The 56,113-nt window shown below is 44.3% G+C and carries 72 protein-coding genes, 1 tRNA gene, 1 other RNA gene and 1 pseudogene (2 of these 75 only partly in view); 36 read left to right on the top strand and 39 right to left on the bottom strand.

Annotated features, from left to right (window positions below; translation table 11 throughout):
- The 4 genes from NWF01_09450 to NWF01_09465 all read right to left on the bottom strand — a co-directional run.
- Positions 1-736, bottom strand: partial view of a PAS domain S-box protein gene (locus NWF01_09450; GenBank protein ID MCW4025243.1) — the 5' portion only. The gene continues 419 nt to the left of window position 1, outside the view; 736 of the gene's 1,155 nt are visible here — the first part of the coding sequence; the start codon lies at positions 734-736; the stop codon falls past the left edge of the window.
- Between the two features lie 496 nt (positions 737-1,232).
- Positions 1,233-1,568 carry a nitrous oxide-stimulated promoter family protein gene (locus tag NWF01_09455; protein ID MCW4025244.1) on the bottom strand — a complete coding sequence of 112 codons (336 nt, stop codon included), beginning with the start codon at positions 1,566-1,568 and terminating at the stop codon, positions 1,233-1,235.
- 136 nt (positions 1,569-1,704) lie between these two features.
- Entirely contained in the window at positions 1,705-2,880 is a 1,176-nt protein-coding gene (locus NWF01_09460) for a hypothetical protein (GenBank protein MCW4025245.1), read from the bottom strand.
- A gap of 192 nt (positions 2,881-3,072) precedes the next feature.
- Positions 3,073-3,405 carry a metalloregulator ArsR/SmtB family transcription factor gene (locus NWF01_09465; protein MCW4025246.1) on the bottom strand — a complete coding sequence of 111 codons (333 nt, stop codon included), beginning with the start codon at positions 3,403-3,405 and terminating at the stop codon, positions 3,073-3,075.
- Between the two features lie 70 nt (positions 3,406-3,475).
- Between NWF01_09465 and NWF01_09470 the strand changes: the two genes are divergently transcribed.
- The 3 genes from NWF01_09470 to NWF01_09480 all read left to right on the top strand — a co-directional run bounded on the left by NWF01_09470 (position 3,476) and on the right by NWF01_09480 (position 4,960).
- Complete coding sequence (locus NWF01_09470; GenBank protein ID MCW4025247.1) at positions 3,476-4,084, top strand: hypothetical protein; 609 nt, start codon at positions 3,476-3,478, stop codon at positions 4,082-4,084.
- 75 nt (positions 4,085-4,159) lie between these two features.
- Positions 4,160-4,453 carry a 4Fe-4S dicluster domain-containing protein gene (locus NWF01_09475; protein MCW4025248.1) on the top strand — a complete coding sequence of 98 codons (294 nt, stop codon included), beginning with the start codon at positions 4,160-4,162 and terminating at the stop codon, positions 4,451-4,453.
- A 12-nt stretch (positions 4,454-4,465) separates the two neighbouring features.
- Complete coding sequence (locus NWF01_09480) at positions 4,466-4,960, top strand: arsenate reductase ArsC (protein ID MCW4025249.1); 495 nt, start codon at positions 4,466-4,468, stop codon at positions 4,958-4,960.
- Between the two features lie 21 nt (positions 4,961-4,981).
- Here NWF01_09480 and NWF01_09485 read toward each other — a convergent pair whose 3' ends face one another.
- From NWF01_09485 to NWF01_09520, 8 genes and pseudogenes are all read right to left on the bottom strand, one after another.
- Positions 4,982-5,428, bottom strand: coding sequence for a metal-dependent transcriptional regulator (locus NWF01_09485; protein ID MCW4025250.1), 447 nt, complete (start codon positions 5,426-5,428; stop codon positions 4,982-4,984).
- Between the two features lie 108 nt (positions 5,429-5,536).
- Positions 5,537-6,280, bottom strand: coding sequence for a ZIP family metal transporter (locus tag NWF01_09490; protein ID MCW4025251.1), 744 nt, complete (start codon positions 6,278-6,280; stop codon positions 5,537-5,539).
- 11 nt (positions 6,281-6,291) lie between these two features.
- Positions 6,292-6,741: a metal-dependent transcriptional regulator gene (locus tag NWF01_09495; protein ID MCW4025252.1), complete on the bottom strand. Its 450-nt coding sequence runs from the start codon at positions 6,739-6,741 to the stop codon at positions 6,292-6,294.
- Between the two features lie 17 nt (positions 6,742-6,758).
- Positions 6,759-7,025, bottom strand: coding sequence for a FeoC-like transcriptional regulator (locus tag NWF01_09500; GenBank protein ID MCW4025253.1), 267 nt, complete (start codon positions 7,023-7,025; stop codon positions 6,759-6,761).
- Complete coding sequence (locus NWF01_09505) at positions 7,022-7,522, bottom strand: hypothetical protein (protein MCW4025254.1); 501 nt, start codon at positions 7,520-7,522, stop codon at positions 7,022-7,024. The genes NWF01_09500 and NWF01_09505 overlap by 4 nt, the downstream gene beginning before the upstream one ends.
- 9 nt (positions 7,523-7,531) lie before the next feature.
- A pseudogene (gene feoB / locus NWF01_09510) lies at positions 7,532-9,522 on the bottom strand (ferrous iron transport protein B).
- Between the two features lie 2 nt (positions 9,523-9,524).
- Positions 9,525-9,755 (bottom strand): ferrous iron transport protein A, encoded by a 231-nt coding sequence (locus NWF01_09515; protein ID MCW4025255.1) that lies wholly within the window; start codon positions 9,753-9,755, stop codon positions 9,525-9,527.
- Positions 9,752-9,979 (bottom strand): ferrous iron transport protein A, encoded by a 228-nt coding sequence (locus NWF01_09520; GenBank protein ID MCW4025256.1) that lies wholly within the window; start codon positions 9,977-9,979, stop codon positions 9,752-9,754. The genes NWF01_09515 and NWF01_09520 overlap by 4 nt, the downstream gene beginning before the upstream one ends.
- 146 nt (positions 9,980-10,125) lie before the next feature.
- Between NWF01_09520 and NWF01_09525 the strand changes: the two genes are divergently transcribed.
- The gene (locus tag NWF01_09525) at positions 10,126-11,313 is read left to right on the top strand and encodes a TGS domain-containing protein (GenBank protein ID MCW4025257.1); all 1,188 of its coding nucleotides are present in this window, start codon (positions 10,126-10,128) and stop codon (positions 11,311-11,313) included.
- Positions 11,314-11,349: 36 nt separating this feature from the next.
- Here NWF01_09525 and NWF01_09530 read toward each other — a convergent pair whose 3' ends face one another.
- The 4 genes from NWF01_09530 to NWF01_09545 form a co-directional block, all read right to left on the bottom strand.
- Complete coding sequence (locus NWF01_09530; GenBank protein ID MCW4025258.1) at positions 11,350-11,952, bottom strand: 30S ribosomal protein S7; 603 nt, start codon at positions 11,950-11,952, stop codon at positions 11,350-11,352.
- A gap of 6 nt (positions 11,953-11,958) precedes the next feature.
- Positions 11,959-12,399, bottom strand: a complete 441-nt coding sequence (locus NWF01_09535; GenBank protein ID MCW4025259.1) for a 30S ribosomal protein S12 — start codon at positions 12,397-12,399, stop codon at positions 11,959-11,961.
- Positions 12,400-12,569: 170 nt separating this feature from the next.
- Positions 12,570-13,157: a hypothetical protein gene (locus tag NWF01_09540; GenBank protein MCW4025260.1), complete on the bottom strand. Its 588-nt coding sequence runs from the start codon at positions 13,155-13,157 to the stop codon at positions 12,570-12,572.
- Positions 13,158-13,312: 155 nt separating this feature from the next.
- A complete protein-coding gene (locus NWF01_09545; GenBank protein MCW4025261.1) occupies positions 13,313-13,465 on the bottom strand; it encodes a hypothetical protein in 153 nt (50 codons plus the stop codon).
- 271 nt (positions 13,466-13,736) lie between these two features.
- Between NWF01_09545 and NWF01_09550 the strand changes: the two genes are divergently transcribed.
- Both NWF01_09550 and NWF01_09555 read left to right on the top strand, forming a co-directional pair.
- Positions 13,737-13,985, top strand: a complete 249-nt coding sequence (locus NWF01_09550; GenBank protein MCW4025262.1) for a hypothetical protein — start codon at positions 13,737-13,739, stop codon at positions 13,983-13,985.
- An 85-nt stretch (positions 13,986-14,070) separates the two neighbouring features.
- The gene (locus NWF01_09555; protein MCW4025263.1) at positions 14,071-14,397 is read left to right on the top strand and encodes a Rieske (2Fe-2S) protein; all 327 of its coding nucleotides are present in this window, start codon (positions 14,071-14,073) and stop codon (positions 14,395-14,397) included.
- Positions 14,398-14,402: 5 nt separating this feature from the next.
- Here NWF01_09555 and NWF01_09560 read toward each other — a convergent pair whose 3' ends face one another.
- The 5 genes from NWF01_09560 to NWF01_09580 all read right to left on the bottom strand — a co-directional run bounded on the left by NWF01_09560 (position 14,403) and on the right by NWF01_09580 (position 16,656).
- Positions 14,403-14,741 (bottom strand): hypothetical protein, encoded by a 339-nt coding sequence (locus NWF01_09560; GenBank protein ID MCW4025264.1) that lies wholly within the window; start codon positions 14,739-14,741, stop codon positions 14,403-14,405.
- A gap of 91 nt (positions 14,742-14,832) precedes the next feature.
- The gene (locus tag NWF01_09565; GenBank protein MCW4025265.1) at positions 14,833-15,048 is read right to left on the bottom strand and encodes a hypothetical protein; all 216 of its coding nucleotides are present in this window, start codon (positions 15,046-15,048) and stop codon (positions 14,833-14,835) included.
- 103 nt (positions 15,049-15,151) lie between these two features.
- Positions 15,152-15,577, bottom strand: a complete 426-nt coding sequence (locus NWF01_09570) for a hypothetical protein (GenBank protein MCW4025266.1) — start codon at positions 15,575-15,577, stop codon at positions 15,152-15,154.
- Between the two features lie 210 nt (positions 15,578-15,787).
- A complete protein-coding gene (locus NWF01_09575; GenBank protein ID MCW4025267.1) occupies positions 15,788-16,357 on the bottom strand; it encodes a hypothetical protein in 570 nt (189 codons plus the stop codon).
- 83 nt (positions 16,358-16,440) lie between these two features.
- Positions 16,441-16,656, bottom strand: coding sequence for a hypothetical protein (locus NWF01_09580; protein MCW4025268.1), 216 nt, complete (start codon positions 16,654-16,656; stop codon positions 16,441-16,443).
- Positions 16,657-16,821: 165 nt separating this feature from the next.
- Here NWF01_09580 and NWF01_09585 point away from each other — a divergent pair, with 165 nt between their 5' ends.
- On the top strand, positions 16,822-17,436 hold the full coding sequence (locus tag NWF01_09585) for an HNH endonuclease (GenBank protein ID MCW4025269.1): 615 nt from the start codon (positions 16,822-16,824) through the stop codon (positions 17,434-17,436).
- Between the two features lie 56 nt (positions 17,437-17,492).
- Entirely contained in the window at positions 17,493-18,632 is a 1,140-nt protein-coding gene (locus NWF01_09590) for a hypothetical protein (protein MCW4025270.1), read from the top strand.
- Positions 18,633-18,980: 348 nt separating this feature from the next.
- On the opposite strand, the gene NWF01_09595 is transcribed toward NWF01_09590, so the two are convergent.
- The 3 genes from NWF01_09595 to NWF01_09605 are packed head-to-tail and all read right to left on the bottom strand — an operon-like array spanning position 18,981 to position 19,510.
- A complete protein-coding gene (locus NWF01_09595; GenBank protein MCW4025271.1) occupies positions 18,981-19,139 on the bottom strand; it encodes a hypothetical protein in 159 nt (52 codons plus the stop codon).
- 18 nt (positions 19,140-19,157) lie between these two features.
- Positions 19,158-19,313 carry a hypothetical protein gene (locus tag NWF01_09600; protein MCW4025272.1) on the bottom strand — a complete coding sequence of 52 codons (156 nt, stop codon included), beginning with the start codon at positions 19,311-19,313 and terminating at the stop codon, positions 19,158-19,160.
- Positions 19,295-19,510, bottom strand: a complete 216-nt coding sequence (locus tag NWF01_09605) for a hypothetical protein (protein ID MCW4025273.1) — start codon at positions 19,508-19,510, stop codon at positions 19,295-19,297. Before NWF01_09605 ends, NWF01_09600 begins: the two co-directional genes overlap by 19 nt.
- A 92-nt stretch (positions 19,511-19,602) precedes the next feature.
- Here NWF01_09605 and NWF01_09610 point away from each other — a divergent pair, with 92 nt between their 5' ends.
- Positions 19,603-19,761: a ribbon-helix-helix domain-containing protein gene (locus tag NWF01_09610; GenBank protein MCW4025274.1), complete on the top strand. Its 159-nt coding sequence runs from the start codon at positions 19,603-19,605 to the stop codon at positions 19,759-19,761.
- A gap of 380 nt (positions 19,762-20,141) precedes the next feature.
- On the opposite strand, the gene NWF01_09615 is transcribed toward NWF01_09610, so the two are convergent.
- Positions 20,142-20,660 carry a hypothetical protein gene (locus NWF01_09615; GenBank protein MCW4025275.1) on the bottom strand — a complete coding sequence of 173 codons (519 nt, stop codon included), beginning with the start codon at positions 20,658-20,660 and terminating at the stop codon, positions 20,142-20,144.
- Between the two features lie 214 nt (positions 20,661-20,874).
- Between NWF01_09615 and NWF01_09620 the strand changes: the two genes are divergently transcribed.
- The 3 genes from NWF01_09620 to NWF01_09630 all read left to right on the top strand — a co-directional run bounded on the left by NWF01_09620 (position 20,875) and on the right by NWF01_09630 (position 24,952).
- On the top strand, positions 20,875-21,897 hold the full coding sequence (locus NWF01_09620; GenBank protein MCW4025276.1) for a CbbQ/NirQ/NorQ/GpvN family protein: 1,023 nt from the start codon (positions 20,875-20,877) through the stop codon (positions 21,895-21,897).
- 12 nt (positions 21,898-21,909) lie between these two features.
- The gene (locus NWF01_09625) at positions 21,910-23,625 is read left to right on the top strand and encodes a VWA domain-containing protein (protein ID MCW4025277.1); all 1,716 of its coding nucleotides are present in this window, start codon (positions 21,910-21,912) and stop codon (positions 23,623-23,625) included.
- Between the two features lie 151 nt (positions 23,626-23,776).
- A complete protein-coding gene (locus NWF01_09630) occupies positions 23,777-24,952 on the top strand; it encodes a hypothetical protein (protein MCW4025278.1) in 1,176 nt (391 codons plus the stop codon).
- Between the two features lie 202 nt (positions 24,953-25,154).
- Here the strand turns inward: NWF01_09630 and NWF01_09635 are convergent, their stop codons facing one another.
- The 3 genes from NWF01_09635 to proC form a co-directional block, all read right to left on the bottom strand.
- Positions 25,155-25,430 (bottom strand): hypothetical protein, encoded by a 276-nt coding sequence (locus NWF01_09635; protein ID MCW4025279.1) that lies wholly within the window; start codon positions 25,428-25,430, stop codon positions 25,155-25,157.
- A gap of 89 nt (positions 25,431-25,519) precedes the next feature.
- A complete protein-coding gene (locus NWF01_09640) occupies positions 25,520-26,179 on the bottom strand; it encodes an HAD family phosphatase (protein ID MCW4025280.1) in 660 nt (219 codons plus the stop codon).
- Positions 26,180-26,187: 8 nt separating this feature from the next.
- Positions 26,188-26,994, bottom strand: a complete 807-nt coding sequence (proC, locus tag NWF01_09645) for a pyrroline-5-carboxylate reductase (GenBank protein MCW4025281.1) — start codon at positions 26,992-26,994, stop codon at positions 26,188-26,190.
- Between the two features lie 313 nt (positions 26,995-27,307).
- Between proC and NWF01_09650 the strand changes: the two genes are divergently transcribed.
- The 3 genes from NWF01_09650 to NWF01_09660 all read left to right on the top strand — a co-directional run bounded on the left by NWF01_09650 (position 27,308) and on the right by NWF01_09660 (position 30,691).
- The gene (locus tag NWF01_09650) at positions 27,308-30,013 is read left to right on the top strand and encodes a hypothetical protein (GenBank protein ID MCW4025282.1); all 2,706 of its coding nucleotides are present in this window, start codon (positions 27,308-27,310) and stop codon (positions 30,011-30,013) included.
- A 123-nt stretch (positions 30,014-30,136) separates the two neighbouring features.
- Positions 30,137-30,448 carry a hypothetical protein gene (locus NWF01_09655; protein ID MCW4025283.1) on the top strand — a complete coding sequence of 104 codons (312 nt, stop codon included), beginning with the start codon at positions 30,137-30,139 and terminating at the stop codon, positions 30,446-30,448.
- A gap of 51 nt (positions 30,449-30,499) precedes the next feature.
- On the top strand, positions 30,500-30,691 hold the full coding sequence (locus tag NWF01_09660; protein ID MCW4025284.1) for a hypothetical protein: 192 nt from the start codon (positions 30,500-30,502) through the stop codon (positions 30,689-30,691).
- 74 nt (positions 30,692-30,765) lie between these two features.
- Here the strand turns inward: NWF01_09660 and NWF01_09665 are convergent, their stop codons facing one another.
- On the bottom strand, positions 30,766-32,022 hold the full coding sequence (locus tag NWF01_09665; GenBank protein ID MCW4025285.1) for a tRNA (guanine(10)-N(2))-dimethyltransferase: 1,257 nt from the start codon (positions 32,020-32,022) through the stop codon (positions 30,766-30,768).
- A gap of 119 nt (positions 32,023-32,141) precedes the next feature.
- Here NWF01_09665 and NWF01_09670 point away from each other — a divergent pair, with 119 nt between their 5' ends.
- The 5 genes from NWF01_09670 to NWF01_09690 all read left to right on the top strand — a co-directional run bounded on the left by NWF01_09670 (position 32,142) and on the right by NWF01_09690 (position 34,370).
- Positions 32,142-32,858: a hypothetical protein gene (locus NWF01_09670; GenBank protein ID MCW4025286.1), complete on the top strand. Its 717-nt coding sequence runs from the start codon at positions 32,142-32,144 to the stop codon at positions 32,856-32,858.
- A gap of 15 nt (positions 32,859-32,873) precedes the next feature.
- Complete coding sequence (locus NWF01_09675; GenBank protein ID MCW4025287.1) at positions 32,874-33,410, top strand: hypothetical protein; 537 nt, start codon at positions 32,874-32,876, stop codon at positions 33,408-33,410.
- Positions 33,410-34,021: a hypothetical protein gene (locus tag NWF01_09680; GenBank protein ID MCW4025288.1), complete on the top strand. Its 612-nt coding sequence runs from the start codon at positions 33,410-33,412 to the stop codon at positions 34,019-34,021. Before NWF01_09675 ends, NWF01_09680 begins: the two co-directional genes overlap by 1 nt.
- A gap of 36 nt (positions 34,022-34,057) precedes the next feature.
- A tRNA-Pro gene (locus NWF01_09685) sits at positions 34,058-34,135 on the top strand.
- Positions 34,136-34,196: 61 nt separating this feature from the next.
- The gene (locus NWF01_09690) at positions 34,197-34,370 is read left to right on the top strand and encodes a hypothetical protein (protein ID MCW4025289.1); all 174 of its coding nucleotides are present in this window, start codon (positions 34,197-34,199) and stop codon (positions 34,368-34,370) included.
- 4 nt (positions 34,371-34,374) lie between these two features.
- Here the strand turns inward: NWF01_09690 and NWF01_09695 are convergent, their stop codons facing one another.
- Positions 34,375-35,391, bottom strand: coding sequence for an NAD(P)-dependent oxidoreductase (locus NWF01_09695; protein MCW4025290.1), 1,017 nt, complete (start codon positions 35,389-35,391; stop codon positions 34,375-34,377).
- A gap of 99 nt (positions 35,392-35,490) precedes the next feature.
- Between NWF01_09695 and NWF01_09700 the strand changes: the two genes are divergently transcribed.
- Entirely contained in the window at positions 35,491-36,012 is a 522-nt protein-coding gene (locus tag NWF01_09700) for a hypothetical protein (protein MCW4025291.1), read from the top strand.
- 30 nt (positions 36,013-36,042) lie between these two features.
- Here the strand turns inward: NWF01_09700 and NWF01_09705 are convergent, their stop codons facing one another.
- Complete coding sequence (locus NWF01_09705) at positions 36,043-36,405, bottom strand: cupin (protein MCW4025292.1); 363 nt, start codon at positions 36,403-36,405, stop codon at positions 36,043-36,045.
- A gap of 147 nt (positions 36,406-36,552) precedes the next feature.
- Here NWF01_09705 and NWF01_09710 point away from each other — a divergent pair, with 147 nt between their 5' ends.
- A complete protein-coding gene (locus tag NWF01_09710; GenBank protein MCW4025293.1) occupies positions 36,553-36,891 on the top strand; it encodes a hypothetical protein in 339 nt (112 codons plus the stop codon).
- A gap of 4 nt (positions 36,892-36,895) precedes the next feature.
- Here the strand turns inward: NWF01_09710 and NWF01_09715 are convergent, their stop codons facing one another.
- The 4 genes from NWF01_09715 to endA form a co-directional block, all read right to left on the bottom strand.
- Positions 36,896-37,441 carry a hypothetical protein gene (locus NWF01_09715; GenBank protein ID MCW4025294.1) on the bottom strand — a complete coding sequence of 182 codons (546 nt, stop codon included), beginning with the start codon at positions 37,439-37,441 and terminating at the stop codon, positions 36,896-36,898.
- Positions 37,442-37,510: 69 nt separating this feature from the next.
- A complete protein-coding gene (locus tag NWF01_09720; protein MCW4025295.1) occupies positions 37,511-38,830 on the bottom strand; it encodes an amino acid permease in 1,320 nt (439 codons plus the stop codon).
- A gap of 67 nt (positions 38,831-38,897) precedes the next feature.
- Entirely contained in the window at positions 38,898-39,686 is a 789-nt protein-coding gene (locus NWF01_09725) for a methyltransferase domain-containing protein (GenBank protein ID MCW4025296.1), read from the bottom strand.
- 7 nt (positions 39,687-39,693) lie between these two features.
- Complete coding sequence (gene endA / locus NWF01_09730) at positions 39,694-40,245, bottom strand: tRNA-intron lyase (GenBank protein ID MCW4025297.1); 552 nt, start codon at positions 40,243-40,245, stop codon at positions 39,694-39,696.
- A 146-nt stretch (positions 40,246-40,391) separates the two neighbouring features.
- On the opposite strand from endA, the gene NWF01_09735 reads away from it, so the two are divergent.
- Entirely contained in the window at positions 40,392-40,931 is a 540-nt protein-coding gene (locus tag NWF01_09735; protein MCW4025298.1) for a hypothetical protein, read from the top strand.
- Here NWF01_09735 and mtnA read toward each other — a convergent pair.
- Positions 40,921-41,934, bottom strand: coding sequence for an S-methyl-5-thioribose-1-phosphate isomerase (gene mtnA / locus NWF01_09740; GenBank protein ID MCW4025299.1), 1,014 nt, complete (start codon positions 41,932-41,934; stop codon positions 40,921-40,923). The genes NWF01_09735 and mtnA overlap by 11 nt on opposite strands.
- 144 nt (positions 41,935-42,078) lie before the next feature.
- Here mtnA and NWF01_09745 point away from each other — a divergent pair, with 144 nt between their 5' ends.
- Together NWF01_09745 and NWF01_09750 are read left to right on the top strand one after the other, a co-directional pair.
- Complete coding sequence (locus tag NWF01_09745; protein MCW4025300.1) at positions 42,079-42,456, top strand: hypothetical protein; 378 nt, start codon at positions 42,079-42,081, stop codon at positions 42,454-42,456.
- Between the two features lie 2 nt (positions 42,457-42,458).
- Complete coding sequence (locus NWF01_09750; protein ID MCW4025301.1) at positions 42,459-42,692, top strand: hypothetical protein; 234 nt, start codon at positions 42,459-42,461, stop codon at positions 42,690-42,692.
- A gap of 113 nt (positions 42,693-42,805) precedes the next feature.
- Here NWF01_09750 and NWF01_09755 read toward each other — a convergent pair whose 3' ends face one another.
- Positions 42,806-43,555, bottom strand: coding sequence for a phosphoribosyltransferase family protein (locus NWF01_09755; GenBank protein ID MCW4025302.1), 750 nt, complete (start codon positions 43,553-43,555; stop codon positions 42,806-42,808).
- 277 nt (positions 43,556-43,832) lie between these two features.
- Between NWF01_09755 and NWF01_09760 the strand changes: the two genes are divergently transcribed.
- From NWF01_09760 to NWF01_09770, 3 genes are all read left to right on the top strand, one after another.
- Positions 43,833-44,321, top strand: coding sequence for a hypothetical protein (locus tag NWF01_09760; GenBank protein MCW4025303.1), 489 nt, complete (start codon positions 43,833-43,835; stop codon positions 44,319-44,321).
- A gap of 75 nt (positions 44,322-44,396) precedes the next feature.
- Complete coding sequence (locus NWF01_09765; protein MCW4025304.1) at positions 44,397-44,750, top strand: 4Fe-4S binding protein; 354 nt, start codon at positions 44,397-44,399, stop codon at positions 44,748-44,750.
- A 222-nt stretch (positions 44,751-44,972) separates the two neighbouring features.
- Entirely contained in the window at positions 44,973-46,586 is a 1,614-nt protein-coding gene (locus NWF01_09770; GenBank protein MCW4025305.1) for a B12-binding domain-containing radical SAM protein, read from the top strand.
- On the opposite strand, the gene NWF01_09775 is transcribed toward NWF01_09770, so the two are convergent.
- A complete protein-coding gene (locus NWF01_09775; protein MCW4025306.1) occupies positions 46,583-47,491 on the bottom strand; it encodes a tRNA (adenine-N1)-methyltransferase in 909 nt (302 codons plus the stop codon). The genes NWF01_09770 and NWF01_09775 overlap by 4 nt on opposite strands.
- Positions 47,492-47,769: 278 nt before the next feature.
- Positions 47,770-48,264, bottom strand: coding sequence for a DUF5752 family protein (locus NWF01_09780; GenBank protein MCW4025307.1), 495 nt, complete (start codon positions 48,262-48,264; stop codon positions 47,770-47,772).
- 121 nt (positions 48,265-48,385) lie between these two features.
- Here NWF01_09780 and NWF01_09785 point away from each other — a divergent pair, with 121 nt between their 5' ends.
- The 8 genes from NWF01_09785 to NWF01_09820 form a co-directional block, all read left to right on the top strand.
- Positions 48,386-48,730, top strand: coding sequence for a divalent-cation tolerance protein CutA (locus NWF01_09785; protein MCW4025308.1), 345 nt, complete (start codon positions 48,386-48,388; stop codon positions 48,728-48,730).
- Between the two features lie 144 nt (positions 48,731-48,874).
- The gene (trpE, locus tag NWF01_09790; GenBank protein MCW4025309.1) at positions 48,875-50,782 is read left to right on the top strand and encodes an anthranilate synthase component I; all 1,908 of its coding nucleotides are present in this window, start codon (positions 48,875-48,877) and stop codon (positions 50,780-50,782) included.
- A complete protein-coding gene (gene trpD / locus NWF01_09795) occupies positions 50,779-51,831 on the top strand; it encodes an anthranilate phosphoribosyltransferase (GenBank protein MCW4025310.1) in 1,053 nt (350 codons plus the stop codon). Before trpE ends, trpD begins: the two co-directional genes overlap by 4 nt.
- Complete coding sequence (locus NWF01_09800) at positions 51,824-52,597, top strand: indole-3-glycerol-phosphate synthase (protein MCW4025311.1); 774 nt, start codon at positions 51,824-51,826, stop codon at positions 52,595-52,597. The genes trpD and NWF01_09800 overlap by 8 nt, the downstream gene beginning before the upstream one ends.
- Positions 52,598-52,614: 17 nt before the next feature.
- Positions 52,615-53,790 carry a tryptophan synthase subunit beta gene (gene trpB, locus NWF01_09805; GenBank protein ID MCW4025312.1) on the top strand — a complete coding sequence of 392 codons (1,176 nt, stop codon included), beginning with the start codon at positions 52,615-52,617 and terminating at the stop codon, positions 53,788-53,790.
- A complete protein-coding gene (gene trpA, locus NWF01_09810) occupies positions 53,787-54,602 on the top strand; it encodes a tryptophan synthase subunit alpha (GenBank protein MCW4025313.1) in 816 nt (271 codons plus the stop codon). Before trpB ends, trpA begins: the two co-directional genes overlap by 4 nt.
- A 351-nt stretch (positions 54,603-54,953) precedes the next feature.
- Positions 54,954-55,269: signal recognition particle sRNA (gene ffs, locus NWF01_09815), an RNA gene on the top strand.
- Between the two features lie 86 nt (positions 55,270-55,355).
- On the top strand, positions 55,356-56,113 hold the 5' portion of the coding sequence (locus tag NWF01_09820) for a carboxypeptidase-like regulatory domain-containing protein (protein MCW4025314.1). It continues 637 nt past the right edge of the window; only the first 758 of its 1,395 coding nucleotides appear in the window; the start codon lies at positions 55,356-55,358; its stop codon lies off the right edge, out of view.

The raw sequence follows: 56,113 nt of genomic DNA on the forward strand, positions 1-56,113 counted from the left end.
GGTCAACTTGGTTTTTTTCTATTCGGATGGGCTTCACAAAATCCTGCAAGTCAGAGACGATTTTATCCATGTAAACTGCCTGTTCCTCTATTGCACGTATGCTTTCCTGCAAGTTAGCCTTCAAATCATAATCAGAAATAGACTCAACAGCATCTTTAGCCAAATAAAGTTCCCCCGTAATTGTCTGCAGGGGATTACGAAGGTCATGCCCAACCATACCCGCGGTTTGCCCAATCGCCACCAAACGCTCGGAGTCTTTTAACTGCTTGGTTCGGTCTTCCACAACTTTTTCCAGTGAATCAGCATGTTTTTGCAGGTCAGTTTGCAGCTGTTTTTGTGCGGTGATATCTCGGACTAAAGACCATATTCCCACAACGTTCCCTTTACCATCGGTTAATCGCCAAGTTCTAACTGAGGCTGGAAAAATAGTGCCATCCTTTCTTTGGTATTCCCTCTCAAAAACGATAGATTTTCCAGTGCGCAACACTTTTGCCACAACCACATCACGTTGTTCATGCCATTTTTCAGGCAAAAGATTCTGAACAGAAAGCCGCTTTAGCTCTTTTTTGGTGTAGCCCAGCATTTTAGCGTATGCTCTGTTGCAATCTATCATTTTTCCCTGTAGGTCACGTGCCATGATGCCGTCGCGGGTTGTCTCGTAGAGTTGGCGGTACTTTTTTTCAGATAAAAGCAATTGTTGCTCAGTTTTTTTGCGTTCAGTAATTTCATTTAGCATTATTATTATATATTCTTTTTTTGGGGCGTATGCATAGGTTTGATACCACTTGTTTCGGGCAGGAAAATACACTTCACGGATTTTAGGGACACAATTTAGGGCCACTTGCCCATAAAATTCCAAAAAATTCTTAGTATAAAATAAGGGAAACTGGGAAAAACATTTGTTAAGCATCTGGTCGCGTCTTAATTTTAATACTTGACAAAATGCGGGGTTAACATCTATAACAAGCAGGTCAAGTGGAACCTCATTTCTGTGAAGAACTTTACAGAGCAAAACACCAAGCAATGAATCACCAAATAAAATACGGAAGTGCTCAGCACTTATTTCTATATCATTTAGCATAATTTGTAAATTATCTGATGTTGAAGTGATGCAGGATGCTTTAATAGGTGTCTTTTCTTTTAAAGAATTGACAACATTTGTTGTCGTACCTTCATCGCCCAGAAAAGTAATCGTTTGAAATTCAATAAAAGGTTTGCGTTTTTACTTTGCTTTAAGGCTTTTTCTTAGGCTTTTTTAAACCATCAACAGCATGATGCAACGCCAAAACAGGATGATACAAAAGCATACGTGGACCCGAATAACGCATAATTTCTTTCACCTTAACTTTCATATCAGAACGATAACAGTGAATCAAACATTTACCACAGGTGCTTTTCTTTTCCCCAAACGGACACTTATCCAACCGCATCTGCGCATACTCAAAAAATCGGGTACATTCAGGGCATAATTCACCGTTTTTGTTGCCATGATGGTTTTTGCAATAAATCTGTGTCATAGCATGAATTGTCTTTTTTTCTCTTGCTATTCGTGGACCTTCATTTGCCAAGTTGATTCTACGCTCTTCTTGAACACTGCCAATTAAGCCTAATTAAACATTTTCACAGAACCAAAGTCACCTGTTTTCAACTCAAAAAAGCAGATTCACTATGATATAAAGCTCAACAGAAAAAAAAGAAAAAGGGTTAAGTTAGAAAAGCTTTCTGGGTAGCTTTTACCTTTTTTAAAAGCACAAAAACAACCCCAACTCCAACAAGCAAAGGCACAACGACGAACACTGAAAGCTCCGGAATCCAGTTTACACCTGTCCAAGCAAAGATTTGTCCACCATCACCCACAGCCCAAGCACCTGTCCCAGTACCTGAAACGCTGTGCACCATCGACACACCGTTCAAAGCAGTAGATCCAAGGATTGTACTATTGGTTTTATCGCCCCATTCTTCACCGTTCCAGTATAATGCCAGTCCGTCATCACCCACCGCCCACGCATTATTGACTGAGTTCATTGTTATGGAACGCAGTGGCGAAGTAAGTGTATCAGTTACGTAACCAGTTGTAGAGTTTACATCTCCACCCATGTTTATTCTGTCCCAGACAGTCCATGATGAATCGTCCATGGAGAAAATTACGCCGTTACCGCTACTTCCACCGCAGGCCCATCCGCTGGTTGCACTGGTCATTTGAATTGCATATAGGTCTTGGTTTGTAGGCAAGTTTATCGTGTCCCATCCTATTCCTGTGAGATGGACAAATGTTCCGTTATCTCCTACAGCCCACCCGTCATAGGTTGCATGTATCATGCTTACACTTCTCAAAGTACTAGAAGCCACATCTGTTAATCCATACCACGTACCAGCACTATATGAAAGCGCTATGCCGTTTGCACCAACCGCCCAGCCTGACATACCTGAATCATGCATTATAACTGAGTACAAGGTGGCGTTGATTGTATCTTGGGTGGTGACTCCAGGATCAAAAGAAATGGTTGTCCAAACAGTCCAAGCTGCACCATCATAATTTAGAATTATACCGCTGTCACTATTACCTCCCACTGCCCAGCCGCTTGAATCGTTAACAAAACATACTGAGTAAAGGTTCTCCGTGGTGGGACTGGTTTCGGTTACCCAGTTTTCCCCGTCCCAATGAATGATTACTCCGCCGTCTCCCACTGCCCATACATTTGATGCAGCTAAATTATCACTAGTAGAAGAAGTGCTCACTACGTGCACAGCATTTAGGTTTGCTGTTGTGGGGCTGGTTATGCTTGTGATGCTAGAAGTTTGAGCAAAAGCACCTGCAAAAGTTAAGCTTAGAGTTAACGCGCACAGTATCAAAAGTACCTTAATGGAAAATTTTCTCAATTTATTCACCTTTAAAAATCCAATTTTTTAAACGGTTACATGTTAATATAGATTTGTGGATACATCAAGACACAATCAGAAAGAAACACAAGTGGCGGCTAAGGCTTTCTTGTCTTAAATAAAACCATTACTACAGCGCCTTAACCGAAGTTAATGGTTTACACATTATTTTTCGCCCAAAGTAAAGACAACTTATGGGCAGGTTGTTAGGTTCTCTATAACCGCTTTTGAAAGCGAATCAAGTAACTCCGAGTTTAAGGCATCAATAATGTTAAAAATCCGCTGGTCAATAACGGAGTACATTCTTTTGGTGCCGTCTTTTCTGCATCTGACGATGCCTGCGTCGCGTAGGATTTTTAGGTGTCTTGAGACGAGGGGTTGGGGCATATTTAGGTGAGGCACTATTTTGCAGACGCATTTTTCTTGGTCTCCGAGAAATTCTAGAACGTCTATTCTGGCGGGGTCTGATAGGGCGTAGAAGATTTTGGCTTTGAATTTTAGGGGGTTGTTTGCGGTAGGTGTCATGCTGAACCGTGAATATATAACAATATTTAAATATTTATATTAAACAAGAGGTGAATAAAGGTTGAATTAAATGACTGGCGGCATAAAAGACCTAAAAATAAAAGACCTCCTGCTCGGAATAGCAGCACCCATAATTGTTTGTCTCATAATCATCTGGTTCCCCCTCAACGAACGAACACTAGCATCCCTTGGCTTTGGAGGCGCCCTGCAAGGCATCTTAGTGTTTGGCGTTCAAGAAGTCATCATGATAGTCGCCGTACCAATGCTGCTGGGGTTGCTGTGGAATAAGTGGGCAGGAGGAGCCTCAGGATTCCTCTTGGGCAGCATATACGCTCTCTGGTACGGTCTTTATGGATCGATGCAGATGGGCTGGATAAACAATCTCTCCCTCTTAGGCTACATCCTAAGCGCCATGCTAATCGGCTACATGTCAGGAGCACTCAGCCAAAAATCCCAAAAACTCTCCCGACTACTCTTCTCAGGCTTTATTGCGGCGCTCTCAGGTGGATTATTCTTGTTCCTAACTGCACAGCTCTCCCGATTCAACTTCCTCGCAGGCTACTACGGCTTTTTTGTAACCATGACGCCACGACTCATCTTTGGCATACTCATACCCGTAATCGCATGGTACGTTCTAAAACATATAGAGAAACAGAAAACACAGCAGAACCCAACCTAACAAAAATAAATACATAACATAAATTAAACGCCAATTTTTTAAAACAGTTAACATGCAACTTTTAAGTGAAAAAACATGTCACAAGACCAATACGAGGGCATCCCCCGAAACAAAATCGCTTGGGACCCCAAAATAGACTACCAAACCTGCATAGCCTGCGGAAAATGTGTTGAGTTCTGTCACACCCACGCCTTCACCACCGAAGAGGTACAGGGCAAAAAACGAACCGTGGTCATTCCTAACCGTTGCGTGGTTTTCTGCAGAGGATGCGAAGACATCTGCCCCGTGAGAGCAATCAGCCACCCTGACGAGGAAGCAACCAAAAAAACCATTAACCAACTACGCCAGAAACCAAGTACCAACAAATAATGAGGCAGTTTAATGAATAAACCAAAAATACTGTTCATATGCACGCATAATTCTGCACGGTCTCAAATGGCCGAAGGGTTACTTAGACACTTATATGGCGAAAAATACGAGGTTTTCAGCGCAGGCCTCAATCCGACAACAGTTAATCCACTGGCAATCAAAGCCATGGCGGAAATAGGCGCAGACATCTCAACACAGTATTCTAAGGGGTTAGAAGAATTTGCCGAAACAGAAATCGAATTAGCAGTTTCCGTCTGCCAAAGCAGCGCAAAAATTCTCTGTGCTCTTTGTTCAGCGCCTATGGTTATGGGGAGACCCCGTGTAATCGATGAAAAGTTGCATAAAATGAAACATTATGTAGTCCATGGTTTTGAGGACCCCTCAGAAGTCATGGGAACAGAGGAAGAAAAGATGGCAGCTTTTCGCCGCGTCAGAGAGGAAATGAGGGGCTGGATTCTTGAGCAGTTTGCAGACGTAAAAAAACTAATTGAGGAAACCGAAAAGTAGCACGACAAATCAAAAAACAGGTCAGCTTTCTGTTTGCTCAAAGCTCCTAAAAGCCGCCAAGCCTTTTGCACCTTCAGATGTTTGCAAAAACTCAACAAATTTGGAAAGCTTCTTTTGGGTTGGAGCGCGCAGTATGTGCTCGATAGCGCATGCGTCTTCTTCAGCAACACTTTTCTCTACACCAAGCAGTGTTAAAAAAGTCTGCAGGGACTTCTCCCGTTTTTTAAGAAACCCTGCGAGGTCTTTGCCTTTCTGCGTTAAAACCACATTACGATACGGCGTATATTTCACAAAGCCCAATGCATCCAGTTTTTTAAGCATACTAGTGACGCTGGGTGCTTTTACGTCAAGCTCTTTGGCTATGTCGGTTACGACTGCGTAGCCAAGTTTTTGCATTAGCGCGTCTATGGTTTCAATGTAGGTTTCCTCGGTGGCGTTAAGCCGCGATACACGTTCGGTTTCTTTCACAGGGTTACCCTGCGTATCTTTCTTTGTTTTAGTTAATAAAACATGTGTAGCCACTCAGCAATCTCGGGATTATTGAGAAAAAGCAATGATAGCACACATTTGAGGAGTTTAAGCAAAAAAGCAATCCAGAAACATCATTAGTACAAACCCCGCGATTAACCCAAACGTGGCTTCCCGCTCAAACCCTTTCTTGTGGCTCTCAGGAATCATCTCATCACTAACCACAAACAACATAGCCCCCGCTGCAAACGCCAGCCCCCACGGCAAAATCGGCAGAAACGACGAAACCAAAACCAGCCCCAGCAAGCCACCTAAAGGCTCCACCAGCCCAGTCAAGGTCGCGTATCCGATAGATTTTTTGCTGCTGTAACCTGCCCGTGCAAGCGGAAGAGCCACTGCGAGTCCTTCAGGCATATTTTGTAAGCCAATAGCCATAGCGACAGCTAAGCCAGCAGCTATATCACCTATGCCAAAACTCATGCCTACAGCTAAGCCTTCAGGAAAATTGTGAATAGTTATAGCCACAACAAACAGCCAAACCCGGGGCAGTTTTGAGGGCAACCCTTCAGGTCCAGATGCAGGGTGAAAGTGCGGCACGAAACGGTCAATTAGATGCAAGGTTAACGCGCCCAAAGCGACCCCTACCGCCACAGTTAAGGCATCTGTCATTTCAAGAGCAGGAACAATCAGGCTAAAACAGGAAGCGGCAAGCATAACCCCCGCTGAGAAACCCAGCAAGACATCAAGCAACCGGTCGGATATGCGTTTGGTGAAAAAGACAGGCAGAGCTCCCGCTCCTGTGGCTAGTCCAGCAAATGCGCAGGATAGTATGCCAATCCAGAACAATTCCATAGTTGAGTCTCCTATTGTTGTTTTATGTTTTTGAGGTACGCTCTAAAGCAGTCCACGCAGTTCTCTGAATACTTGGGGTTTTCAAGAAATGTTACGTACTGCGTAAGTCGCTTCAAAGTAGCCTCGTGAAGCACATGCCCCGTTTTGCAGGCGTCTTGCTTTGCGATTTGCTCATCAACATCAAGCAATACAAAGAAACGTTGCAGTGATGCTTGTTGCTGCTTAAGAAAAACCGCCAAGTTTTGACCTTTAACCGTCAACGTAACAGAGCAGTAAGGTTCATGCGCAACAAACCCCTGCGCACCCAATTTTTTGAGCATTTCAGTGACGCTGGAGGGCTTAACGTTTAATGCCTTAGCAATATCTGACACACCCACGCAACCGTGCTTTTTGACAAGAGCAGCTATGGTTTTAATGTAGGTTTCTTTGGCTGCATTAAGTCGAGTAACAGGGTGCATCATTGTTAATCACAAAAAAGTTAGGGAGTTTGAAGGTACGCCTTGCCCTTCTCGGTGAGGACATAGGCGTATTTGCTGGTTTGAGCGGCGGGTTTGCAGTGCCCGCAGCTGGCGCAGCTAGCTTGACCGCATGTTGGGTTTAGGCTAATAGAGGTAAGGTAGCCTTTTGCCTGTAGTACGGCGATTGCTTGCTGCACCAGTTCGGGGCTTGTTTTCGCTGCTTCTGCAATTTCTTTCTCACTTATTACGCCCGTAGTGTTGATTGCTCGCAGGACTTGCTTTATCATGGGTTTTGCTTCCGATTTATCCACAGTTTTAGGGTATAGTATGCAGATGGTAGGGCAAAGGCAAACATCCAGATTCCCGCTCGCATATCATCAAGCCAACTCCACTCCGCCCAGTCAGCGAAGATGTCAGCGTAATCTGCGGGGGAAACATGATAGATACCCCAACCGAGGACATGGGCACCCATGATTGCCAAGTACACCGCAAAGAACACTCCAGCCAGCAGTGTGCCAACTGCAAGGTAGGATGAGGCGTCTTTTTTGGCGTTCCATTGTGGCGCTACACCGAAGAGGAATATAGCGCCGATGATGGATAGCGTGATGCCGCTAAAGATGTCAGGGTACACCAAAACGGTGCTCACGTCCATGATTGCCCATTCAAGAGCAAAGGATTCGCTTAGTCCACGGGTCAGTTCCAGCAAACCAAAGACGAGGTAGAGCACACCTAGCCCTAAAGAGTAGGCGGCAATTGGTTTTCCAGTTTTCATGTTTGTACTCATTTGTATCACCTAAAATAGTAGTCCTCCAATGCCAACAATCACCAGCGCCGCAACGTACGCAATGACCATTTCCGAGAGCACTGCAAACAGCGTCCACTTCCACGAGCCCGTCTCCTTTTTGATGACGCCAACCGTTGCCAAGCAAGGTACATACAGCAGCGTAAACACCATCAATGCAAACGCGCTAACAGGCGTTATCGACGCTATGAGGGCGGCTTGTATGCTTGCATCACCCGCTACACCATAGATAACACCCAACGATTCCACCACCAACTCCTTTGCCAAGAAGGCAAAGACCAGTGAGGACACGATTTGCCAGCTGAAACCCAAGGGCGCAAAGATTGGTTGCAAGGTTTGACCGATGATACCGATGAGGGATTCACCGCTCCCAGGCTCCACACCCCAAGGCAGCACCGAAAGCACCCAAAGGATGACAGCGCCAACCAGCAGGTACGTACCCGCCTTCTTAAGGAAGGACACACCGCGTTCCCACATGTGCAGCACTGAACCGTGCAGCGTGGGCATTTTGTAGGTTGGCAACTCAATTATGAATGGGGCAGGTTCGCCTTTGAGGATTGTTTTTCGCAGCAGTAGCGCGAATAGGATGGCTACGGCGATGCCGATTATGTACATTGACCAGACTGCGGTTGCAGCGTTAGCGGCAAAGAAGGCACCAGCAATAAGCACGTACACGGGTAACCGTGCAGCGCAGGACATGAAAGGCACCGTTAAGATGGTTATGAGGCGGTCTTTTTTGCCTTCTACGCTTCGGGCTGCCATGATGGCGGGTAGGTTGCATCCAAAACCCAGCAACATCGGAATGAAAGACCGACCATGCAGACCCAGTTTGAACATTACCTTGTCAAACACGAAGGCTACACGTGCCAAGTATCCGCTGTCTTCTAAGAGGGACAAAGCAAAGAACAGGAAGAATATTGGCGCTGTAAAGGTCAAGATGAAACCTAACCCGCCCAGAACACCGTCAGCCAGCAGCGAAGCCACAACAGGATTGGGGATTTGCGCGGCTAAGCTGGATAGATAGGCAAAAAACATCTCTATCAAACTCATAAACGGCGCTGAGGCTTCAAAGGTGAACTGAAACACAGCCCAAAGCAGGGCAAAAAACGCGGGTATGTCCACGTACTTGTTCAAAAACACCTTATCAAGCAGGTCGGTTATTGTCCATTTGCGCTCACCTTTCACCAGTGCGGCGTCAAGGATTTTGCTAATCTGCTCATAACGCGCATCGGCTAATGCAATGTCAGCGTCTTCGCCTATCACTTTGTTGGCTTTCATGCTACAACCTCCAAAACTGTGCCATAAACGGGGCTGGATTGGGTGATTTTAATAGCCTGCTCATCTTTCTCAAGCAGCTTAATAGCGAGCCACCGCAAAGGATACTGCTCTGACAACGTGGGGTCTTTTTCGAGAATTGTCACTAAATAATCTATGACTTCCTCGATTTTCTTGCCATACATCAGCGCCCCTGTTTTGTGAGGGGTTTTGGCGGCTTTTAGGATGGCTTCTTTGAGGTCAGTTAAGCCCTTTGCCTTGGTAGCAACAGTTGTAACAATAGGCACACCCAGTTTTTGCGAGAGCGTTTGCACATTGATTTTGTAGCCTTTGTCTTGGGCAATGTCGGTCATGTTTAGAACCAGTAGCAGATTGGCATCCAGCTCCAGCAGCAGGGTAGTTAGGTAAAGATTGCGCTCAAGATTTGAGGCATCAACGACATCAACAACTACGTCGGGTTTTTCCTGCAAAATGAAGTTGCGTGAGACCAGTTCGTCTTCGGCTGCGGCGGTGAGGCTGTAGGTGCCGGGTAAGTCCACGAGTTTGAATTGGACGCCGTTGTAGTGGAAGGTGCCTTCTTTTTTCTCCACAGTTTTTCCTGGCCAATTGCCCACGTGCTGACGTGCACCTGGAACGAGACTGTTGAATATGACGCTTTTGCCCACATTGGGGTTGCCGATTAATGCAATTGTGTATGTGTTTGCCATCGTTATTGCTCCACGTAGATTTTTGTTGCGACTCCGCGTCCAAGGGCTAAGCGGCAGTCTCGAACTTCAATAACAACTGGACCACCGATTGCATCGCTAACCACTTTTACGGGTGTGCCCAAGGTGAGACCCATTTCGGTTAGGCGTTTAATCAGGCTGCATCCGCCGTTTATTTTGCTGATTTTTGCTTGGGTGCCGTAGGTTAGGCTGCTTAGGGGTGTTTGTTGTATCATGGTTGTGCCTCCACGAGGATGTTGTCGGCTTCTTTTTTTCGGAGGGTGAGTTTGTAGTCGCGGATTTCGATTTCTATGGGGTCGCCCAGTGGCGCGCGGCAGATGATTTGGATTTTTGAGCCGCGAACTAGTCCCATTTCGAGAAGGCGGCGTTTGGCTTGTCCGCTTTGTTGTATTGCATTTATTGTGGCGGTTTGTCCGGGGTTTAGGTCACTTAGTCGCATGTTAGTTCACTCTACTAAATTTAGTTTAATCTAACTTTTATAGAGTTAACTAAGTTATAAAGTTTATGCAACAACCCACCCAAACCCCAACCAACATTCGAAACAAACATAAACATGAATTTGCGTATTCTTCTGCGAAGTCCACTATGCCAAATAATTTGCCACCCGAAGCCATGGATAAATGGGAAGAAGTAGAAAACGCCCACACACCACAAGACAAACTCAAAAAACTACAAGAGTTCCTAAGCGTAGTCCCTCAACACAAAGGCACCATGAAACTTCGCGGCACCGTCAAAAAACGCATCGCTCAAATCCAAAAAGACCTAGACCACAAAAAACGCATGGGCACAGGCAAAAGCAGCGGCGGACCCAAACTCTTCATAGAAAAAGAAGCCTCCGCGCAGGTGATTTTGGTCGGCATGACAAACGTGGGCAAGAGTTGCCTAATGAGCACCACTACAAACTCCAAAGTCCTTGTCACTCTAACACCATTTAGCACACATGAACCCGTGCCTGGAATAATGAATTATTTAGATGTTCAATTCCAGATGGTTGAAGCACCCGCAGTGATGGAAGGCGCCTATGAAGGCAAAGCAGGCGGAAACATCACGTTGGGTCTGGCCAGAAATTCTGATGGCGTAATTTTGATGGTTGATTTAAGTCGAAATCCTGTAGAGCAGTTAGAGTTGATTTTGGCAGAGATGGAAAAAAGCCGAGTTTTAGTTTACAAACCCAGCGGAAGAGTTGAAATTGACAGACGCAACACAGGCACGGCTCTACGAGTTACCTTAGTTGGCAGACTGCTGGATTGCACCATGAAAGATGTAGAGCAGGTTCTGCGCGACTACAAAGTTAATGACGCTATAGTGCACATAACAGGGGAAGTTTCCCTGCAAGATGTAGAAGATGCAGTGTTTGAAAGCACCATATACAAACCTGCCGTGATTGTTGCAAACAAACTAGATTTACCCGGCGCCCAAGCTAACCTAAACAAACTAAAACAGCATGTGAAAGGCAAACTGCCCATTGTCGCTATGTCATGCGAGCAAAAAACAGGACTAAACGAGCTGGGAAAATCCCTATTTGAAGCATTGGGCATCATACGCATCTACACCAAAGAACCAGGCAACAAAGCACACAGCGACCACCCCTTTGCCCTTCGCAAGGGTTCCACCATTAACGAGTTAGCAAAAAACATCCATAAAGAACTTGCATCAAACTTCATGTTTGCCATGGTCTGGGCTAAACGGTTGCCTTTTAGTCCTAAAAAAGTCGGGTTAAACTTCCCCCTAGAAGATGGCGACATCGTGGAAATACATGCTAAAGTAATTTAACAAAAAATAAAATACAAAAATAAAGAAAAAGCAGGTTTATCTGCTGGATTGTGCGACGCGTTCGATTTCGTTGCGTTTTGCAACTGCGACGCTTTTTATGTCGTTGTTGGCAGCCATGATGAGTTCGTCAGCAAGTGTTTCTTGGATGCTGCGTGGAGTGTTTAGGCTGCTTGTTCTTGCGCCGTTGCTTATGTGGCGTATGGCAAGGTCGATTCTGCGTTGGGGTGCAACATCAACTGAAAGGTGATAGACAACACCACCGTAGCTGATACGTGTTGTATCTTCGCATGGTGCACTGTTTTCAACTGCTTTGACCAAAACCTCAACTGGGTTTCTGCCTGTGCGTATGTTGATGATTTCAAAAGCTTCTTTGACGATGTTGGTTGATTTGGCTTTTTTGCCTGCGTTTTTGCCGCTACGCATAAGCCCGTTTATTAGGCGTTCGACAATGTTTACTTTGCTTTTGCGGAATCTTTGGTGCTCATGGCGACCCATACTGTGTGGGGCAACCATTGGAGTCAGGTTTAGATACCGCTGTAAGCCTATATCGACTACTTTGATTTCTTTGAAGGTCCACTTCTGGAACAGTTTAATGTCCTGTGGTGGAGCAACAATTACTGGAGCTGTTTGAGTTGACATAACTTATCATCTTGCTGGTTTTTGTTTTCTTCCGTAAACGAGTTCGTTGAGTGAAACGCCGTTAACCTTTACAACCTTCCAGCGGACACCGGGAATGTCTCCCATAGCGCCACCTCTGGTGCCTCCGATACCCTCCACGACAACCTCGTCGTGTTCATCGACAACGTTTAAGGCGCCGTCGCCGGGCAAAAAGGCGCTGATTGTTCTGCCGTTTTTGATAAGTTGTGTACGAACACATTTTCGAATGGCAGAGTTAGGCTGCTTGGATTCGACACCCACTTTTTCAAGGACGATGCCTCTTGACTGTGGCGCGCCTTGCATGGGGTCAACTTTTTCGTCTAACATTAACATTCTTCGATTAAAGTATCGATCGTGCCAACGGAAGTTCTTCCGCTTCTTCTGAAGTTGCCTTGCGGCAAATTCCCCTCGTGGTGACTTGGAACCCATATCTAAGATATTCCTCTTAATGCAACACCATAGTCATAACACTCATATTTAAAGGAAACGAAGAAAAAACGCTTGTTAAGGGCTAAATGACTCAAATCCATCAGACCATACAATTATTTGAATAAGGGCAACAAAGAGGGTCTTGGCTCGCAAAGCTGGATGCTTACTGGTTAGACAACACCATCATACGCATTTGCAGTAGCCTTTTTGTGTTCAGGCTTAAAGCCTTCAAAGGGTTTTTTCTCTTTTTCATAAAAAAGAAACCCAACAAGAAGCGCCACCCAAAACAAGTTAGCAACAACAAACCCCATAACATACACACTGGATCGGACAACCTCAAGATTAATCATTAAAAACCCAGCCCAAACAAAAATGAATGCCAAATCCAAAAGCTGTGTCCAAAACTCAGGGTGCCTACACGGACAAACCTGCGCTTCATGCTCAACATCCCAGTAGCAAGGGAATTTTTTGCCGCCTTCACAGAGTTTTAAAACTTCACAGCGCCACCTTTTGGACCAATAATGAGAATTCTCCAAAATCAAATAAAAAAAGGCGGCAACCACTATGCCAGTGAGGGGCAAAGCGATTTTGAAGAGGGGAAAATCGTTTGCGTGGTCAAGAAAAATTATGAAGCCTGATAGTAATCCAGCGTTTGCTAAAAAGAAAAAGTTCGCTTTAGTCCAGTATTCACGTATGTCCTGTTTGTAATGGTCTACAACGAGTTTAAAATGTTCAAGCTCAACATTTACAGAAACCAAGAACCAGCCCAGCTTAATCTTAATAGAAACCTATAGAACATTGCGCCAATCAAAAATAAAAGCATTAGCAACCACACACTGTACTAACTATTTAGATAAAACATTACGTAATTAATCGGTTAATAGAAGACCTTTCTGCAACACCACGAACGTCTCTAACGCCGCTTTTCTTGCTTGTCTAACCACTTGTCAAGAGCCTCAAGTTGTTGGTCCCGTTGGGTTTGTGGTTCTTGCCGATTCATTGCGGCTTCAAGTTTAGCTTGCTCTGTTTTTTGGCGGGTAAGTTCTTCTTGATGAGTTTTGCTCATATACACCACCAAGATGTGTGTGAATGACGCGGTATATGTGGCTTTTTAGGAGACAGCGATGGGGGCTTAACCACTCAAGCGCCGTCATATTTGGAGCCTAATAGCCAAAGTATGCAGAAACAATAGAGAGAGGTAAGCCCTAATTGGATAGTTTCCAAGCCAAAAACAGTCAATTAGCTTTGTTTGCGGGTTTTGTGTTTGTCTTGGTGCAGTCACACATCTTTAAGCGGTTCTTTGCCTTTTTCCCATGTGGTTTTTTGGAGGTGAAAATATGGGCGAAGTTGAAGTGCAAGAGAGCACAAAAACGGAAAAGACACAAGTTAATTTGGATGTAAATGATGTCATTAGCAAAGTTTACGATTTTATAAACAATGTCAAAGGCATATCTGAGAAAGGGGAGCCAATGAAAGTTTGCGTGGAGGGGTTTAATTTTTCGTTTAGCAAAACCAACGAAGAATACGAGTTAGATTTGAAGATAAACTTGGCGATAAAACCTAAACAAGCAAAACCAACCCCCTAAATACCTCAAACATGATTCAGCCTGAAGGTCTCAAGCAAAACGCAATTATCCCAGAAAAACACTCCATTTCAGGGGAGTCCACGAATTGAACAAAAACGAAAAACAGGATAATTTCAAGTTTGCTTTAGAGGAAAATCAACTACAAAATGGCACCATGAAACTCGTCAGAATCGAAGGCACCCCTGTCCTGCTGATTAAGCAGGAAAACCAAATTTTTGCCATTGACAATCGGTGCCCTCACATGAGCTGCGGGTTTTCAGGCGGGGAACTTGATGGTTTCACAATTATTTGTCCGTGTCATGATTGGCGGTTTAGTTTGCTAACTGGCGAGTATGAAGAGGAGCCCGCTTTCAGACTGCTGTTTTATCGCTGGAAAATTGTTGATGGCAAAATCTTGGTTGAAATAAAATAGCAACCTTAGAAAACGCCTATTAGCTTAGAGATTAAGGCACCCACTGAAATCAGGGTTATTAGAAACATTATTTTTCCTGTGGGGGCACCGCCGCTTTCTTCTTCGGCTTTTTGCACTTCGTACTCGCGGATTTCCTTGGTTTGCGAGTTAATCTGCACTTTCGCATTTAATTTTTTAAACATCAATTCAACAACGTATAATTCCCCATCCAAAGATACCTTCATCGGGGACCAAATGCCCTTGTAGCCGAGTCGTTTTAGAAAATCAGCTGACAGACTCGTTGCGTTCTCAGCATCGAACTTTGAAATCTCCGCTGCTTGGGGGGTTTCGGGTGTTGTTGACATGAAGCGTCAACCAGAAAGTGGTGTTTTTTACTTTTAGGGGTTATGAATCCAAAAACTGTACGGGTAATCAGTAAAGGTAGAAAAAGTGAGGCTAGGGTGGATTGTTGGGTATTGCGGGTATGGTTTGGTTGTAGAGTAGGCTGGTTTGATTAAGTAGGCTTTCCTCAAGACTGTTAATCATGCTTAGCTGCGGATTGTCTTCGATGTTGGTGAACTGCTGAAAAATGTCTACGGTATAATTTATTGCTACCACGGCAAACAGCACGGCTGCCGTTACCAATAGCAAAGTTGCTACTGACGTCTCCAAAGCCTTCTTCTCCCTTCACAAGCCATATCGCAGATTAATATTTAATAGAATTATTCCAAAACAAGCAATATATCAAAAGCCGGAATATCAAAAAACAAAACGGTTACTTGGCTGGCGCTGGATTAGGATTTGGGGCTGCTTGCGCCTGAACTGCTGAAGCGTCTGGGGTGGCGTTGGGTGCTGTTGCTGCTTGTTCCTCTGTTTTTGCTGTTTGCTCTTTTTCGGGTTGTGTTGCGGGTATGATTTGGATTTTTTCTGCCATTGGGTGTAGTAGGTCGGGTGGTGGGTAGGGTGTGTTTAGGTTGCTGGAGAGGATGTAGATTGAGTTGAAGACGTGTTGGTAGATGGTGAAGAGGATTTGGGGGATGTTGGTTTTGGGGTTAACTTCTAGACGTTTTTTTATGTCATCGGATTTGCCTGTTAAGGTGACATCTCCAGCTATGGCGTATTTGACTACGTTTGGTTTGGTGGAGATGTTTAGGGCAAAGCTGAGGGTGACTTCGTTGGTGCCTTTTTTTTGCTCTTCCATTTTAGCGTTGATGTCAAAGAAGAGTTCGTCTTTTGTGGTGTATTGCCCGGTTCTTTCAGCGTGTAGGCTATTAAGAGTTATAGAAACGCTTACGCCTGCGACTGAATACTGCGGGTTGAAGGTTGATTCCTCTCGTACATCTTTTCGGTTAATTTGACTCTTATATGTTACGTCTTAGTAGTCACCATGCCAAGCCGCAAAGTAGGCAGGTTATGGAGAGTTTGTCACGTTAAAGCATGCTGGCACGGAAAGTTCAGCAGCAAACTTGAAGATATCATCACCCTTCGCGTTAGCTTTTGGCTGTAACACTATCTTTTTAGGAACATCATCCTCAATGTAAACGATGTAATTCACAGTGGTTCCCAGTCCTAAACGTGCAAGCTGCGCCAATGTCACCTTAAATTTTTCTATTTCCTGCATTTTCTGATTAATTTTCTCGATAACTTCAAAGAGAATCTCAGTTTGACCCTGCTCAGTAAACGAAACCGCTATGTCACCTGATTGCACCCAACAACTGGCAGGAGCTTTTCCTTTTTCACCTTTGCCGCCTTTTTTGGGTTTGGCTTCAGCGGGTTTTTTGGCGTTGCCTTTGAGGTTTTTTTGCAGAGCAGCAGATTTTTGATACCATTCCTGGTTTTTGTGTTGGGTTTCAAAATCTCTAAGAACGGTGCCTAGCCATTGGCTGTAGTCTTCGAAGAGGGCTTTGAGTTGACCTGTTTGGTCTGTGGCGTATTCTTGCAGGTCTTTTAATGAGGTGAATGTGTGAAGTTCAGTTCCCAATCTGTGATTCTCCGTAAAGTGATTCTTCCCTTGGTATTGCCTATGAGTGTTTATTGGATAAGAGGATTTGTCCATCACATTAGCTACATACTGTTTCCTAAGTTAATCATTAATTGTTGATGGAGCAGGCTCACAACAAACCCCAAGTTTGCAACGTACAAGCTCCCCCCACATTTTGCGTTTCTTTTGTGCAGGCATGTGTTCTGCACTTTGACGCTGGCTTGCATGCTGCTTTGGTGTCTGCTTGAACCTGCCCCATTTTGTTGGACAATGGGTAGGTTTTCTGGTGGTTTACTCACACCAGAGCACTTGTTATCTTAAGACATCAGATAAGGATATAAACGTAATGAAGCAACAATACAGATCAAAAATCACTAACAAACTCGAATGGTTTCTGCATATGTCTTTAAATGCTGTTGAGATACCAACTTATTAAGCAGCTACACCTTAACGGTTTAAACAGTATGACTATTCAGTGCATTCTATGCAGCCGTTATGAATCTAAAACTCGAAAAGTTGAAGGAAAATTAGTTTACAATTTAGAGAAGAAATTAATCGGATTTGAGCATGCATATGCTTCAAAGGGCGTATGCCCCGAGTGTGTCAGGCATTTTTTAGGGCACATACCTAAGAATAATCAGCCTGTACTTCTAGAATTTAAAGTAGATAACAAACCCATTTGGTTTTTGTCAAAACCTATAAAGTTTTTTAAATCAACTGGACACTCAAGCAATGGTTGTTTCAATTTTTCTTTCGATTGGTTAAGAAAAATTTACAAGCTAAATAGAACAAAACGAGTTGACCTTCCTGTAAGTGTCATAAAACATTTGCCGAAAAAATGCGAGGAGTGTGGCAAGGAAACCAATCTTGAAATTCATCATAAAATTCCTCTTTGTTTTGGTGGTTCCAATAAAGTGGGAAACTTACAAGTGCTATGTAAAGAATGCCACTTAAACGCTGGGCTACAATACCCTTCTTCAGTTACTTTTGACTTCCAAAATCTGCTAAGAGAAATTCTGGAAGAAGAATACAAGACAAAAATAGATTGCTATAAAGCAGTACAGAAAGGCTATAACTAACGTTATAATACACTTCTTTTAAGCACTTCTGTGTTGACAGGGCAACGGTGAGGCCTATGAAATGCAAGAAGTGCGATAACCTGATTGGGAAAAAAGAATACGATAAATACTTCGGTTTGTGCAAAAAATGCGTTAATGATAACCCAGAGTTCCTATTGGCAAAATATCAAACTAAAATTAGAATTTTCAAACAAGTATTTTCATCGCCTGCACCGTTAGTGGTGTACAACGACGATATGACGCCACGTTTCATCTGCAACCTGCCAAAGATGGTGACAATAACCGACCCATCTGAAGAAAATTTTGCTCTTAAAATCGTTCTAAATAACGCTGTTTTTGAACGCGAGGGCAATACCGTAGGTTTTGCAGGATTCTTGTTTGATTCAAAATTTCATTGGGCAACAACCCCAGAAAATATGATACATGCTTGGAATTGGTTCAACAAAACGCTTAATGTTGATGATGATTTTTGGAGAAACATAGCGATTGACACTATTCGCGACACGCTTGATAATAGCTGGAATACTTACGAGAACGAAATGAATGATACTTTTATCGTTGACATACTTTATTTGATCTGGGCTTTATATAATCTTGATAAGTTAGGGATAGACACAAAAGAAAAGTTTTCAGAAATACGAATGCACTGCAAAGGTCGTACTCGCACCTTTGAAAAACTAAGTAAAAAATCGCAATTTTCCTACGATTTTAGATTCTCACGAGAAGCATGTCAAAGAATCACGGATATCAGGAAAACTTTCGCACACATGGCATCTGAGGCTAAATTAGCAGCACTATCAAAGGGTTACGGTTTCGATGTTGAGTTGAGCAATAATCCTGATATCAAAATTAATGGAAGATGGGTTCAGGTTAAGAAACCCATCGAACATTACATAACACCTCAAAATTTACATGGTATTGTTACAATCACTAATGAGACAACTGAAATAGAGAAACTTGCTGGATTAATTAAGGATGGTTTTAGGCAAAATGCTGATATCGTTGCTATTGAGGTAAACCACTTAGACGACCGAATTATCGACGGATACAAGGCTGTTTGGGGTAAAGAGATGAAATTGGCAAATGCACTTACTCTTGCTCTCGGATACACAACTAAAAGTATTGTGCTTGTTTTTAAAGAAACAGAAAAAGGCTGGCGTGGTAGAATAGTTAAATGTAAGAAAATTATTAACTGAAATCGCAGAAAAATACAGCTATATCGTTAACGTATGTTAAATCCTCATGACTTACGTTACCAAACAGAGTAACCTTCGAAGGTTATTCCACCTTAAACTTTGAAGGCATCAACGGCGAGCCGCATACAAAAACGGCTTCTCTTCTAATTCAAGCGGTAAACTGTACCGCAAAGGCATCGATCACATGATTGTTTCTTTGACGCCTTCTCGGCACTCTAACAATTCACTAATCAGGTTAACACAGCGTTTGGGCAATTTGTTTGGTGGCGGTTTAGTTTGTTGTGGCGTTTTGTTGGTTGAGCATGCTTTTTCGTTTGCGATTTCTTAATGTATACAGTGGCGGCTTGGTTAGTTTTTGTATTGGAAGGTGTAGTGTGTTTGTTGGTTGTTTTGGTGTTTTATAAAGCCCTTAAAGCCTTTTTGGTTGATGCATTGTTTGAATAGTTCGCGTTGCTGGCTGGGGGTCATGTTGGTTACGTTGAATTGTTTGGTTTTTTGCTGATTCATGCTGACCTTCTCGTTAAGTTAAACGCTTGTGCTTTTTTCGAGAACTGTTACTCTTTGGGTTTTCAGCAACCAATCACACTGAAGACTTGCGCCGATTTCCTCCTCAATTTGACCGTTTGCTGTGTTTTTGGCTTCTGGAACTAACTCGATTGCGATTATGGCAATTTTATCCATATTCTTGTCGCCTGTTGGGTTTCTTTTGGGTCTATGTATTGGGCAACTACCTTGCTGCATTGCGGACAGTGCACATGATACCCTTTAGGATAACTGGGGTCACCTGACAATTGTGCACCTTTTTTAGGAATTACTGCTCCGCAGGTGCAGTTCCAGATGGGTTGTTTGTGTTTGATTGAAAGTTCAGGATTCTTCAATTGTTTCTCACCATTACTTAATGGTACATGTCCTGTATATATGCTTGATTAGACTCTTATCTGCCCTCCACTAAAATACTTGACGTACCACCATGCCAACCAAACAATACCGAAACGTAAGCATACCCAAAGAACTCTACGACAAACTAGAAACCTTAGTTGACTCAAAACAAGCAGGCTACGTCAGCGTATCAGACGCAGTAAAAGACGCCATAAGAGAACTACTAAGAAAACACCAACTACTACCCTAAACACAAAATGCCTACAACTGTAATGTTTGTTTTTTTGCGTTTTTTGTTTGTTTGGGTGCGTTTTTCACCAATCTATTAGGCTCCAAATATTTGATGTATGCAGGTACCTTAGAGGGGAGAGGGGACTGGCGGTGTGGTGGTGCTTTTTTTGCAGCCTGCACACTTGGCGGGTGATGCCTAAGAGGGGAGGGTCAGTTTGGCTAAAAACACAGTCAAAAGCATGTTGGAATCGGGCGGTTCTGTATGGTTTTTTGTTTGTGAAAATTGTTTATAGGCGTCTGTTGGGTTGCTGCATTTACGGGCGAATTATCTTTATGGGCCATGCTAGTGCCCGACTTGTATTGCGCTGTTCAACGCTATTCATTGCTAAAAAAGAAAAACTATTGCCCAGCAGACAACGCCGCTGAGAGAGCATCGGAGCTCTTCTGAATCTCTTTAGTCACACTTGAAATCAGCTTAATACGCGTCTCAAGCATACGTTTTTGCGAACTGGTGAGACTTTTGAATTTGGGCAAAACATCCACCATAACCGCCGTCATCAAATCACGGTGCCGCTCCTCGCTCAGGTCTTTGAGTTCAAGGTGCCCATCGTCAAATTGCAGTACCAGGTGCCCGGTTGGGTCAACATGTGCTACAGTCACGTTGCCCAATTCGTCCGGGAGCGCTAACTGGTTTACTGCTATGGAGGTTGCTAGAGGTTTCATTAATTTAAGCAGGGAGATGAAGAATTGTTCAACCAAAATTTTCTCTTCAGAAGTAAGTTCGCTAATTTGTCCGATGTCGTCTGCTGTGCTTTTGAGTGAGTCCACGATTTCTTGGATTGGAATCTGTTTTTTCTTGTTTGCGTCAGCTGCTGATATTTGTGCTGTAGCTTCTTGTCCTATTACTTCTTGAGTCAATTTTGATCAACCTTCAATTCGGTTTCTTTGCTCTTTAGGTCTTGTATGTCGCAGGCACTATGCACAGAAGTTTTAGCCATACCCCACCGTTAAAAAAGATGTTGATTAGCATGGGGTATGAACCTTTACTGTTAGATGACATTTCCCGATTGCCAATTCCCAATTTATCGTTCCAGTGGCACCCCCAAAGTAAACAAGTAGAGGTGCAACCCAATTGAGCTACGGACACCAAGGCTTAAAAGAAAAAGCCGCAGCCAGCCGAATCAAAGAAGTCAGCTCACTAAAGCAAGACAACTTCAAAGTCACCTGCTCACTTGACAAAGAACGCCCCATGTCCACCAGCCCACTCTACAACAAATACAACATCCAACGCTTCGACCTACACCCCAACTACAACTTCTCACACCTAGACAGCATGATACCCAAAGGCACCCCCGAATACCTCGACCACGGCCTAAACTACGTAGAACGCATCATCCGCGCACTATACTACTTCAAACAATGCAGCCTCATCGGACCCTCAGGCACAGGAAAAACCCACATCGTCTACCTCGTCGCCGAACTCACGGGCTTGCCGATTTGGGAAGTCAACTGCGGCTTAAGCACCAGCAGCTTTGATTTGATTGGGCGTTTTATCGGTTTGGGCAAGGAAAACTGGGTTGACGGATTACTCACGCAGTGGCTGCGCAAGGGAGGCATCATGTATCTTGACGAAGCCAACATGATGAAACAAGACGTCGCAACCCGACTTAACCCCGTGCTTGACACCCGAGGGCACCTCGTACTTAACGAAAAAGACAGCGAAGTTATAGAGCGCCACAAATACGGTTACATGATTATCAGCATGAACCCCGCAACCGCTGAATTTAGCGGCACTAAACCGCTTAACGCTGCCATGCGCCGTCGTATGGCGGTTTGGATTAACTTTGACTTCCTCAGCGTCGGCGAAACCATCTCACCCCACGAAGTCGAAATGCTCAGAAAACGAACCAAAGTCACCCAAGACGTCGCCTACAAAATCATCCAAGCAGGCGCCGAACTGCGCAGGCAGTATAAGTCGGGTGATTTGCCTTATGGCCCCTCACTTGGTGACCTCATCAACTGGGCAACACTGGTTTTTGACGGCATGACCCCGATGAGTGCAGCGGAAGAAACCATTATCGGATTAACCAGCGACAACGTCGAAGTCCAATCGGATGTACGTAGAATTCTTGAGGCGGTCTTCAACAAAGCCTAAGGGGGCAAACGTTTGGGGTTTATTGAATATGCTTGGGGCATTTCCCTGCAGAAAGACGACACAAAAGTCAAAATCCTCCAAGACCCCAACCTAACTCAGCCGACACTTCAAACTGACAATGTCGGATTCACAATCAAACTCCCCACGGCCAAAGTTTTCGACGGCGGAGATGCCGCTTTTTTGGGTCATCGTTTTGGGGCAAAAAATAAGCCCAAAGCCCACGTGGGACGTCTTTTCCGTGCCTCTGTCGTGCACTTAACCGCTCACACGCTGGAGCCGTTTCCTAAAGAAAAGGTTGTGCCAACCCCATCTGACCCCATCACCGAAGCCTACGCCAAATCCCTAATCAACGACACCTACGTCAACGCATATGTCCAAACCAAACATCCCGAGTGCCTTCCCGACATCGCCTACACAAACACGCTCGCATACCAAAAAATCAAGGCTTCAAACCGCATATTCAACCCTTCAACACGCCTAATGGCTGCAATCCTAACCAAAACCAACACAGGCTTCGTCAAGAACTCTCTAGGAACAGATGAGGAAAAAGCTTTAGATGAAATTGCGGCGGATTTGGCAGCGCTAAAAGACACCTTTAAAATATCAATCACTGAGGAACAAACTGTTGACTTAAATGCGCTCTTTGACCAGACATTAAAGAAAATCAAGGATGCACTTGAGCCATTTGGACCCTTCTTGGAGGCACCGTCGCTTCGGCACACGGAAAGTCTTGGAAACTGTAGCATATACAGTGAAGTCGAAGCCTCAAGTGACTTTGACAGCATCTTTCCTCAAGCATTAACCAGCCTCGGCGGAACCATGCCCCAAGTCGACAGCATTGAGGAGGTTTGGCGTCCCGAACAAGAAGCCGAAGCCTTGCAAGCCTTCAACTCCGACTACTACCAAAAACTCAAAGAAGAAAAAATCCTCACCAAAATCCAACCCTACCTCGCATTAACCAAATTCAAAGATGTAGTTATTCCAGAGGAAGATTACACACAGTACCTGCGAGCGCGAAGCCTAGTTCAGGGAGCGAATCGGCGTCTTTTGGAGATTCTGCGTTCAGTTTACAATTACCTCGACGAAGACCCACGACAGGAAATGGGGCAGCTGGATTTAGCCGCGGTCATTCAATCCATAGCCGCGCAGAAACCCGCCACTGACGTGTTCGTGCTGGATGAGTATTTGCAGCCCAGTTTCGCGTGGAGCCTACTCTTTGACGTTAGCAATAGCATGCAGGTAAAGGGCGAGCAGGGGCGGGCGTTGGCGATTGCGGTTGCAGAAGCTGCTAAGGAACTCATGATGGATGCGACTTCGTGGTCGTTTTTTGGTTTCAGCGACAAACTCTACATCCTCAAAGACAGCACCGAATCCTACAGCAAAAAAGTTCGCGCCAGAATCGGCGGCTTAAAATTTGAAGGTTTAACCTTCATTCCCGACGCCATCCAAATCGCAGGCAAAATGCTTGCTAAACGCTGTGAGGAGCAGCGGGTTTTGATTGTGATTTCGGATGGGTGGCCTTATGGGTATCCTGAGATGCCTGAGGTTCTCAAGAACTGCGTAGAAGATTTACTTAGAAAAAACGTGATTGTGCTGGGCATCGGCGTGGAAACAGACAGGATGGGCAAGTTCTTTAGGATGCACTCGGCAGTTTACACCCAAAAAGACCTCTACAACAAATTCGGCACACTCTACGCTAATGCATCAAACAAAGCACTAGAAACCTAAACCAAAAGCATACAACATTTCTATTGGTGTCTATTAGAAATTCAATGCATATAGGGTTCTGGATTTTTTCCTTAGCAAGCAGAATCAAAGTCCGTCAAGGCAAGCCTAAATTGTCAAAGCTTTTAAAGTAAAATCGGCAAATAGTGTTTGTATGAAAAAGCAGTCTGTGGTTGTTGTTTTTGTGTTTTTCTTGTTTCTGCTGCCCTTTTCTTTAGGTAATGCTGAAGCTGACTCGGCAAATCCAACATGGACTATACAAACTGTGCAGCAAGGGCAAACTGCATGGCTTTCTCTTGCTTTGGATGCAAATGATTTTCCCTGCATTGGGAATGGGGATATTTATGCTACATGGAATGGCTCAAACTGGACTACCCAATTTATAGATTCTTCCCGCAGTTTTTATGGAGATTCTTTTCTTGTTTTAGATGTACAGGGGATTCCTCATGTGTGTTGTAGTTCCTCATCAGGTTTAAAATATGCTATCTTGAATGGTTCAACTTGGGTTATACAAACTGTGGATTTGGATGGAATTTATCCTTCGCTTGTTTTGGATAAGGCTGGTAATCCGCATGTTAGCTATCAGGATAGGGAAAATCTTCTTTTGAAGTATGCGGTTTGGAATGGTTCTGAGTGGAGTATTGAGGTTATCGACTCAACTGATATTGCAGATTCTTCTTGTATTGCTTTGGATTCAATGGGTTATCCACATATTTGTTATAGTGGAGGGGTTAATGGGACTTTGCGGCATGCTTTTTGGAATGGTTCTGCTTGGGTAGTTGAGGATGTGGTTTCTGAGAGGGCTTGGTCTATTTCGTTAAAGGTTGATGCGCAGGATAATTTGCATTTATGTTATACTGTAAGTGGTGACCAGCGGGGTTTAAAGTATGCTATTTTGTCAAGTTCTGAATGGGTGGTTCAGATGGTTGATCCTGCTGGTTGGGCTGCGTCTCTTGCTTTAGATAAATCTGGAGTTCCATGTATAGCCTATGAGGATACGAGTTTTGATGTGAAATTTACAAAGTTGGGTTCCTTAGGTTGGAGTACTCAAAGTATTGACAAATACGACTCTACATCAGGTATGCGTAATGGGTATATTTCTATAGTTTTGGATTCAAATGGAAATCCCCACATATGTTATGGTAACTCGAACGGAACGTGTTATGCAACAACAATTTTGCCTAAAATAACAGCAATCCCCACAGAAGCCCCCAACGAGTGGTTATCCCTCGATACCTCTGGATTAATTGCGGGTGTCTCGGTATCAGCTGTTATTGTGGTGTTGGCGGTTATTGCTTTATGGCAAAAGAAACTGAAAACTGGTTCCTGACTTAGCCTGTTTCATTCCTATTTGGTTCCTATTAGGAATTCATTGCAGAAACCTGAGAGGGGAGGTAACTATTGGCAAATTCTGCAGTCAAAAACATGTTGCTGAAGTGGTTTATCTTAATTTTTTGGTTATTGGGAGTGGCGTGCACCCAAAAAATTCGGAAGAGAGAGGGGGTAAAGGGAATCTTGGATCTGAGTGCACGTCACACAGGTTTGCTGCTTCTCAAATTTGCTAAAAGAAGATTTCCGATTTTGCGTCTGGCGTAGTTGTATTTTTGGTGGGCACGTTTTTTGGGCGTAGCGATTTTTTGGCTGTGTTTGCTTGTGATGAAAACTGAGCCGCCATTGTTAAGATGCTGCTTTACGGTGGAGTAGTTGACTTTTTCTGTTTCATGCACTGTTACGTCGCTGTTTGCGTTGTTATCCAGCAACAGTATCTGGAAAAGTGGTGCCGTAGTTTTTTTTGCCGTATTTTTCAAGCGGATTTCTTCCCTCAACATTTTGAGGTAATTAAGGTATAATGTGGAAAAGTCTTAAAGCTATGTGACTGCGCAGCTACAACAACAGTTTATCTGCCAAGAATAAACTCTGCAACTTTGATGCTACAAAGCGAGGAAACCACCAAATCCGCGCTCTCACCCAAAAGCGCATCTGCCCCATACTGCCCAGTTGTTACAGCCACACAAGCCATCCCAGCGGATTTGGCAGCTTTAACCCCAAAAACAGAATCCTCCAAAACCACACAATCCTCTGGGTTCACATCAAGTGCGGCGGCGGATTTGAGGAAAATTTCTGGGTCAGGTTTGCTGCGTGTGATTGACTCTGCGGTGAGTACTGTTTGGAAGTATTTTTCAACCTTTAACGTCGTTATCTGATGCTCAATGACATTCCGGTTATTCATGGATGCCAAGCCAACCTTCACTTTCCCATCCAAACCCTCCAAAAGCGCCCTTGCTCCATCGAAAAGCTTCACATGACCAGCATATTCAACTTCAAGCTGGCTTTTACGTGCAACCAGCCCCTCAACCACGCCAAAATCAAAGGGGCAACCTGCCTCTTTCAAAATTGCCTTAAAAGTTTCCGAAGCACCAATACCAATACGGCTGGAAATAACCTCATCAGGGACGTCGCAATTGATTTCCTGTAGAGCTCTATGAAAAGAGTACAAGATAGCCTTTTTTGTGTCTGCCAGTGTTCCGTCCCAATCAAAAATCACTGCTTCAAACATAAGAACCGCTAGGTGAGGTGGAGTTTTTCGCGGATTTGCTGGCTTTTCTTTGTGGCTTCCTCAACTGCGCGTATCATAGCTGGGCGTATTTGGCTTTGCTCAATTTGGTATATGGCTTCGATTGTTGTTCCGCCGGGCGTTGTGGTCATGTCTTTGATTTTTGAGGGTTCCTCATGTAAATCCAGCACCAGTTTACCTGTCGCCATAATGCACTGCGCCGCTGCCGTTTGAGTGATGTTTCGTGGCAAGCCGACTTTCAAGCCTGCATAGGTTAAGGCTTCAACAATAACTGACAAGTACCCCGGCGCACTACCGCTCAACGCGGTGATTGCATCCATATATTTCTCGTCAATTTCCTGAGCAACACCCATCATGCCAAGCAAAGTTTGGATTTTTTCCTTGTCCTCAACTGTGACGTTTTCTGTGCAACAGTACGCGGTGTAGGAGGCTTGCACCATTGCACCAAGATTAGGCATAACGCGAACGATGCGGGATTCTGAGGCGTGGTTTTTCAGGAAAGCCAAGGGCACGGTTGCAGCTACGGAAATTAAGAGTTTGCCTTTGAGCCCCTTGCCGGCTTCCTCTAAAACCTTGGCTACGTCACCAGGTTTAACAATGATAAAAATTATGTCAGCGTTTTCGGCTGCTTTACAGTTGTCACTGCTAACTTTTGCACCCAACTTCGCAATCTCTGCCAGTTTTTCAGGGGCAATATCAACTGCCGTGATTTCGCCGCCGTAATTGCCGTTGAGGAGGCTTTTGATTATGGCGCTTCCCATCATGCCTGCGCCGATGACCGCAATTTTATCATTCATGAGTATTCACTGACGTTTTAAGAAAACTGGCGCGCTCTTTAAACTTTCCCTAACCAACCACAACAGTGCCTGTTAGCTTCTTTTTAGTTTTCCAAAACACCCCTGGAAAGGCTGAATCTTTAAAGAAAAAAAGACCCTTTCCAAGGTATTCAGATTACTTTGCATTATCTCCCTGTTACTGTAACTGTTCGTCTTCCTTTAAAGCAAAAACAACAGCATAATCAAATGAACGTGATATTATGAAATCAGCAAAAATTTCAGAAAATCAACGAATCAGTAAAACAGAGAAACAATTCTTAGGCGATGAAAACCTGTGGTAGATGGAATCTTTGACCACCTAACATGCAAACCAAAGCTTACAATAAAAGCGCCAGATGGCCTGAACTATATTGATTTGGATACATTTTTTGATACAGATGGCACTAATGCATTAACACTACAAATTGGCCACAGCATCAAACTTCCTTGTGATGCACCAAATATGGACAGGGTAACCCTTGTAAACTACATATGGAAATGGACAAATAGCATTTGGCAAAGCAAGAATTATACAATTCCTGTTGGAAGCAATTATATCCGATTTAAAGATACGCAAGGTGAAGATGGAAACTATGGCGATCTGGCTTTAATCACAATAACCGATGTTGATGTAACAGACGATCCAATTTTGACTTGGAGCCAAGGTATGGTGATAAAGAAAGACTTGGCCGTTGGTGGATATCTTGCTTCAAATCAAGGTGCAATAGCGCTGGGAAGCGGATTAAAAAGTACATCAATTGATCCGCCAAGAGTATGGCTTATGCATTCTGAAAATCACCTTCTGCATGATATTAATGGAAGCGACACAGCACCAGAAGCCCTTGAAATAAACCAGATGTACATTCACACTAAAGAAGAAGATGTTGAAATATATAATCATCTTTTTAAATGTACAGCTAAATCACCTGATGTTTGGACTGATTTAGGTCATAAAGATTATTACAATAAAACCTTTGATACTTTGCATATTCATCGCTCCAATCGTACAAACCTAGGGAATTTAAAATGCGCAGATGTTTATGCAACAAGTATGTATTTTGGTGTTGAACCTACTGAAGACGCCCCAGGAGTAATAAACAAATTTAACCCAAACAACTACACTTACGACGCCAATTTATATCGATATGCAACAAGTGTTTTAAAAACAGACGCTAATTTTGTTGTTGGTAATGCATATCTGAATGTTAATCCAACAAGTAGCAACCCAACACTTAACCTACAAGTTAATGGCAGTGGCAAAGCATCATTTGGTCACGATGGATCTGACACACACCTTGTTTCCTATGATGGGTCTCTAATATTAACCTCAGCAAATGGAGTTATACAATCATCTGGTAACATCAACATAGTAAAAAGTGGGCCTGTCTTTAACTTTTATAATGGAGTAACTTGGCTTGGTGATTTAGGTAGCGACAATAGCAACTTTTACTTAACTGCAAGAACAGGCAATCTAGTTCTATCAACAGTTTCTGGCGACGTAGTAACAGACAGCAAGCTTGTTATTAACAATCATCTCAAAGTAAGCGGAAGCATATACTTATTTAACGGTTCTGTTAATGCTCGTATTGCTTCTGATGATGAGGGCAAAATATCTTTAAATTATAATAACGCTGCTACAGGGTCATTAGTATGGTATGGTGGTTCGACTACATCTAAATTTAGTATAGATACTGCCGGTCAAGTTTCGCTTCCAATTCAAGGTTCATCGGGCGGACTCGTCATAGGCGGTGATACAAATCTTTATCGTTCAGCCGCTGATGCCCTCAAGACTGATGACACATTCAAGTGTTATGCTCTAGGCATTGGTGAAACTAATTATGGCATCGTTGAAACAGGCGACTTTTCCGCGCACGACCTGTACACGGGCGGAACCAAGCGATTGGATAGTTCAGGTGTAGCAACTATTACAAGATTAAGCATTAGTTCTGCACCAAACGTTAACACAGGTGATATAGCATTTGGAAAAACCGGTTATCCTGCACCTACCGCTATTAGGTGGGCTTGGTCGTCCCGTGATAATAACATGGATGCTTTGTTTTATGCATACGATGGAACAACATTCCAATACTACATGTTTTTTGATTGGGCAAACACTTTACTTTCATTCCGGACCAACACCGAGGTGAAAAAAACACATCCTGTGCTTAATCTAAAAAGGGCAGACAACACAATAATTGGGATGCTAGGCAGTTCAGATGACACTAACCTGTTCCTGAGTAATCCCTACGGCAGCCTAACACTTTCCGCGTCAACAGGCTACGTGACTGCAGGTAACAGCGCCCAATATTTAGGGCATCCAAACACAAGATGGCTTAACGGCTACTTCAAAAACTTAAACGTTGCCAACAGCGGGGGGTCAGCAGATTTATCACTTGCGTCAACAGGCACTGAAGCACAAGCTCAAACATCAATTGTTTTTGATAATAACCCATCGGACGGCACAAGACGCCTGTTTTATTTAATTCAAAAAGATACTGGCGAAATAAAATTCATAAGTTATACACCAAGCACCGATACATGGCGTGACCCACTGTTAAAATTGGATTATTTAGGTAACTTGACTGCTTATGGTAATGTCACAATCAACAGATCCAGCCCAGTACTTAACTTCAATAACGGCGCAACTTGGCTTGGGGATTTAGGCAGCGACAACAGCAACTTTTACTTAACTGCAAGAACAGGCAATCTAGTTCTATCAACAGCCTCTGGCGACGTAGTGATCAACGATTTATTAATGCTTAATCATGGATTAGGAATAACAGGAACAAACTATGGCATCAACGAATATGGCAACTTTGCAACCAACTACATCGTATCGTCTGCACCTGCATCATCCACAACAAGTTTTGGCTATAAATGGGAACCCAGTAATGTAGCTAACGCTCTGATAACATTTTTGCAAGGAACAAGCACACCTTCAAGGTTTCTGCCTATGTTGCTAATGAAGCCTATTGGTGAGAATATGTTTGGACTATGGTAGACATTAATTGAAGACGCAAACGACACGGGCAATAATCCAGTTATTGAACTCAGGGCTTCAAAAGAATCTGGAGTAATAACCACCAGACCATTGATCCATATCACTAATAATGCAGTTTCTGTGTTGCAGATTGCAGCATCAGGAAACACAACAGCTTATGGTAATATTACAATTGACAAGAGCAATCCAGTTATTGACTTCTACAACGGCGCAACGTTCCTCGGTAACATTGGCAGCGACAATACAGACTTCTCTATCGGCGCACAGCAACGTGACTTGATTCTTGGTGCAGCATCAAAAATCAAGATTGCATCCCCATTAAGCGTTTTCGGTTCAGACAGCAACTATCACGACGGTGTCAGCACCACAATCTCATGGGATGGCGGCACACACTATATAGCCATAATCAAAGGCGTCATAGTAGCAGCGGCTTAATCATGTTCAAACCAAAACAGGTGCAAGACGCTAAAAACGGAGGTGAACTCTATGACTGAACAAACTCCGCAGTTTCCTCCTGAAATTGCACAGCAATTAAGTATGCTTAACATGCGTGTTGGCAACGTTAACCTTTCAATGACAGACCTTGTCAAAGAAATGGACAAGGCGCTTAAAGCTATGGCTGCAAAAATTGCTGAGCTACAAAAAGAAAACGCAGAACTAAAGAAACCCAAGCAGTAAACTCTGTTTGGCAACTCTTTTTATTTTTTTTTAATTCCACAAATCTGGAACCCTAAAATGGTTCTCTTTCTACCCTATTTTTTGCAGTTATTTGTAAGTTCCCTGAGCACTTTTTTCATTTCTTTTGCTGGCGCAGTGGTTCTTATGCCGCGTGTGTTGAAATGTGACAGGACTGCTGAGTAACCTGCGTTGTGCAGTGCGGTCAGGTATGCTTGGTTGGATACGGAGGGTAAGTCAAATTTTCCGCTTAATCGGTCAACAACGTAGTATGTGATGGGTGCATTGGCTTCCTGAACGGTTTGGGCTAAGAGCTTGCTTATTCGCAGGCTGGTTCCAAGCGAAACCTTCTTGCTCTCCAAAATCAGCGCCTCGCAAAATGAGCTGTCCCAAAGGTTTCCCGTCCAGAGTGGTCCTGCATAATCCATTCTTGCACCACATTCAGGACAGGTTAGACATCCAAAGAGTTTCTGGGCTACTTCTCGATGCATGCAGTTGAAGCAGTGTAGGATGTAGCCGAGGTTTTTTATGGATTCATCAGCTTTTTTTGCTCCATAGCTGATTTGGCTGTAGAGGCGGATGTAGTGGTCGCTGCTGTGGCAGAACAGCGGTTTGATGCCGATGTCATGCTTAGCCGCCAGCGATGCGGTGCAGCCTGCCAAAAACCTAATTGCAAGCTCGTGGCAGTATTCGGTGCGTAAAGGTTTGGCGCCGTATTTGCGTAGGCAAGCTTTGGCATGGACTCCACAGAGAGGTGCAAGGTCTGTTGCTGTGGATGCTAAAAGTCCTTTGTTGCGTAGAGCGCGAATTGCTGCGGCAATGAAGGGCACAGGTGTCCCAAACGGGTCAAGGTCGACGATGTCAAAGCGTTTTTTTGGTGAGGCGTTGGCGTCAAGGGTGCAGTTTGCGTCTTTTCTGCGGATTGTTACTTTATCCTCAACGCCGTTTAGGGTGATGTTGTGCTTAGCTAATGCGTAAGCATGCCTGTTAATGTCGCCTGCAAGCACGGATTTTACGCCGTCTATTTCTTTGGCGTAGCGGATTGCACGGATGCCCTGGCTGGTGAGTGGCTCGCAAATGCTGACTTCACGGTTTAGCATACGCTGGAAGGTTTGGAATACCAGCACTGACAGGTCACGGTTAAACTCCATCACAGGATTGTAAAACACTGGCGCTTTGGAGGGTGCAAACTCGGATGGTTCGGTTGTGTACTCGTCAAGTTTAGGAACCAGCATGTCCGCTTTGCCTTCATGGATGATTTCTGAGGGAAAATCTGGCGTGTAAACTTTTTTGGTTACCGTTCTGCTGCACCTTCTGGCATAAACCGCATGCAAGCATATTTAGATTATTGAATAACCTGCTGATTGATATTATGTGTTCTTGATTGAGGTTTTGGTTGGCGTAAGTAAAATAAAGCTGCAGCCCCGCTATCGTATGTTTACAGGTGAGAGCATTGTCGGGAAAAGAAACCTTACTGCCATACGTGAAAGAGAAAAAAGACGGCGAAGAAACCTCAATCATTGTTGATAGCCGAGAAGCAAGCAGCGCAGATAAAATCGTAAAAGGCTTACTGGAAAGGGGCGTGGATGTAAAGTCAGAGTTTCTGGAGCGCGGCGACTACATCCTCAGTGACCAGTGCGCGGTGGAACGCAAAACCGTCAAAGACTTCGTCTACACACTCACACGCCGCTACCTCTTTGAACAAATCTTTGGCTTAAAAGAGGCTTACCCTAAAGCCATGGTGGTACTGGAAGGTTATTTGCCCATCGTGTTCAAATACAGCAAAGTTGCGCCTGCCGCAGTTTGGGGCGCCATGTTTAATCTTGCAAAAAACGGCATCCCCATAATCAACACGCCCTCCCATAAAGAAACAGTGGATTTTCTCTACACTGCCGCGCGTCAAGAACAAATCGTGGAAAAACGCAGCCCCACCGTACATGCAGTCAAAAAATGTGAGACGCTCTCGGATGCGCAGGTGTTTTTTGTTGCGAGTTTGCCAAATATTGGGCATGAGAAGGCAACAGCAGTTTTGGGGGCGTATCAGACACCGATGAATGCGCTGATTAATGTGGAGGATTGGCATAAATCCGTTAATGGGTTGGGTCCCGTGATAACTAACAAGGTCAAAGAAGTATTGAGCACTCCTTATAAGCAATCATGCAAAGAATAAAGCGGTAGAGGGGTAATGAAAAAGCTCAAGCTGGCGCTCGCTGTAGTCTCGGTTTTAATTGTTGTTGTTCCGATTGCAGCGCTTGTTTTGGTTTACAGCGACAACTTGATGGATACAGTAATTCCTCAAGACATTAAAAGTGCATTTAGTAGCGGTTTGAGCAGTCAAAGTGAGCTTTACCCTCAGGTGCTAACTGGAACCTTTAATTCAGAAGATAACACAGTCAGCTTTCAGTTTAACATAACAAACCCCCTAAACACAGAGCTCACAGTCACCTCATTAACTGCCAACATCATCGCTTTTGACGACAACAAACCATTAGGCAACATAGCTCTATCCTCGCCTGCAACTATTGAGATAGGGAAAAGCGTGGTTCTGCAGGTTTCTGGACAGCTAAACGCAGGTTTGGACGAGTATTTTGCTAATTATGTCTCAGGTGGTTACCAAAGCATTCACGTTGCATTCCAAAACCTCAACATTAAGGCAGGAGGAATCCAAATTCAAATGAACCACCAAGATGCGGGCTCTATACCATTGGGAGGTTTAGCGTAGTGGCAGGACAAATTAACTGGGTTGGTGTTGCAGGTGGCGCAGTTACGCTTGTAACGGTTGCGGTTTCATGGTTTGCTCCATGGTGGCAACTAACCGTGGGTGACAGCTTAGTAAAGGCAAATGTTTCCCCAATCAACATGAACCTTGACTTGTTTGGCACCTCTTTCATGGTACCCCTAATCACAGCCCTAAACATCATCACAATCACAACGTTACTGACAAGCGCGATTTGCCTGCTGGTCTACTCATTTAACACAGAGAAACCCTACGCCAAAACCCTGCTGGATTTTGCCTACAAAAAACCATTCTACGTGCTTGTAGCATTTTTAGCGGGGTTGATTGTGGTTGTGTTTAGTTTGCAGTACATGTTTGGAATGAACATTCCCCTTCTGGGCTCGGGCACGATTACACTGCCAACTGTTTACACAGCCAACGCAACAATCATCGCAGATGCTACAGGCATGTTCCAATTGTCCTTTGTGCTCTCAATCGTTGCGGTTGCCCTGTGTATAGCTACCAAATTTTATCATCCAAAAACTCAGCCGCCACCCCCGCCAACTGACGCAACTGTTTTTCCGCAGACATCGGATGCAGGTACAGTTAAGGTTTAAAAGAACAACCACATTATTTTGTTGCCATCATCGTGTGGGGCTTTCGGCTAGCTTGGTCTAGGCTTGTAGCCTCGGGCGCTATAGACCCCGGTTCAAATCCGGGAAGCCCCACCATAATGCAAAATAAAGGTTAAATTGAGCGCTTTCTCTGGTTTGTTTTGATGGAGCCTTAAAGGTGCCGAAGAAGAAAAACGTCAGCATAGATGTGAGTGAGTGCGAAACTTTTGATTCCTACAGCGAAAAACTCACGAGCAAGTATGGCGACAATTGGCTTGGCAGGGGCAAATGCACGGGCTTGGAGTTTAAGCGTTGGTTGGCTCTGCGTGATAATTTGACGGAAATCCCTTAAGGGGTTATTTTTTTGTCGGTTGCTGATTTGCTTTATCGTAATAAGGTGAGGTTTTCTCGATTTTTGACATTATACTTTTGCGGAACAGCACAATGAATACTTTGAAAAGTCCAAATTGCTTCTTAACATGGTTAAAGTAATCCTCGCTGGTGTGATTCTGAAAATCAAATTCTTCCTGCGCCACTTTGGTGTCATACCAGTCCAAATGATACGTGTTAATGTCATCAGTGAAGTATTTTGGGTCAGGCACAGAAAGCGACAGCGCCCCAAACAAACGCGACAAAAATTCGCCCCCTCTTAGCTGCCAACCATTTTTTTCTCCGCCACCCAGAATATACGCTTGATTTTTCTGTGTAGTGCCCGCTTTCAGCTTTTCAGCTCCAGCAACTAAGGCGGTTGCGACATCTGCATCCATTATCATCTCAAGCCGCATATCTGGGTGCATATCAAAAATCTCCTCCAGCAAAGGAAGCGCACGTGCCATGGCAAAGATGGAAAAATTAGGGAGCACACCTGCAAGCCTAAAAATGAGATAGCTGTCCGCTTTTTCTTTGAGGAACTGTTCGCATTTAATTTTTGATTCCTCATAATTTCCCGTGACAACCAAGGGGTCATTGCGGTCAACCAGTTTATCCTGCAGTTGAGTAGCACCCATCACGCTTGCTGATGAAGTAAAAATAAAGGGGATTGCCCGTTTTGTCTCTTTGATTGCCTCAATCAGGTTTACTGTGCCGCCATAATTAACGTCCATGGTGAGTTCACGGTGTTTTTTTGAGGCAGGAGGAATTATCGCTGCAAGATGAATCACCGCATCACAATCCAAAACCGCTGCTTTAACATCCTCAAAATTTCTGATGTCCCCAAAAACCACAGTTTCAATTTTTTTGTGATACTTCTTGGCGTCTTTGCGGGTTTTTTTGTTTTCTACTTCAAACACGGCTACTTCATGACCGCGTTTACATGATTCTTCAATTACTGCTTTGCCGATGTTTCCAAAAGCACCCGTGATGAGTATTTTCATTAGTTATCGCTAAATATGCACGCTGACCCCGCTTTAAAGGTATGCAAACTCGTAACTTTTTGCCAGTTTTGAAAGCTTGATTTGTGCAAAGACATAAATTTGAAAGCAGCTATTTGGCTGGGTATGAAATCCGATTGTACCCGATGTGGCAAAAATTTTAAAGGATTACCCTTCGAAGCCACAATCAATGGAAAAAAAGAGTCTTTTTGTAATGAATGCTATGTGCAGGTTAAAGAGGAGTATAATCAGAAAGCCACTTGTGATGATTGCGTTTTCTTTGATGATGATGCCTGCGAATACAAAGGCAAACTAACACCTGTGAATCTTTCAGGTTCAGAATATTTTGTGCAAAGAGAAAACTGCCGCCACTTCAAAGACAGTTCAGACCAAGAAAATCTTGCCCTCAAAGGCACCGTGAAAGCAGGCAAGGAAGCAAAAACTGAAACCGACATACTCATTGTAAAGCTGACACAAAATAGCAAAACATTAACGTATTACTGTTGCCACTGCGGAAAACCCCTAAAAATCGGAGCCAAAAACAGCATACTAAAAACGTGCCCCTACTGCAAAAAAGACCTAACAGTAATTGACATGGTCAAACTTATCAACCAACACCTCTAAGCCCACCAATTTTGGGCACGATACCTTGTGTCATAGTTGTATGATTGCTGCGGTGAAGTCTTCGTCGCCGATGGTTCGGCTTTTATGCCCTTTCCCCGAAGTGTCCTCAAGCAGAAACACGTCACCTGTATGGAAAACCCGAACTTCACCATCACTCGCGATAATTTCAAACGATCCAGAGAGGCAGCAGAAAAACTGCTTTTTGGGTGCAGGGTGCCAATCGCCAAACCAGCCCTTGGCGGTTCTGAAAAAGACAAGTCGGCTGGCTTCTGTGTAGTTGGAGAGCTCTACGGGTGGTGCTGGGGGCGCAAAATTCACGGATTCAAAAGCGACTTCAACATTTTTGAAATGAGATTCACCTTGACTGTCAGTGTAAAGCAGGGTATATTTCAAAAACATCAACCTCAAATAAAATGCACTAAAATTAACCATTTAAAGTTATGCCAATCAAACAACTCCAAGCAAACAATTTTGCCCAAATGCAGAAAGCCCTAACCTTTTTTAGTTATCAAATCCCACTTACCATTGAGGAGATACCTGTTGCTTTTTAACCATAAATCCTCACAAAAACTATACATTGACCTAGGCGATTTGCAAAACGAAGTAGAAAACCTGACAAGTTACCTGCAAAAACACCTAAACGTTACAGCTTCCCAAAACGGCAACAAATTAATGATTGACTCAGACGACGTGTCTTTGCCTGAACTGGAATACAAAGTGAAAAAGTTCGTGTATCATCGGGACCTAAACCGTACCCACTGGGTCTCAAACGAAGGCTCAACAGTAAAAATCAACCGTTTCAACAATCAGACCAGAAAAAAAGGTAAAACCAAAAAAGTACCTCCTCATCAAAACGTCGCCCAAAGCTGGGGACTCTAATCCCCTATTCATTCTGGGTTTGTTTTGTTTTTGATTTCAAAAGTTCCTTGGCTCGTTCTGTATAGGGATTAAAGTACGCTTCATTTTCGAGCTTGTTGCCTTCTGAGAAGAAGTCATCCACGGTTTTTCCCATTGCTTTACCCCTTGCAGTATGCATATCCAACGCGAAATCAGGAATCAGCGGCAGTTTGCCTTGGTCACGTTCCGCATAAACCACGTTTTGGAGGTCATCGGTTATGCGGCTTTTCTGGCTACGGCACAAACACACTACCGCATTAACCAAAAATAAAGATGAGTTGTTGTCGCCAAGCTTAGACTTCTCCGCCAAATACTGCTTATGCATGACATCCACGAGCAGGGGCATATTGGGGTTAGCTGGTCCGATATCTTCTGATGCGATGATTTTTAGGCGATTCCACAGCATAGTCTGATTAAACTCTTCGAGCTCCACTGCAAAATGTGTTACCTCGTACTCCATACCTCTGCGGATGCACTTCTGAAGCGCACTGAGCAGTTCGTAGTGGTCGTAGCCGTGTTTTGTGTTAGCCAAGATAATCCTCACCAAAAAATTTGTGGATATACCAGATAAGCTTTGCCTATTCAAGCCTGTAAGGCGAAATTAGTTGAATATTTCGATTTTTTCCACTTTACGTGATTCCGCCTCAACCAGCACGTAATAAACCGTAATCAGCACCAGAATCATTGCAATCCCAATCACCAACGCCTCTTGGGGCATGCCGATAAGTAGGGCGATTAAGCCGCCGATGGCAATTATGGGCAATACTGGGTAGAGTGGCACTTTGAAGCCTGCGGGGGCTTTTTTGCGTCGGAAGTGAACCAGCGCAAAACTGGCGATAAGGTAACAGAAGAGGATGCCAAAGTTGCTAATTGATGCCATCACGTAGATGTCACCTGAAAAAAGCATCACAATCCCAATTGCTGCTGAGATAATCACGCCATTAACCGCCACGTCCCGTTTCTCATTGTATTTGCGCACGATTTTAGGCAGTAGTTTGTCGGTGCCGATTTGATAGAGCACACGTGAGGAACCCATAATCATAGCCAACGCCGCAGAGGTTGTGGCAATCAAAGCACCAATGGAGACAACGGTGAAGAGCCAGCCTGGTGCTCCTGCAGTGCGTAAGGCAAAGGAGAGCGGGTCAGAGGATATACCGTATTGGCTGGCGGGCATCAGAAACAGAAGCGCAACAACCACCAAAATATAGAGCACCATACTGATAACAACCGATGAAACGATAGCTTTTGCTGCTCCTGCGCCGCCGCCTTTAACATCCTTTGTAATGGTGGAAATTGCTTGGAAGCCTGAGTAGGCAAAGAAAATCACGACGCTAGCCGCGAATATAGAACCCACATTTGCTGATTGGAAGCCTGAGGTGAAATTGTTGGATATTGTGTCACCGTTGCCGAAAGCGAAAAGCAGAGCAAACACAATGAAAAGGAGTAGTATGCCGATTTTTACAATGACAAGGGCGAAGTCGGCTTTGGCGGCTTTACTGACGCCTAAAATGTTCACGACGGCAAGAACCAGAATCAGAGCTATCGCGAAAACAGTTGGGTAAACATTGCTGCTCACGCCGAGTAAACTGGTTAAATATGAGCCGAACCCTAACGCGATGGGCGCGATTGAAGAGGCATACGCGAAGTAGAGCATTATGCCTGTTACAAAGCCCAGTTCACTGCCAAATGCTTCGTAAGCATATGAGTAGGAGCCTCCTTCTGCTTGAGGCATAATTGAGCCGAGCTCGCCCAACTCCAACGCGACAATTAAGGCAATCACGCCGACAATGACAAACGCGATAAGCGATGCTGAACCCGCGAGGGCTATGGCGGTTCCACTGAGGACAAAAATGCCTGCGCCTATGATTGCGCCTAACCCAACTGCGGTTGCTACTTTAACGCTAATCTTCTTGTCCTGCAAAACTTACCCCTTATAGGCTTTGGTTAAAGAGACTTATTCAAGTTATGCTTGCCAATAAAGCGGTAAGTTAGGGTTTTTTTGCTTCAACTTCCAACCGAACCATGTCAAGGGTTACTTCGCCGTCTGCAGTTTCAGGGTGAGTTTTTAGGTAACACTTGACAAGCTCCATAACAAATGAGTCACGCAGTCCCGCTGGAACCCTCTCCGTGTAGGGCAACCATGTGGTACGTATCCAACCCGCCAGCCCCTCTGCGCCCACGAGTTTCATTGTTTTGGGGATAAGCTCCACCCGAACAGGCACCAACCCCGCATCAACCAGCAACTCGCGATATTCTGTAGCGTCAAGAAAGGCGTAGGGAAACGTGAAGCCTTCAAAAAAGCCCAGCCATGCATCTTCCAGCAACATCTCATCAAATAATGCCAAGATATCTTTTGCATTGCCTTTGCCGCCCATCTGAAAAAGAAGGCTACCGCCTGATTTGAGACTGTGAAAAACGCTTGCGAGAACACGTTTTTGGTCCAGTATCCAATGTAGCGCCGCATTGGAGAAAACCCTGTCAAATTCATCTTGGAAGGGGAGGTTTCTTGCATCTGCATGTTGAAAGGTAATGTTTGGGAAGCTTGTTTGGGCGAGAATTATCATCTCTTGAGAGCTGTCTATGCCTACTACTTTGCCGTTGGGCAGGTGCTTGGCGATTTCTGCGGTGATTTTGCCGTCTCCACAGCCGATGTCGAGCAGGGTTTCGTTTCCGTTGAGGTGCAGTTTGGGTATGAGTTCTTGTGCCCATCTATACTGGTTACTACTGTTTTTTTGGTAATCTTGTGCGTCCCAAACATAATTTTTTGGCTGTGCCATATACTGGTCACTTGAAGTTTAATTGGGAAACCGAGTAATACACGATTTCTCCGCGTCGGTTCATAACCGCTACAATTAACTCCTTTTTTTGGCTTTGACACTGCGTCATCACATCCGCAATTAACTCAATCGGCAAGGGTTTGCCTTCCTGCAACCCCAAAACCAGATGCGACGCCGAATCCTTTCCATAAGTGCCCCGCTCGTAAACCCGAAAACTTGTACCTAAACCAAAGCCTTCACGAACAACATATCCGCGTCCACGCAAATCCCGATAAACCAAGTAGTTAACCCAAGCATTCTCATTTGTTTGTCCATAAACCTGCAGGATATCTTGAAAATTTAAAATGCTGCCTTGCGGGTTTTTCACTTCTAGCATACCCTTATCGAGCAGGTACAGTGCCTCATAAAATGCAAGCGTGAATTCTTCACCTTCGAGGGTTCCATATCCACGATTTGATAGTGCGTCGATGCTGTTTTGTTCGGTTATTTTTATGCCTTTTTTGGTTAGGGCACCGCTGGTTTTGAATTCGACTGGTGCAGGTTTTTTGGTTTCGCTCATTGGGTAACTCCCCTTATTTTTTGTTTGTTCTATGCTCTTTAAGGTTCCTCTGTAAATTCAAAATTATCTTTTCTTACAACTTATATAGTAATATTTCATAAGCCTTATAATTAATAATACATTCAAAAATCAAGGAAGGCAACTGTTTGAAAGATAAGAACTCCGAAGCTTTTGTAAATTACTTAACCTGTCTAAGTGTTTTAGAGAAAGAAACATACCTGCTATACAAAGACGTTGCCGAAAAAGTTGAGTTGCCACTGATAAAGGCATTGCTTGGTGCAATTGCGCTGGACAGCGACAAACATGCAGAAATCCTTAAAGGCATAAGCTTAAGCATCAGAGGATCAGAAAACAAACAAGTTAACTGTTTTGAGATAGTGGGAACCCCTTGGCAGGAACTGCAGAGTTTACGCAAAGAATTCTCCGTCATAAAAACTCTAAAAGGCAGCAACCTCTATGAAGCGGTGGAAAAATTACACGGCTACGAGCATGCTTTAGGCGAGGAATACTACATGCTTATTCAGATAGAAGCCATTGAACAAATAACAACCGAAATTAACAAGATTTACAGCATTGATATTTGCTCGGCAAAGAATCTTTTCTTAAGAATCATAAAAGATGAAGAAAGACATCTCGAAACCCTTAAAACCATCAAGCAGATGCTAACCAAAAAAATTATTGCTTAAAGTTTTCAAAGTCTTTTTGTGTATAAATGCCCTCTTCAGTTATGATACCCGCAACATACTTAAGCGGAGTCGCATCAAACGCGGGATTATACACCGCGACACCCTCAGGCGCAGTCTGTTGGCAACCCACATGCGTAACCTCATCAGGTTTACGCTGTTCAATTTCAACATCTTCGGCTTTGCGGGTTAAGTCAAAAGTGGATTTTGGAGCTGCAACATAGAAGGGAATGCCATGTTCATGCGCAAGAACCGCAACACCGTAAGTGCCGATTTTGTTGAAGACAGCATCTTGTACAATGCGGTCAGCGCCCACAACAACCAAATCAACCATACCTTTGCTCATAACGTGTGCGGCCATGTTGTCAGTGATTAAGGTGACGGGTATGCCGTCGCGTTTAAGTTCGTAAGCGGTGAGTCTTGCACCTTGAAGCAGGGGGCGGGTTTCGTCGGCGATGACTTTGATTTTTTTGCCTTCCGCCCATGCGGCACGGATAACGCCCAAAGCGGTGCCGTACTCGACGGTGGCAAGTTCGCCTGCGTTACAGTGGGTAAGGATTGTGTCGCCGTCTTTGATGAGGGCTGCACCGTTTTTGCCCATTGCATAGTTTTGTGTTGCGTCTTCGTCAGCGATTTTTTGGGCTTCAACAATAACGGCTTTTTTTAATTCTTCAATTGAACCTGAAAAGCTTCTTGCAACACCTAACACGCGGTCAACACCCCAAAACAGGTTCACAGCAGTTGGCCTCTGTGCCTTGATAAGTTTACCTGCTGTTTCTAAATCTGCAAGTAGTTGCTGGGTGGTTTGGGCTTTTGAGTTTTGGGCACCTAACGCGATGCCAAATGCTGCGGCTGCACCTAAAAGTGGAGCGCCTCGGACGCGTAGCACTTTGATGGCTTCTGCCATTTCCTCTACGGTTTTGAGGTGCAAGGTGACTTCTTGGAGGGGCAGTTTGGTTTGGTCAGGGGTGGTTACTGTGCCGTTTTCCCATTTTATCATGCGCATTTGTGTTGCCTCAGGATTTGTTTGCTATGTAGTTGGGTCTGGGTGTTTAAAGACTTTCGATTATGGAAGGTAGACATTAGCATGATTTAATGTATAGAATTAACCAGAAATATTTGAACGCCCAAGATACTGCTTGTGAGAAATATGATAAGTGAAGGGCAAGATGACGGGGACCTAAAAGCGTTAAACGATGTGTATGATGAGTTGTCAAAGGATGCACGAACCATCGCTTCAGACCTCAATGAAAGCATTTCTGCCTATTACGTGCTGGGCTTCTATCTGCTGGCGTTTTGTTTTGGTTTAAACCTGTACTTCATAGCGACCCGAAGCCTAGTATTAACTGATTATGCATTTGTTGTTGTGTGGATTATTTTTGTTAATTTGATACCCATAACCAGCGGCTGCTTAGTTCTCTATCGATATTTTAAGCTAAATAAAAGATACAAAATGCTGTTTCAGCTGGAAAAAAACATCAGGATTAAAGAGTATAAAGAGTCCAAGAAAAATCGAACTGTGATTTAGAGATGCCCAAAAAAGCAGCGCCGCCGCCTTCTCGTGCAGCACAGCGACTAAAAGAGTACCTTGATATCATCAAAACAGCAGAAGACCAAAAAGGCAAAGCGCTCTGGTATGATATTTACCGAAGGGCAGGTAACCAGTACCAAACAGAGCAGGTGATAGCGTTTCTTGCTGAGAATGGCTTAATCTCTGGAAATAAAGAAGTGGGTTACGTTATGACAAAGAAAGGTCACATGTGACATGACATACTCATAAAGCACCAAGACTTCATCGGCGTATTAACTCGGGAACTGAGCGGCGAACGGAAAAAACGCTGGTAAAAACAAAAATGAAAAGAGGATCATTTGCTTCTTTAGGAATTGTCAAAGGGTGATTTGAGGGCAGTAACAACTTCGACAGGGGATTGTTCGCCATATTTTAGTCGTTTTTTCCATTCTTCACCCACGGAAATCAGCGAGAAGATACCGGAGAGTTCTGCCTTGGATTTTTTAACCAGCAGAACAAGGGCTTCTTGAGTGTCGCCGTTTTTAATCATGTCATCGACGACAAGCACGCTGTCACGTTTTTTGATGGCATCTTTTGGAATAAACAAGGTAACGGTTACGCCTGAATCCTTGCCTAAAATGTATGTTTCTTCAAGGAACGATTTAACACCGACTTCCTTGTTACGTTTTGCAACTACAAGGTTTACGCCTAACGCGTTTGCAACCATTGTTGCCAGGGGTATGCCGTCAGTTGCGGCGGTGAGGATTTTTGTTACTCGTTTACCTGCGAAGTTGGCGAGTGCATGGTTTGCGGCTTGCTGCAATATGTTGTAGTCGCCGACGATTTCGGTGTTGTCAAAGTAGCCGAGGTCGTCGAATTTTATGCGGCTTCGCAGTTCAGCTTCTAAGCCGACAAGTTTAGTGAGCACTTTCCAGAGGGTTTTGGCTCTGCTGGTGTTGGGTAACACGTGACCTTTAGCGTAGCGGCTCAGTACTGTGACCGGCAAGCCTGTTTTGGTTGCTAGTTCACGGTAGGTTATGTTTCGTTTGTATTTTGCTGTTCGAAGAAGTTCAATAGTCATTAATCTGAGTTTTAGGTCTTCTGCGTGAGTGCTCAATTAACCTTATCACCAATTTTACACTTATAAATCAAATATTAAAGCGTTTACACGGTAATATGCATTCTTTATTTATAAATTTTCGTTTAAAAAGCCACAGGCAAAATACACAACATAAAAGAGCAATTTTCACACATTTAACATTCCTGTTTGCCCATGTTAACCTTTTTTAAATGGCAAAACAAACAATACCCCTACAGAGAGGACAAGGGAAACGCAAAAACTAAACAAACTATTCATAATTGCACTCTTCGGCTCCATAATCTTCACAATAAACGTGTTCCTCCCCCCACCCATAAGCTACCTCCTAATCGTAGTCGAAGCCGTACTCTTAGCACTTAGCGGACTTTTCATCAACAAAGGCGGCGCCAGCTACGTAGGCGCAGTAGGCGGCTTACTCACCGCAATTTTAAGCCCAGCACTAGGATTATTCACGTTTTTGTTCACGTTTTTATTTGGCTTGTTTGTAGATGTGTCCCTGTTTGCTTTCCAAATTCGTGGCTCTCAAGAGGGCGTGAATCGTAATCGGTTAATTTTGGCAATGGCGATAAGCACAATGTTGATTGCCGTGGTAAGTTACTCCTCTTTTGCACTTGTTCCTCAGATTATTCCGTGGATTAAAAATGTTGGTTACATCGGACTGTTTATTGAAGCAAGCCCAATGTTAACAGGAATGGTTTTGTTTATGGGTCCAGTTACAGGGGCAGTTGCGGGTTACGCAGCGGCTTATCTTTGGAATAAGTATCTGCGAAACATCAGCATATAATCAAACTTTCTTGATAACAAATTGAAAAACCAGCAACAGTAAATACAAGCAAAACAATCTAAGAGACGACAACGCATGAGCATGCTAAAAAAAGCAGCAAAAAACATTCTAAAAAAACCCGCAACAATCAAATACCCCTACGAAAAAGCCAAAGTCGCCGAGGGTTTCAGAGGTGAACCCAGCTTAGATTATGATACATGCAGTGGCTGTGGAATTTGCAGTAGAGAGTGCCCCGCGCAAGCCATCATTATGGGTGAAATCGAAGGCAAAAAGCGCCCCACAATTCTGCTGGACCGCTGTATTTTTTGTTATCACTGTGCGGAGATTTGCCCAAAAAAAGCCATCAAACGAACAGAGGTTTTTGAGTTGGCAGCCCTTGACAAATCCAGCCTAAAACTAAAACCCCAGCATCAAAATAAAGGAACATGATTAGTAAGGTTGGCTTCTGTTGATTTTTTATTTGAGTACTGTTTGGAGTCCTAATTGTTCAGTGGCAGGTGCAAAACATCTGTTTTAAAATGCTGTTAATTATCAAACTTGTTAGAACGGAATCTTGATTGCGGGTTTTTCATTTAAACGATTGTCAACTTAGACAGCAATTTTTAAAAGGCTTAGCCTGCACATTCTATCTTTATTACAGGAAGAGAGAATGTGGCTTCACCCTTAGGCGTAAAAATTGTGCTCACCGCGTCAGCTACAGAAATGAGCGACTTTTTCAATAATCCATTCATTGCCTTTTCAGGAGGATTCGGCAAAGGACCCATCCCCCTAGGCTTTGTACGAAAAACCCTTTACCCACCAGTAGAACGCAGAACAAACGGCAGAGCCGTATATGCACCCTACGGGCTACGAAAAGTTGAAGCAATGCTTCTAGAAGCAGGCTTTACCGAAAACGAGGTTGCTGTGGTTCACCCCGAAGACCTTGAAGCTTTTGTAGGACCAGAAACCAAAGTCCTCGGCATATCCTCCATGGACCCAACCGGCATGGGGTACGTAAGCAAAACCTACTCAAACATTATCGGCGGTGGCGAACCCATGAACGCCATCGAATTCTACAAACTCGTTATGCATCCAGCCATCAAAAAGTACAAACCCACAATTATCGTAGGCGGATTTGGCGCATGGCAACTTGAACGCAAAGGAGTATCTGAAATCTACGGCGTAAACACGGTTATTTTAGGCGGCAAACCCCAACCCATAGTTGAAGCATTCAAAAAAGCTGTCAACGGCGAAAAACTGTCCCATATAGTCAAAGCTGACGAATCCTTAGCTACTTGGAATTATAACGAAACCATGCCCAAAGTTAAGCATGCAGGTATTCATGGTGAAGTAGAAATCAGCAAAGGCTGCGGCAGAAACTGCCAATTCTGCACTCCAACAATGCAAAGCAAAATTGATGTACCCTTGGAGAAAATCATGGATGAAGTCGCTCTAACCGTTAATGAGGGAAGCGACCATGTTACATTAATCACTGAAGACCTGTTTTTGTATGGCACTCACGACAAAACGTTTGTACCAAACAGGGAAGCCGTGGTTGAGCTTGCAAGAAGCGTCGCCAATTATCCTGGCGTGAACAGCATTCAAGTTTCTCACATGTCACTGGCACCTGTTGTCAAGGACCCCGTGATGGTTAAAGAAATTGCTGAAGCGTGGATAGATAAAAGCTGGTTTAGCCTAAATAAAAAGAATATTATTACTGCGGAAACAGGTATCGAAACGGGTAGTCCACGCCTCATGGAGAAGTACATGGCGGGTAAAATGTTGCCGTATAAGCCTTCACAGTGGCAGGAAGTGGTCACAGAGGCGTGTGGTATTCTAAACGATAACGATTGGTACCCCTTGGCAACTCTAATTATTGGTTTGCCTGATGAAAAAGAAGAAGATATGCTCCAGACACTTGAACTCATGGATAAACTCAAAGGTTACAACGCCTTCTACGTGCCCCTCTTCTTTGTTCCACTAGAAAACTGTGTTCTAATGAATAAGAAAGGTGCAGGCATGGACTCCCTTAGTAAAGCCCGCTGGGACTTCTTTATCAAATGCTGGGAATACAACATTAAAATCTGGAAACCAACCTTCTTAGAAAACCGCATCAAAAACCCCGCTATCTACAAAGCCGTTGACCAAGCATTGATTCCAGCGTTTGGAAAAGTTATGGGATTATACTATGGCAGGACCCGTGGCGAACAACTAAAACAGGCATTCTGGACGCTTAGCGCACCAACTGGCGTGCTGATGCAAAAAGAGAAAGAAAATAAAATTTAAACGGACGTAGCAGCGGATTCTTCTTCGCTGACTCCCACATTTTCCCCAATAAACTCTTCCAGCGGTGTCTCTGGCAAAAGCTCAGGCTCAATATCGCGAATACCCTCCTGTTGGGATTCAGCTACGGGCATTTTAAGGATTTTTCGGGCGTGCGTAATGTAACCAGTGTGCCCAGTCATCATGGTGTTGGGGCGGGTTTTGCCACGTTCAACCTGCATAGTACGCATCAAGCATTCCACAGTTTCTATAAACACAAAATTGTTCTCACGCATAGCCTCCGTGGTTTTCACAACTTGGTCAATGGTTGGACTAAAACTCACAAGCGTACCAGACGGCTTGAGCGCTTCATAAGCGTGAGGAACAACCAGCCATGGAACCGCCAAATCCAAAACCACCGCGTCCACATCCCGCTCCTCAATACCTGTAGCCACAATGTCGCCTTGCTTGAACTCTACACGGTCAGCAAGTTTGGAGCGCTGAAGGTTTTTAATCGCGTTTTTCTGAAACTCTGGACGCAACTCATACGTAGTAACTTGCCCAGTTTCCCCAACATAATGAGCCAACGCCGTAGTTAGAGAACCAGTTCCTGTGCCTGACTCTACAACGCGGCTACCTGGTCCAATCCCGCTAAACATGACGATAAGTGCAGCGTCTTTGGGGTAGATGATTTGGGTGTTGCGGCTGGATTTCATGATGTAATCTGTGAGTTGAGGATCCAGCGTGGTGAATGTGATGCCTAGGCTGCTTTTTAGTGGTTCCCCGTAGGGTTTGCCGATGAGCTCAGACAGTTTTATGTAGCCTTTGTGGGTGTGGAAGGTTTCGCCGGATTTCACTTTTATCATGTAGGTTCTTCGGGCGTCAAGGTAAACTAGCACGTTGTCGCCTTCGGAGATGGTCCTGGTCAAATCTTGTTCCTCTTGAAGGTGAAAATAGCGATAGTGCCATTTAAGCTTTGAAAACAAACAGCCCGTTTTACCCCCTATTATACCCGCTCAGCAGTCTATTGGAGCCTAATAGCCAACCCTTGCAGAAACGATAGGGAGAGGTCAAGGCTCTATTTGGAGCCTATTAGAAATACAATGCAGAAACTATAGAGGGGAGGTCGGTATGGCTGATTTTCCAACCAAAAACTGGATTCTTAAAATAAGTGATAGACTACCAAAGCAACAAACAAAAAAAGCTGCTATGGTTCTATGGAGTATTTTATGGAAAGAGCCTTTAGCAGTTTGACCCTTAATTGCTCGCCCTTTAAGCCTGCAAACCTGATTTTTTCAAGCTCCTCAGCCAACTCAGCATCTTTTACCACGTCTCGTAGCCAATTTTCAAAATCTTGGCGGTTCAAATGAAACTCGAGGGATTCAGCGTTGACTTGCTGGATATTATTGTGGAATTCGATTATGGTTTGGGCGCTAAATCCTGTGGGTTGACTAAGGCTGTTGTAGAAAACAAAAATGTTTTCGTCTGGAACTGGAAGATGTGCTTTTAGAGCATTTTTTCCTTTTTCGGTTACGCCGTATCCATGACCAACTCTAGCCATAAAACCTTCATCGGCTAATGCTTGCACTTCAGCAATGGTTTGGTTTGGCGTCAAGTTCACGGTTTCTGATAGCACATGCAAATCCATTTTGCTTGTTGCTTGGGTCATGGTTTTTAAAATTTTGAATTGTTCCTCTTTCACGGCACTCACCTTAGAATTTCCAAGAAGTATTATTGCTTTCCCGTTTAAGTGTTTTACTAGCATCAAACTGTAAAAGCAACCTTAAAAACATGCTAAAACCACAATAAACTTGGCGAAACCTATGGACAAAGCAGTTATCATTCTAACAACTACCCAAAACAAGACAGAAGCAGAAAAAATCGCAAACACGCTTCTTGAGCAACGCCTGATTGCCTGTGCAAACATCACCGCGGTTAGTAGTCGTTACTGGTGGAATCAAAAAATTGAGTGTTCAGAGGAGTGTTTGGTGATTATGAAGTCACGTCAGGAACTTTTTGAGAGAGTAGTTGAGCAGGTTAAGTTGTTGCATAGTTATGAGGTGCCTGAGGTGTTGGCGTTGCCTGTTTTGGCGGGTTCTGCGGATTATTTGGCGTGGATATTTGATACACTAAGCAGTAATGTACGCTTTTGTACAGATAAGCCTTAAATAGTGTACTGTCGTATGTTTGCAAACTAGAGGAAAACACAATGAGGGATCACCTTTGGCGCAAACAAAAAAATACCAACCCAACCAGTTCCAGCTAACACTCCAAAAATCATAAAAATTAACCTTAAAAAACCGCCAACTGAAATTTTCACCCAAATCCAAAAACACACCCACACAGCATACCTTCTCGAATCCATCCAAGGACCACAAAAAATCGCCCAATACTCATTTATCGGCTTTAACCCTCACCTAACCATCACAGCAAAAAACGGGCAAGCCACCACCACAAACCACAAAACCAAAAAAACCACTCAACAAAAAACCCAAAACCCCCTAAAAATCTTGCAAAAACACCTCAAAACCCACCAAACCCCAAGCAGGGACTTCCGTTTTATTGGTGGAGCGGTTGGCTACATTTCTTATGATATGATTAGGTATTTTGAGAATTTACCTAAAAATTCTAAGGCTGCTGATTTTGGTTTTCCTGATTTAGAGATGGGAATTTTTGATGATGGATTAGTGTTTGACCACATCCAAAACCAAACCTTCTACTATTACTATGACGAAAACAGGCTCAGCGAAGTTGAAACACTCCTCAAAAAAACCTCCAACATTGAACCCCTCACATTTACCGAACCCAAAGTTAACCAGTCAAAAGAGCATTTTGAGCAAGCCGTAGAAAAAGCCAAAGAATACATCTCACGCGGCGACATTTTCCAAGTGGTTCTCTCCAAGCAGTTCCAGTTCCAACTAAAAGGTGACCTAACCGCGTTTTACCAAGCCCTCCGAGGCATCAACCCTTCACCCTACATGTACCACCTCAAATTCGGCGAGCGCCAAATCGTAGGTTCCAGCCCCGAAATGCTCATCCGCGTAGACAACCGCAACGTGGAAACCTTCCCAATCGCAGGCACCCGACCCATCGACCAAACACCCAAAGAAACAGAGCGATTAGCTGAGGAGTTACTTGCTGACCCCAAAGAATGTGCTGAGCATGTGATGCTGGTGGATTTAGCGCGAAACGATTTAGGTAGAATCAGCAAGTTTGGAAGCATAACTGTGCCTGAGTTCATGAAGGTTCACCAGTACAGCCATGTGCAGCATATTGTTTCTCAAGTAGTTGGCGAGTTACAGGATAATTTAGAAAGCTTTGACGCCCTGCAAGCGGTGTTTCCTGCAGGAACCGTGTCTGGAGCACCCAAAGTCCGAGCCATGCAAATCATCGACGAACTTGAACCATGTAGCCGTGGACCATACGCTGGTGCAGTTGGCTACTTCTCCTACAACGGCAACGCAGACTTTGCCATTTCAATCCGAACACTCTTTGCTAAGGGTGAACACGCGTATGTTCAAGCTGGAGCAGGGATTGTGGCGGATTCAGTGCCGCAGATGGAATGGTTAGAAACCGAGCATAAAGCACAGGCACTGCTAAAAGCCTTGCCACTTGCGGCTGAAAAAAGAAAACTCAAAGTCCTAATAATCGACAACTATGACTCCTTTGTCTACAACTTGGTGCAATATATTGGCGAGTTAGGCGCAGAAACCATAGTGTACCGAAACGACCAAATCAACATTGAACAGTTAACCAAACTGCAACCCGACCGCATCGTAATTTCTCCTGGACCAGGAAACCCCGAAGACACCCGCTACTTTGGCGTTTGCACCCAAATCTTACAGGGCATGAGCAAAAAAATTCCCACATTAGGCGTCTGTCTTGGACATCAGGGCATAATTCACGCTTATGGTGGCAAAATCATCTCCGCAAAAAAGCTCATGCACGGTAAAACCTGCCAAATTAAGCATGACCAAAAAGGCATATTCACCAATGTAACCAACCCATTTACTGCGACAAGGTATCATTCACTTGCGGGTGAACGATGCACCATTCCAGACTGTATCCAAATCACTGCAGAAGCAGTTGATGATGGCGAAATCATGGGCGTGCGGCATCGAGAGTACCCGATTTATGGTGTGCAGTTTCATCCTGAATCCATCCTTTGTCCAGGCGGGAAACAGATAATCAAAAACTTCTTAGAAGGTAAACTGCCATGATTCGGGAAGGCATTCAAAAACTCGTCAACGGCTCAGACCTAAGTCCTATTGAAGCCCACCAGATAATGAATGAGGTTATGACAGGTAAAGCCACAAACGCACAAACCGCTGCTTTCATTACTGCACTACGAATCAAAGGCGAATCAGTAGAGGAAATCACCACTTTTGCATCTGTTATGAAAGAAAACTGCATAAAAATTCATCCCAAAGTGCAGGGACGCTTAGTTGACACATGCGGAACTGGCGGCGACAAAATCAGAACCTTCAACGTCAGCACCATAACAGCATTTGTGATTGCAGGCGCGGGAATCCCAGTGGCTAAACATGGCAACAGGGCAGTATCCAGCAATAGTGGAAGCGCAGATGTGCTGGAAAAGCTTGGATTAAACCTCAACATGACCCCGCAGGTAGTGGAACATGCTATTGAAACTGTAGGTGTAGGTTTTATGTTTGCTCCAATTTTTCATCCAGCCATGAAGTACGCTGCTGAACCCCGACGGGAAATCGGCATCCGAACAATCTTTAACATGCTGGGACCATTAACTAATCCTGCAAGCGCCAACGCGCAACTAATGGGTGTTTATGACCCAAAAATGGTTTCCCAAATCGCAACCGCACTTGGCAAGTTGGGAATGCAAGAAGCTATGGTTGTGCATGGACTTAGCGGGTTGGAGGAGATTTCAACTGTTGGAGCAACCAGCATTGCGCACCTAAAAGATGGACAGGTCGTGGAAAAAATTGTTTCAGCCAGCACCTTTGGAGTAAAAAAAGCCAAAGTAACTGACCTACAACTATCAAATCCAGAGGACAACACCAAAATAATCCACCAAATCCTAACGGGCACCCTCAAAGATGCAAAGGCAGACTTTGTTTTAGTCAACAGTGCCGCTGGAATAGTTATTGGCGGATTAGCAGAGACATTCACAGAAGGCATTGAACTCGCTCGAGAATCCATCCAGAGTGGAGCGGCATACGCCAAACTGGAAGGGCTGGTTAAGGCGTCGGGTGGCGATTTGGGCAAACTTGAGGAGCTGAAGTCTGATGAGTGATTTCATGGACACTTTGGCGTTGGATGCCAAAAAAACAGTTACAAGCGGGTACTACCAAACCGCTCTGACGGCACAACAAAAACCCCTCAGCCTAAAACAAGCAATCCAGCAATGTAGCGGCAACGCTGTTATCACCGAAATTAAATCAGCATCCCCCTCACTTGGAACTATCAGAACAGAAATTAATCCCAAAGAAGTTGCGAAAACAATGCAACAAGCTGGTGCGGTGGGCATTTCAGTTTTAACTGAACCCAAACACTTCAATGGCTCCCTAAACACGCTCCTCCAAGCCAGAGAAGCCGCAAATTTGCCAATACTCATGAAAGACATAATCATTAGTCCCGTTCAGCTGGAAACAGCAGTAAAAATAGGCGCGAATGCGGCTCTTTTGATTATGGGAGTCTTTGAAAGGGGTTATGGAGAAAAAACGCTGGAGAATATGATAGCGTTGGCTCATGAGTTGGGTTTGGAGGTTTTGCTGGAAGCTCACAACCAAGAAGAGTTCAATCGCGCAGTAAAAACCGAGGCAGACTTAGTGGGTATAAACAATCGAGACCTTTCCACCTTAAAAATTGACTTAACCACTACTCAGCAAATCCTAAAAAAAGGCAAATATTACAAAACAGTTGTAAGCGAGAGCGGCATAAAAACCCCTGCTGACTTGCAGTTCATCCGTAGCTGCGGCGCGGATGCGTTCCTGATTGGCTCCAGCATCATGTTAACAGAAGATATTGAATCGAAAATTAGGGAGTTTGTAGAAGCATGAACCTAAGTAATTACCCCATAGATGGGAAATATGGCAAATATGGTGGACGTTTTGTTCCAGAAATCCTAATGGAAGCTATCAACCAGCTTGAAGAAGCCTACGAAACAGCAAAAAAAGACCCCACCTTCCAAAAAGAACTCGACTACTACCTTGCAGAGTTTGTCGGACGACCCACACCCATATACTACGCTAAAAACCTAACCGAAAAACTTGGAGGCGCCAAAATCTACCTCAAACGCGAAGACCTCGCACACGGTGGCGCACACAAAATCAACAACACCCTTGGACAGTCACTGCTGGCTAAACGCATGGGCAAAACCCGAGTGATAGCCGAAACAGGTGCGGGACAACACGGAGTCGCCACAGCAATAGCCTGTGCTGCATTAGGATTAAAAGCAGAAGTGTTTATGGGCACTGAAGACTGCGAACGCCAACGCCTAAACGTTTTCCGCATGAAACTCCTCAACGCACAGGTTCACCCTGTTGATTCAGGCACTAAAACCCTCAAAGATAGCATCAATGAGGCTTTCCGTGATTGGGTAACCAACCTGCAGTCCACCTATTACCTTATTGGCTCAACCATGGGACCCCATCCATACCCCATGATGGTACGCGATTTCCAAAGCGTTATTGGTAAAGAAATTAAGCAGCAGTTCAAACAGAAAACAGGAGGCTTACCTGATGCCTTAGTGGCTTGCGTTGGGGGTGGAAGCAACGCTTTGGGCACTTTTTATCCCTTTGAAGACGACCCAGAAGTGGCGCTATATGGGGTTGAAGCAGCAGGCGAAGGCGTAGAATCAGGCAAACACTCAGCCACTTTAGCCGCAGGCAGCGAAGGCATACTTCACGGCATGTACACATACGTACTCCAAGACGAGTATGGACAAATCAGCCCCACACATAGCATTTCAGCAGGCTTAGATTACCCTGGCGTTGGACCAGAGCATTCATTTCTAAAAATTTCCAAACGCGCCAACTACACCTACGCAACCGATAAGGAAACCGTGAATGCGTTTTTGACGCTTTGCAAGCTGGAGGGTATTTTGCCAGCGTTGGAATCCTCACATGCCGTCGCGTATGCGATGAAGCTTGCTCCACAGATGAAGCCTGACCAATCTATCGTGGTAAATCTCTCGGGCAGAGGCGATAAGGACGTGGAAACAATAGCAAAATACACAGGTGAACAAATATGAACGCCATAAAAGCAGTCTTCCAAAAAGCCAAAACCCAAAACAGCGGCGTTTTAATCGGCTACATAATGGCAGGCGACCCCACCCCAGAAGCGACCCCTAAAATCGCTGACGCCTTAATTGCGGGTGGAGTAGACATTTTAGAACTTGGACTACCTTTTTCTGACCCGATAGCAGATGGACCCACCATTCAGGCGGCAAGCGTGCGGGCACTAAATGCCGGAACAATACCGCCCAAGGTGCTGGAAATCGCCAAACAAATCAAAACCAAGCATGACGTGCCAGTTGTAATTATGACGTACTATAACCCCGTCTTCAAAATGGGGCTGGAAACTTTCTTTGCAAAAGCCAAAGAATACAGTGTTAACGGCGTGATTGTGCCTGATTTACCTGTTGAAGAAGCCTATGAATACAAACAAACCGCTGACAAATACGGTATTGATACGATTTTTCTTGCCACTCCAGCCACAAATGAGCACCGCTTAGCCAAAATTGTTGATGCCTCAAGCGGCTTTCTCTATTTAGTCTCGCGATATGGGGTAACAGGAGAAAAAACAAGCCTCGCAGACTCCACCGTGCAACTAATCCAGCGCGTTTCCACCGTGACCACGGGCAAGGTTGCCTTGGCAGTGGGCTTTGGCATCTCCAAACCCGAACATGTAAAGCAAGTGATCAAGGCGGGTGCTGATGCAGCGATTGTGGGCAGTACGTTTGTGAATATCATCCAAAAGTACAATGCAGACCCAGAAAATGCCCTAAAAGAACTTGAAAAAACCGCATACGGCTTAAAAGAGGCAACCAAAAAAGAGACTTAACGTAAGGTTCTCAGTTGAGCTATAAGGCTCCTGTTTCATTTCATCATTGCCCACGATTTCTTTTCTTGCTTTTTTCCAATCCGCCGAGCAACGCCCATAACTTGACTACTGCCCAATATATTTGTGGATAACATCATCAATTTTCTGCTTATTTTGGTCGTTAGCTTCCACACTAGCTTCTTTTAAAACGGTTCCAAACCATTTCCAACAAGTCACAATAAACACCACAAAAACTATGCAACGCTGTACCTATTTGCCTTTCGCTTCCCCAAAAAATGTCAAAACAAGCCCCAGTGATTTTCCGTAGTTCTGCGAAAGTTTTAAACTTACCCTTGTACCTTCTATGTGCGGCGATGAGTCTTAGGCGGTGGGTTAGGGGTCCATTGTAGCCGTAAATCCTCTACATGACGGGCTGACACCTGCGGGTGAGGCGCAAAAGGCCGCTTGGGCTTTCATTTCCGAACCATTGACTATCCGTCCTTTGGGGCTGGCGGTCAACAAGCAACTTCCGTAGGGCAGTTGTTTTGTTGTTTAGCAGGCGAACTCGGCTAGGCTCGGGAGAGAGCAACCTAAACTTGGACGTTACGCGCTCAAGGGGGCACGGGTACGAGCGTAGGACTTGAGTGGTTCAGGCGGAGTCTAGGCGACAAACCGCAGCGACTCATCGCTACTGCTTTTTTCGTAAATAGCGGTCAATGGAATATTGGAAAAATATATAAACAAACTTCAATGCTCTAGCTATTGGCGTTTTAAATGAAAAAACTGCAAACATTGATAATGTTTCTTTTAATTTCAAGCATAATAGTTTCATTTTTACCTTTAAGCATCATTTCCGCCCAAACATCAACCCCAGAAACAAGATACAAAGTTTCAGGCTACATTTTAGACTCAAACGGCAACGGCATCTCAGGAGCAAACATCATCTTTAACGTTCCCGATATTGTCCCGAGCGTCTACTCGGATAGCTCAGGTTACTATGAGATGTTTGCGCCTACAAACATATACCATGTCAGCGTTTGGCCGCCATTCAATTCAAACTACATGAATTATGATCAACGATCCTTCACGGTTACGTCAGACGTTCAAAAAAACATCACTCTTAACACGGGCTGCAAAGTTTACGGGTACGTCACCGACACTCAAGGAGCCCCAATAGTTGGAGCAGTTGTTGTGCTAGACAACTACTTGTCAGGTTGGTTTACAAAAAGTGACGGTTACTATTTCCTTGCCGTTCCCGCAGGAACATATACCATTGATGTACATCCAGGATCAGGCTCCAATTCGGCTACCCGAAGCAGTTTCCCAGCACACTATGAATACAACTTTGCTGTTTCCGCAGACACCTACAAAAACATCACTGTAAATGCAGCAACCACTACACCTACCCCAACAAACCAGCCAGCCCCAACGTCAACGCCAACACCTCAACCAAATCTACCAGCCACACAATTAACAATCGAAGTAGATGCATCAGCTTATCAGGTGGGTTCACCAATCAAAGTAAAAGGTGC

This window comes from Candidatus Bathyarchaeota archaeon (assembly GCA_026014585.1).
Lineage (GTDB): Archaea > Thermoproteota > Bathyarchaeia > Bathyarchaeales > Bathycorpusculaceae > Bathycorpusculum.

Coding starts and splice junctions, on each gene's coding strand:
- trpA (MCW4025313.1), top strand. CDS start 53,787: ATGAACGCCATAAAAGCAGTCTTCCAAAAAGCCAAAACCCAAAACAGC.
- endA (MCW4025297.1), bottom strand. CDS start 40,245: ATGAGCGAAACCAAAAAACCTGCACCAGTCGAATTCAAAACCAGCGGT.
- mtnA (MCW4025299.1), bottom strand. CDS start 41,934: ATGCGCATGATAAAATGGGAAAACGGCACAGTAACCACCCCTGACCAA.
- NWF01_09520 (MCW4025256.1), bottom strand. CDS start 9,979: ATGCGACTAAGTGACCTAAACCCCGGACAAACCGCCACAATAAATGCA.
- NWF01_09725 (MCW4025296.1), bottom strand. CDS start 39,686: ATGGCACAGCCAAAAAATTATGTTTGGGACGCACAAGATTACCAAAAA.
- NWF01_09545 (MCW4025261.1), bottom strand. CDS start 13,465: ATGAGCAAAACTCATCAAGAAGAACTTACCCGCCAAAAAACAGAGCAA.
- NWF01_09600 (MCW4025272.1), bottom strand. CDS start 19,313: ATGGATAAAATTGCCATAATCGCAATCGAGTTAGTTCCAGAAGCCAAA.
- NWF01_09750 (MCW4025301.1), top strand. CDS start 42,459: ATGCCCAAAAAAGCAGCGCCGCCGCCTTCTCGTGCAGCACAGCGACTA.
- NWF01_09535 (MCW4025259.1), bottom strand. CDS start 12,399: ATGGGTTCCAAGTCACCACGAGGGGAATTTGCCGCAAGGCAACTTCAG.
- NWF01_09465 (MCW4025246.1), bottom strand. CDS start 3,405: ATGACACCTACCGCAAACAACCCCCTAAAATTCAAAGCCAAAATCTTC.
- NWF01_09505 (MCW4025254.1), bottom strand. CDS start 7,522: ATGAGTACAAACATGAAAACTGGAAAACCAATTGCCGCCTACTCTTTA.
- NWF01_09530 (MCW4025258.1), bottom strand. CDS start 11,952: ATGTCAACTCAAACAGCTCCAGTAATTGTTGCTCCACCACAGGACATT.
- NWF01_09695 (MCW4025290.1), bottom strand. CDS start 35,391: ATGAAAATACTCATCACGGGTGCTTTTGGAAACATCGGCAAAGCAGTA.
- NWF01_09745 (MCW4025300.1), top strand. CDS start 42,079: ATGATAAGTGAAGGGCAAGATGACGGGGACCTAAAAGCGTTAAACGAT.
- NWF01_09470 (MCW4025247.1), top strand. CDS start 3,476: ATGACTGGCGGCATAAAAGACCTAAAAATAAAAGACCTCCTGCTCGGA.
- NWF01_09630 (MCW4025278.1), top strand. CDS start 23,777: ATGAAAAAGCAGTCTGTGGTTGTTGTTTTTGTGTTTTTCTTGTTTCTG.
- NWF01_09570 (MCW4025266.1), bottom strand. CDS start 15,577: ATGGAAGAGCAAAAAAAAGGCACCAACGAAGTCACCCTCAGCTTTGCC.
- NWF01_09610 (MCW4025274.1), top strand. CDS start 19,603: ATGCCAACCAAACAATACCGAAACGTAAGCATACCCAAAGAACTCTAC.
- NWF01_09495 (MCW4025252.1), bottom strand. CDS start 6,741: ATGATGCACCCTGTTACTCGACTTAATGCAGCCAAAGAAACCTACATT.
- trpD (MCW4025310.1), top strand. CDS start 50,779: ATGATTCGGGAAGGCATTCAAAAACTCGTCAACGGCTCAGACCTAAGT.
- NWF01_09595 (MCW4025271.1), bottom strand. CDS start 19,139: ATGAATCAGCAAAAAACCAAACAATTCAACGTAACCAACATGACCCCC.
- NWF01_09765 (MCW4025304.1), top strand. CDS start 44,397: ATGAGCATGCTAAAAAAAGCAGCAAAAAACATTCTAAAAAAACCCGCA.
- NWF01_09785 (MCW4025308.1), top strand. CDS start 48,386: ATGGACAAAGCAGTTATCATTCTAACAACTACCCAAAACAAGACAGAA.
- NWF01_09800 (MCW4025311.1), top strand. CDS start 51,824: ATGAGTGATTTCATGGACACTTTGGCGTTGGATGCCAAAAAAACAGTT.
- NWF01_09475 (MCW4025248.1), top strand. CDS start 4,160: ATGTCACAAGACCAATACGAGGGCATCCCCCGAAACAAAATCGCTTGG.
- NWF01_09585 (MCW4025269.1), top strand. CDS start 16,822: ATGACTATTCAGTGCATTCTATGCAGCCGTTATGAATCTAAAACTCGA.
- NWF01_09640 (MCW4025280.1), bottom strand. CDS start 26,179: ATGTTTGAAGCAGTGATTTTTGATTGGGACGGAACACTGGCAGACACA.
- NWF01_09660 (MCW4025284.1), top strand. CDS start 30,500: ATGACTGAACAAACTCCGCAGTTTCCTCCTGAAATTGCACAGCAATTA.
- NWF01_09550 (MCW4025262.1), top strand. CDS start 13,737: ATGGGCGAAGTTGAAGTGCAAGAGAGCACAAAAACGGAAAAGACACAA.
- NWF01_09515 (MCW4025255.1), bottom strand. CDS start 9,755: ATGATACAACAAACACCCCTAAGCAGCCTAACCTACGGCACCCAAGCA.
- NWF01_09560 (MCW4025264.1), bottom strand. CDS start 14,741: ATGTCAACAACACCCGAAACCCCCCAAGCAGCGGAGATTTCAAAGTTC.
- NWF01_09490 (MCW4025251.1), bottom strand. CDS start 6,280: ATGGAATTGTTCTGGATTGGCATACTATCCTGCGCATTTGCTGGACTA.
- proC (MCW4025281.1), bottom strand. CDS start 26,994: ATGAATGATAAAATTGCGGTCATCGGCGCAGGCATGATGGGAAGCGCC.
- NWF01_09675 (MCW4025287.1), top strand. CDS start 32,874: ATGAAAAAGCTCAAGCTGGCGCTCGCTGTAGTCTCGGTTTTAATTGTT.
- NWF01_09590 (MCW4025270.1), top strand. CDS start 17,493: ATGAAATGCAAGAAGTGCGATAACCTGATTGGGAAAAAAGAATACGAT.
- NWF01_09480 (MCW4025249.1), top strand. CDS start 4,466: ATGAATAAACCAAAAATACTGTTCATATGCACGCATAATTCTGCACGG.
- NWF01_09500 (MCW4025253.1), bottom strand. CDS start 7,025: ATGATAAAGCAAGTCCTGCGAGCAATCAACACTACGGGCGTAATAAGT.
- NWF01_09525 (MCW4025257.1), top strand. CDS start 10,126: ATGCCAAATAATTTGCCACCCGAAGCCATGGATAAATGGGAAGAAGTA.